The following is a 57,671-nucleotide window of genomic DNA, read 5'->3' on the forward strand; positions in this document are numbered from 1 at the left end:
CACGAATTGCACGAATTGCTTGATTCAGTTGTTAAAGAGCGGTTGGTTAAGATCTTTCGTCTCAACCGAGGCGCGCATTCTACAGCAGCCTCATTTGCTGTCAAGTGGTATTTTTCAGAAGTTTTCCAAGTTTCCTTTTCAACTTCAACCACTTGCGCTTCAGATCTCTCGTCAGCGGGAGGCGAATTCTACAGCGTTACACGCTGCTGTCAACACCCCTTTTTCAACTCCCTTTTGGCTTCGATGACCTGAAGCAACCTGCTGCCGAAAACTGCATAACTCATTGTTTACCAAGGAGTTTTCCGTTTCGACTGCGCCGGAAGTGGGGCGAATTATAGGCTTCTAAAATTCGCCGTCAACCCTTTATCTCAGCTTTATTCGGATTTGAGCGTAATACGCGCAAATGCCTTCTTCCCGGCCTGGCAAACATGGGTCGCGCCCAGTGCATATATAAAGGTGCGATCGACAACCTCACCATCTATACGCACACCACCGGAACCCAGGAGATCTCGCGCCACCGCCGAGTTCTTGACCAACCCTGCCTTATTAAGGACAGCAGCGATCGGCATATCCTCGGTAGCAGTCAATTCGATTTCCGGCAGATCTTCAGGCAGCTCGCCATCCTTCATACGGTTACCGGCAGCACGATGAGCACTGGCCGCAGCCTCCTCACCATGGAAGCGTGCAACGATCTCTTCAGCCAGCTTGATCTTGATATCGCGCGGATTGGCACCCGCCTCCACATCAGCGCGGAACGCATTGATCTCATCCATGGAGCGGAAGCTGAGCAACTCGAAGTAACGCCACATCAGCGCATCCGGAATGGAAACCAGCTTGCTGTACATCACACCCGGCGCTTCCTGTATACCGACGTAGTTGCCCAAGGACTTGGACATCTTCTTCACGCCATCCAGGCCTTCAAGCAGCGGCATGGTCAAAATGCACTGGGCCTCCTGACCATAACCACGCTGCAGTTCACGCCCCATCAGCAAGTTGAACTTCTGATCGGTGCCGCCGAGCTCGACGTCTGCGCGCAGGGCTACCGAGTCGTACCCTTGAACCAGCGGATAAAGGAACTCATGAATGGCGATTGGCTGATTGGTGGTGTAACGCTTGTCGAAGTCATCGCGCTCGAGCATGCGAGCCACGGTGTACTGCGAAGTCAGGCGAATGAAGTCGGCCGGCCCCATCTGATCCATCCAGGTGGAGTTGAATGCCACTTCGGTCTTTGCCGGGTCCAGAATCTTGAAGACCTGAGTCTTGTAGGTCTCGGCATTCTCGAGGACCTGCTCGCGAGTGAGCGGCGGGCGCGTAGCACTCTTGCCGCTCGGATCGCCGATCATCCCGGTGAAGTCACCTATAAGGAAGATCACCTGATGCCCCAGCTCCTGGAACTGGCGCAGCTTATTAATAAGCACGGTGTGACCCAAGTGCAGATCCGGAGCCGTTGGATCGAAGCCCGCCTTAATACGTAGCGGCTGGCCACGCTTGAGCTTTTCAATCAGCTCGGACTCGACCAACAGTTCTTCCGCACCACGTTTGATCAGCGCTAGCTGCTCTTCAACCGACTTCATAACAGACCCGCAAGGCTCAGATTCAAAGGGAACCAACCATACAAGATCGCGCGCCAAATACAAGGTTTGCCCGGCGCACGGACGCCAATCCGCAGACAGAGCGCCTGCGGACTTGCTTCAGAGATGATTTGGTTATATTTTATACAGTTATTTCATCTTCATCATGTCATTCATCTTTTCCAATTCATCTTTTTCAAAGTCAAAACCACTTATGACCACAGAATCGTCTAAAGCGCCGCCGCTTTACCCGAAGACCCACTTGCTTGCCGCAAGTGGCATCGCCGCCCTTCTCAGTCTGGCGCTCCTGGTATTCCCTTCCAGCGATGTTGAAGCCAAAAAGACAACCCTGAGTCTTGAACTGGAAAGCCCTGCTGAACAACTGACACAAGATCAAGACGCTGCTGACACCGTTCAAGCCACAAATGAGCCAGCAACCTCCCCCTTCGCGCAGATCGACAACAGCGCCGAAGACACTCAGGAAACCGCTCAAACCGAACCGGCGCCGGTCGTCGAAGAAAAGAAGCCGGCAAGCCACAGGGAAGTGATCGTCACCAAGGGTGACACCCTCTCTACACTGTTCGAGAAGGTCGGTCTCCCAGCCACCTCAGTGCATGAAATACTGGCCAGCGACAAGCAGGCCAAGCAGTTCAGCCAGCTCAAGCATGGGCAAAAACTCGAATTCGAACTGAGCCCTGACGGCCAGTTGACCAACCTGCACAGCAAGCTCAACGACCTCGAAAGCATCAGCCTGACCAAGAACGACAAGGGCTACACCTTCAACCGCATTACCGCCAAACCGAGCGTGCGCTCGGCTTACGTTCATGGCGTGATCAACAGCTCGCTGTCGCAGTCCGCGGCCCGAGCGGGCCTGTCTCACAGCCTGACCATGGACATGGCCAGTGTGTTTGGCTACGACGTGGACTTCGCCCAGGATATTCGCCAGGGCGACGAGTTCGACGTGATCTACGAGCAAAAGGTGGTCAACGGCAAGGCCGTCGGCACTGGCCCGATCCTGTCGGCGCGCTTCACCAACCGCGGCAAGACCTACACCGCCGTACGCTACACCAACAAACAAGGCAACAGCAGCTACTACACCGCTGACGGCAACAGCATGCGCAAGGCGTTCATCCGCACACCGGTGGACTTCGCCCGCATCAGCTCGAAATTTTCCATGGGCCGCAAACATCCGATCCTGAACAAGATCCGCGCCCACAAAGGCGTCGACTACGCAGCACCGCGTGGCACGCCGATCAAGGCTGCCGGTGATGGCAAGGTCTTGCTGGCCGGCCGCCGTGGTGGCTACGGCAATACCGTGGTTCTCCAGCACGGCAATACCTACACCACGCTCTACGGCCACATGCAAGGCTTCGCCAAAGGCGTGAAGACTGGCGGCACGGTGAAACAGGGCCAGGTGATTGGCTATATCGGCACCACCGGCCTCTCCACCGGGCCGCACCTGCACTACGAGTTCCAGGTCAATGGTGTGCACGTCGACCCGCTGGGCCAGAAACTGCCAATGGCCGATCCGATTGCCAAGGCCGAACGCCCACGATTCCTCGCCCAAAGCCAGCCACTGATGGCGCGCATGGAACAGGAAAAAGCCACTCTGCTAGCTTCGAGCAAGCGCTAAGTCATGGCGCTCTATATAGGTGTGATGTCCGGGACCAGCCTTGATGGCCTGGACATCGCACTGGTCGAGCAAGCCCCGGCGATCAGGCTGATCGCCTCTCACTACATCCCGATGCCCGATTCCCTGCGCGCCGAGCTGCTCGGCTTGTGTGCCAGCGGCCCGGACGAAATCGCCCGCTCCGCCATCGCCCAGCAGAACTGGGTGAAACTGGCAGCCCAAGGGATTCATGCCCTTCTCGCTCAGCAGCAACTGAAGCCTGACGACATTCGTGCGATCGGCAGCCATGGCCAGACCATCCGCCACGAACCGGCACGCGGTTTCACCGTGCAGATCGGCAACCCGGCCCTGCTGACGGAGCTGACCGGCATCACCGTGGTCAGCGACTTCCGCAGCCGTGACGTCGCTGCCGGCGGACAAGGTGCACCGCTGGTTCCTGCCTTCCACGAGACACTGTTTGAAGAACGGACCGGCAATCGTGCCGTGCTGAACGTCGGTGGATTCAGCAACCTGAGCCTGATCGAACCCGGTAAGCCTGTTGCCGGTTTCGACTGCGGCCCGGGCAATGTCCTGTTGGACGCCTGGATTCATCAGCAACGTGGCGACAACTATGACCGCGACGGCCAATGGGCCACCAGCGGCAAGGTTGAACCGGCTCTATTGAATGAGCTGCTCAGCGATCCGTTCTTCGTAACCAAAGGCCCGAAGAGTACCGGACGGGAAGTATTCAACCTACCTTGGCTGACACAGCACCTGGCACAACTGCCAGCCTTCGCCGCCGAAGATGTTCAGGCGACGCTGCTTGAGCTGACCGCGCTGACCATCATCGAATCACTGCAAAGCGCCCAGGCAGACACGCAGGAACTACTGGTCTGCGGCGGCGGGGCCCACAACACCGCGTTGATGAACCGCCTGGCCAGCCTATTGCCAAACGCCAGTGTCAGCAGCACTGCCACTTACGGCGTAGACCCCGACTGGGTCGAAGCCATGGCCTTCGCGTGGCTGGCTCATTGCTGCCTCGAAGGTATTGCGGCCAACCGCCCGAGCGTTACCGGTGCCCGCGGCTTGCGCGTACTGGGCGCCATCTACCCCGCATAAATTCTCCACACAGTAAAACGCCGCAGGGCCCTGAGGCCATGCGGCGCTTTGTAATGCAGGCGCGCTGATCAGATCGAGAACGAAGAACCGCAGCCACAAGTGGTGGTCGCATTCGGGTTCTTGATGACGAAACGCGAACCTTCCAGACCTTCCTGGTAGTCCACCTCGGCACCTGCCAGGTACTGAAAGCTCATCGGATCGACAACCAGACTCACACCTTCGCGCTCGACGATGGTGTCGTCATCGGCCACTTCTTCATCGAAGGTGAAGCCGTACTGAAAACCTGAACAACCGCCGCCCGTAACGAATACGCGCAGCTTCAAGCGATCATTCCCCTCTTCATCGACCAGGCTCTTCACCTTGTGCGCGGCACCGTGGGTGAATTGCAAAGCCGTGGGGGTGAAGGATTCGACGCTCATGCTGACTATCTCCCGGCGTTACGCCGTCATATTGCGTGATGACGCGCATTATCCGCTTCTCCTAGAAAAGCGGTCAACTATTGTTATGGTATATCAACCAATCCAATCGCCGGCCCGGAATGCAAAAAGGCCCGTCAGACGGGCCTTTTGCTGTACGCGATAAAGCTTACGGCAGCATGCCGGCGTGGGACAGGCCCAGACGCTCATCCAGCCCGAACAGAATGTTCATGTTCTGCACCGCCTGACCCGAAGCGCCTTTGACCAGGTTGTCGATCACCGACAGCACAACCACCAGATCACCATCCTGAGGGCGATGCACGGCAATACGGCAGACGTTGGCACCCCGTACGCTACGAGTCTCCGGATGGCTGCCGGCCGGCATCACATCGACGAACGGTTCGTTGGCATAACGCTTTTCAAACAGCGCCTGCAGATCCACCGAGCGATCAACAACGGTTGCGTAGAGCGTGGAATGAATGCCACGAATCATCGGAGTCAGGTGCGGAACGAAGGTCAGACCGACGTCCTTGCCTGCTGCACGACGCAGGCCCTGGCGGATTTCCGGCAAATGACGGTGCCCTTTGACCGCATAGGCCTTCATGCTTTCCGATGTCTCGGAGTACAGCGAGCCTACGGAAGCACCACGACCGGCGCCGCTGACACCGGATTTGCAGTCAGCAATCAGATGCGCAGTATCGGCCAGGCCGGCTTCGAGCAATGGCAGGAAACCCAATTGCGTTGCAGTTGGGTAGCAGCCCGGCACAGCAATCAGGCGCGCTTTTTTGATCTGCTCGCGATTGACTTCCGGCAAGCCATAGACCGCTTCGTCCAGCAACTCCGGTGCACCGTGCGGCTGGCCGTACCACTTGGCCCACTCATCCGCGTCTTGCAGACGGAAGTCCGCCGACAGGTCGATGACCTTGGTCCCGGCCGCCAGCAACTCGCCCGCCAAGGCATGGGCAACACCGTGCGGTGTGGCGAAGAACACCACATCGCAGGCACCCAGGGTCTTGATGTCCGGAACGCTGAACGCCAGGCCGTCGTAGTGGCCTCGCAGGTTCGGGTACATGTCGGCCACGGCAAGGCCAGCCTCGGATCGGGAAGTGATGACAACCACCTCAGCTTGCGGATGTTGCGCCAACAGACGCAGCAGTTCGACACCGGTGTAACCCGTGCCGCCGACGATACCGACCTTGACCATAAACCTGCCCTCAACGAACCCACTGGAAAGCCGTCGATAATAGGGGCCGCGCGCCCCTGCGACAACCGTCAAGGTGACGTGCGGAGCTTCTAGCCTCTACTATTCCCGCTACCGTGAACCTGGGAATAACTAAAAATGCTTTATCTGTGGCTCAAAGCACTTCACATCATCAGCATCGTTTGCTGGTTTGCCGGCCTGTTTTACTTGCCGCGGCTGTTCGTCTATCACGCTCAAAGCGAAGATACCGTCAGCAAGGAACGCTTCAGCGTCATGGAGCGCAAGCTGTATCGCGGCATCATGGGGCCGGCAATGATCGCTACGCTGATCTTCGGCGGCTGGCTGATCAGCCTCAACCCGAGTGCGTATTTCACTCAGGGCGGCTGGATGCACGCCAAGCTGACGCTGGTGGTGATTCTGATCGGCTACCACCACATGTGCGGTGCCCAGGTAAAACGTTTTGCCCGTGGCGAGAACACCCGCAGCCATGTCTTTTATCGCTGGTTCAATGAAGTGCCAGTTCTGATATTGCTGGCTATCGTAATTCTGGTCGTCGTTCGGCCGTTCTAAATCCACCAGGCACCACTCACCGGGGTACTTCCAATGTCGCTGCCCGCTCTGCTCGAACAACGTTTGCGTCTGCCCGTGGTGGCGGCGCCGATGTTCCTGATTTCCAATCCGCAATTGGTACTCGCCTGTTGTCGCCAGGGCGTGGTCGGCAGCTTCCCGGCGCTGAACCAGCGCGAAAGCAGCGGTTTCAAGGCCTGGCTGGAAGAAATCGAAGCCGGGCTGGCGACACTGGAAAACCCCGCGCCTTATGCCGTAAACCTGATCGTCCATAACAGCAATCCACGGTTACAGGCGGATCTTGAGATCTGTGTCGAGCACAAAGTGCCGATCGTGATCACCAGCCTCGGCGCCGTGAAAGAACTGGTCGACGCGGTCCACAGCTACGGCGGCCTGGTGTTCCATGATGTGACGACTCGTCGTCATGCCGAGAAAGCGGCCGAAGCCGGCGTGGATGGTTTGATCGCCGTGGCTGCCGGCGCCGGTGGACACGCCGGGACCTGGAGCCCGTTCTCGCTGATTGCCGAAATCCGCCAGTTCTTCGACAAGACCCTGTTGCTGGCCGGCTGCTTGAATCATGGCCACGAAATTCTTGCCGCCCAACTGCTCGGCGCGGATTTGGCCTACTTTGGCACACGATTTATCGGCACGACCGAAAGTCACGCGCCCGACGCCTACAAAGAAATGCTGCTGACATCCAAAGCGGCAGACATCATCCATACTCCAGCCGTGTCAGGTGTCCCCGCGAGTTTCATGCGCCAGAGTCTGGAAGCAGCCGGTTTCGACATGGCCGCCTTGCAAGGCAAGGGCGAGATCAACTTCGGCTCCAAGCTCAAACCCGTGAGCGATGAGGCCAAAGCCTGGAAAACCGTTTGGTCTGCCGGCCAGGGCGTGGGAGAAATCGAGGACTTGCCGAGTGTCGAGCAGTTGATTGCACGTCTCGACGCGGAGTACCGCAAGGCCCTGGAGCAGGCTGCCCAGTTGACCAAACGCTGGCCGAGCTGACAGCAAACCTTGGCCAGTCTTGCCCGGCTGGCCTTACTCTCGCCCGGGCACAACATTCTTCTTTCAACCTCTCGCGACAAGGATGCTTCGCACATGGGCGAAAATCATTTCAAGATCGTATTCGAGGGCGCCTTGCTGCCCGGTGTCGACATCACCACGGCAAAGCTCAATCTCGCCGACTTGTTCAAAAGCGATGTCACGGCCATTGAACGCTTGTTCACCGGGCGTCCGGTAGCGCTCAAACGCAACCTGTCGCAAGCCGATGCCCAGACCTATCTCCAGGCGCTGAGCAAAACCGGTATCGACGCCCGCATCGAAGCCGAAACGCCGATCGAACTGAACCTCGCCGACGTTCACGACCACCCTTCGGCCAGTAGCCAGGCTGCCCTGGCAGATCCGCAGTCCCCTTACGCTCCGCCTCGCGCGCCCGTCGGCGAAGCCGTGGCGGAATTCGCCACGCTCAAGCCCTTCAGTTTCGATGGCCGGATCGGCCGCTTGCGTTACCTCGCCTGGACGCTGGTGCTGTCAACTGTGCTTCTGGCCGTTTGCGGGGTGTTTGCCTTGGTCGCCCTGGCTCTCATCGGCGCGGATTCGACCGCCGGCCTGATATTGGGCAGCTTGCTGGCCTTGATCCTGTTCGTCGGATTTGTATTCGTCAGCATCCAGATCACTGTTCAACGCTTGCACGATGTCGGCTGGTCCGGCTGGCTGTGGCTGCTGAACCTGGTGCCGTTCGTTGGCAGTTTCTTTCCGTTCATGATCATGGTCGTACCGGGCAACGACACCGCCAACCGCTACGGCCCGCCGCCTCCGCCGAACAGTACCGCGGTCAAGGTATTGTCTTCGCTGTGGCTGATCGTTATCGCGCTGGTTCTGTTCGGCTCGCTGGCCGGTGGTCTCACGGCGATACGGGAAGAATACAAAAGCGCCGCCCAGAGCAGCTACGAAAGCAGTTCGGTCACCACCGATGAAATCGAAGTCGAGATCGAACCGGTGCCAAATTCCACCGACGATGCAGCCGAAGAGGCCCGGCCCCCTGTAGACTCTGCGAAAGAATGAACAGCGCTCCTGGCCCGTGACACCTGCGTCGCGGCGCGGAGCTGTTGCGATGGAGAACTGCATGACCCGTTACGCTCTGATCACTGGCGCCTCCAGCGGCATCGGCCTGGCAATGGCCGAAGCGCTGGCCCGGCGCGGCCGCAGCCTGATTCTGGTGGCCCGACAACGTGATCAGCTGGAAAGTATTGCGATTGAACTGACCCAAAGGTTCGGCGTGGAAGTGTTGTTCCGTGCCTGTGACCTGGGCGAACCGCTGCGCCTGTCCGGATTCCTGCTGGAGCTGGAAGAAGGCGACCGGCAGATCGATCTGTTGGTCAACTGCGCCGGTATCGGTACCTGCGGCCCGTTTCTGGCCCAGGACTGGATGACCGAGCAAGACCTGATCGAAGTGAACATCCTCGCCCTCACCCGCCTGTGCCACGCCATCGGCAACAGCATGGCCCTGCAAGGCGGCGGGCAGATTCTGAATGTGGCCTCGGTGGCGGCGTTTCAACCGGGGCCGTGGATGAGCACTTATTACGCCAGCAAGGCGTATGTGCTGCACTTTTCCGAAGGATTGCGCGTCGAGCTGAGAAAATGTGCGATCAAGGTTTCGGTGCTCTGCCCCGGGCCGACCCGCACGGCGTTTTTCCGTACCGCACAACTCGACAGCGACAAACTGGCCAACAGCAAACTGCTGATGAGCCCCGAGGAAGTGGCGCTCTACACCGTGCGCGCACTGGAAAGGAATCAAGCGATCATTATTCCCGGGCGGCGCAACCGCTGGTTCGCCTTCCTGCCGCGGCTCGGCTCGCGCTGGCTGACGCGCACCATCGCCGGCATGATCAACAAGGCGTACTGCCCGCGCTGATCCAATTCAAGGTAAAAAGCTGGGCGCTGGCATACGCCATGAGTACACTCAGGCCAGCCCAAATAACGGAGAAAACAGCTGTGGATACTCTGTTCACCAAGATCATCAACCGGGAAATCCCGGCGAAGATCATTTACGAGGACGACCAGGTATTGGCCTTCCACGACATTGCCCCACAGGCACCGGTACATTTTCTGGTGGTCCCGAAGAAACCGGTTCGCACCTTGAACGACCTGACCGAGGACGACAAGACGCTGGCCGGGCATATTCTGTTCACCGCGCAGCGCCTGGCTCTGGAGTTGGGCTGTGAAGAGGGTTTCCGGGTGGTCATGAACTGCAATGAACTGGGTGGGCAAACCGTCTACCACATTCATATGCACGTGCTGGGTCAGCGCCAGATGCACTGGCCACCGGGCTGATTGACCACCCCACCCTGTAGGAGCTGGCTTGCCAGCGAACAAAGCGACGCGGTTAACCTGATTCACCGCGCTATCGTTCTTCGCTGGCAAGCCAGCTCCTACAAGGATGACTGACCCAGCGCAAACCTTCCCCGGCCGATTGGGTTAAACTGGCCGCCGAAATTCCCCCGGAGGTCAGCATGACTACCCAACGTCACTACTCGCCAATTGACCGCCTACTGCTGCAAGCCGATGCCGCGATGCGCACCCTGCTGCCCTTCAGCGGCCAGCCGTACCGTCCGTCGCCTGCCATCGTGCAGCCGGATGCGAAAATGAGCGACGAAGACACACGCCACGTTGCCGGCCTGATGCGCATCAACCACACCGGCGAAGTCTGCGCCCAGGCGCTGTATCAGGGGCAGGCGCTGACCGCCAAACTGCCGCAAGTGCGTGCCGCGATGGAGCATGCCGCCGAAGAAGAAGTCGATCACCTGGTCTGGTGCGAACAACGCATCCATCAGCTGGGTAGCCACACCAGCATCCTCAATCCGCTGTTTTATGGCATGTCGTTCGGGATTGGCGCAGTGGCCGGCCTGATCAGCGATAAAGTCAGCCTGGGGTTCGTTGCGGCAACGGAAGACCAGGTGTGCAAACACCTGAACGAACATCTGGAACAATTGCCGGCCGAGGATGAAAAGTCCCGGGCGATTCTTGAACAGATGCGCATCGATGAAGAACAGCATGCCGAAAGTGCGCTGGAGGCTGGCGGGTTCCGCTTTCCGGCACCGGTGAAGTTCGGGATGAGTCTGATGGCCAAGGTGATGACCAAGAGTACTTATCGGATCTGATCTTTCGATTGCCTGGCAGGGACTCTTCGCTGGCAAGTCGGATAGCCGCAACGCAGCTCCTACAGGGAATGTATCCGGCAATAAAAAAGGCGACTGCCGTGAGGGAGTCGCCTTTTTTGTGTTCGAGAGTCTTACGCCATATTGCGCGCGTAGAAGATTTCGAGCATTTCGTGTTTCACCCGCTCGGTCACCTGGGCACGTTGCTCAGAGGACAGGTTGTTGGTGGCGTCGCCGAACAGGTAGTTATCCAGTTCGAAGTTCTTCAGCAGCATCTTGGTGTGGAACAGGTTTTCCTGGTACACGTTCACGTCGGTCATCTGGTACGCGTCGTAAGTGTCATCGGAGAGGTAGTTCTGGATCGAATTGATCTCATGGTCGATGAAGTGCTTTTTGCCTTCAACGTCACGGGTGAAGCCGCGCACACGGTAGTCCACGGTCACGATGTCCGAATCGAACTGGTGAATCAGGAAGTTGAGCGCTTTAAGCGGTGAAATGACCCCGCAAGTCGACACGTCGATGTCCACACGGAAGGTTGCAATACCGCTGACCGGATGGATCTCCGGGTAGGTGTGCACCGTGATGTGGCTCTTGTCGAGGTGGGCCAGAATGATTTCGGGCAGTGGGCCCGGGGACTCTTCGATCTGACTGTCGGTCGGGGTTACGGGCTCTTCCGAGATCAGGATCGTGACGCTGGCGCCCTGCGGCTCATAGTCCTGACTGGCAATGTTCAGGATGTTGGCACCAATGATATCGACAACTTCCGTGAGGATCTGCGTCAGGCGTTTCGCGTTGTACTCTTTATTGATGTACTCGACGTAAGCCTGCTGGTCTTGCGGGGTTTCCGCGTAGCAGATGTCATAGATGTTGAAGCTCAAGGTCTTTGTCAGGTTATTGAACCCGTGGAGCTTGAGTTTGCTTTTCACCGTTAAAAACTCTCTATGTGTTTGCGGCCCGGCCGCGTGATCAAGCATGCCCGTCAAATGCGAACAACGCACCTGCGTAGGACGGTTAACACCTCTTCGCGATGGCGATTTTGGTTGTCTGCTCGGGTGCGAGGCCTGTCGGCTGACGGGCCACTACCCTGAAAAAAGTGGCGCATTATGCAGACGTCAGCTTGTGTTCGCCAGAGTCTGCACTGCTTTTATGATAGTTGAATGTCGATTCAACCGAGCTCGATGATCTCGTAGTCGTGGGTAATTGCCACGCCTGCCGCGCCGAGCATGATCGAGGCCGAGCAATACTTCTCGGCAGACAATTCGATGGCGCGCTTGACCTGGGCTTCTTTCAGCCCACGGCCCTTGACCACGAAATGCATGTGGATCCTGGTGAAAACCTTTGGATCTTCGGTCGCACGCTCGGCTTCAAGGAACGCTTCACAGCTTTCGACCGCCTGGCGGGACTTCTTGAGGATGCTGACCACATCGAAATTGCTGCAACCGCCGACACCCAGCAGCAGCATTTCCATCGGCCGGACACCCAGGTTACGTCCGCCGGCATCGGGCGGACCGTCCATGACCACGACATGACCACTACCGGATTCGCCGAGGAACATGGCTTCGCCAGCCCATTGGATGCGTGCCTTCATCGCCAAGACTCCACTGTATAAAAAAGGGTCGCCAGCTTAGCACAGGCCCCGTGACTGACGGCGCCCGGCGTCCTAGGACATATCCCACCGCCTTGTAGGTAAATACTCGAATATTGCAGGAGGTGTCTGTTAAGCTGACGCCAAATCAATGGCGCATTGCCAGCTTTCCCCCAGCGTTCGCTATTCATAAAAAAACCAAACACACCGTGCAGTCTTTTCGGGATACAACCATGGTTGCGATTGCCCCCAACCCCAAGATCAAGAACCTCGACAAGCTGTTGATGCATTGCCAGCGCCGCCGCTATCAGGCCAAGAGCAACATCATTTGTGCCGGCGACCGTTCGGAAACGCTGTTCTACATCATCAAAGGCTCAGTCACCATCCTGATCGAAGATGACGACGGCCGGGAAATGATCATTTCCTACCTGAACACCGGGGACTTTTTCGGCGAGTTGGGTCTGTTTGAGCAAGCTGGCCTGGAGCAGGAGCGCAGCGCCTGGGTGCGGGCCAAGGCTGAATGCGAAGTCGCGGAAATCAGCTACGCGAAATTCCGCGAATTGTCCCAGCAGGATCCAGACATTCTTTACGTCCTCAGCGGACAAATCGCACAGCGCCTGCGCAACACCACGCGCAAGGTCGGTGACCTGGCATTCTTTGATGTAACCGGTCGAGTCGCCCGCTGCCTGCTGGAGCTATGCAAACAGCCAGATGCCATGACTCACCCCGATGGCATGCAAATCAAGGTGACCCGTCAGGAGATCGGGCGGATAGTCGGTTGTTCCCGGGAGATGGTCGGTCGCGTCCTCAAGGATCTGGAAGAACGCGAACTGGTGAACGTCAAAGGCAAGACCATGGTGGTTTTCGGTACGCGATAAGCTCGAAAACCTAGCCGCTGAACATCTGCACCAGCACCAACCGGTAGAGATAGTCGAGGCGCGCCAGGGCATCGTGCGCCGCGAACTTCTCATGCAGCGCGATGTGGCTTTCGGCGCGTACGCGTTGCTCCAGACCGCAGGCCTCGTTGAAACGATTGACCGCGGCGACCATAGACTCTCGCTCGTTATCCAGCAGCAACGCCCCATGCACCAGTCCTACCGGACGCTGCCCACCCTGACTCTGGCGCCAGCGCTGGGCGGTGCCGACCATCTTGCGACCATCGAGGTTGACGTTGAAGCGACCGTCACAGAAGGCGCCTTCGATTTCACCCAGGGACGAAGTGCCACCTAACTCATCCAGCAACTGACAAATCGGATCGCACAAACGGTGGTAACCGGTTTCGATGCGATTCAGATCCCCTTCGCTGCGCGGCGGCGCATATACCAATGCGATGTTGATCGTTGAGGCCGATTGCGGCACTGGCTCGCCACCGGTTTCACGCAACAGCACTGGCCAACCGGCCGCCGCCGACACTTCACATGCCACCTCGAAACCCGCCAAGCGGTTCAAACGCCGCGGCATGACCAACGCCCGATCGCTCGGCTGCCAGAACAGCAGGCCGAACTCCGCGTCGCCGGCGCAGACCGAGGCCAACAGATCCTGCTCGGCTTGTAGGCCGGCTTCGATGGTGAGGGAGATTGGGGTCATGAGGTAATCCGTAAGACATTCAGCCTGAGGTGCATCTTATGCCGTCATCGCGAGCAGGCTCGCACACATTGGATCTTTGACATTAGCAAATCCCTTGTGGGAGCGAGCCTGCTCGCGATGGGGTCGACTCGATCTGCGAGTAATCAGTCGAGTGTCGAACCGCTGACCGACACGCCGCGCTCAGGGAAGAACAGACGCTGCAACTCGGTACCCGGGCTTTCGGCGCGCATGAACGCTTCGCCGACCAGGAACGCGTAGACGTCGCTGATTTCCATCAGTTCGACATCGGCGCGGTTGAGAATGCCGCTCTCGGTGATGACCAGACGATCGCGCGGAATACGCGGCAACAGGTCGAGGGTGGTTTCCAGGCTGACATCGAAGGTGTGCAGATTGCGGTTGTTCACGCCAACCAGTGGAGTGTCGAGGGTTTTCAAGGCCCGCTCCAACTCGTCGCCGTCGTGGACTTCCACCAGCACATCGAGGTTGACGCTTTTGGCCACGGCCGCCAGTTCGGCCATTTTCACGTCATCCAGCGCGGAAACGATCAACAGCACGCAGTCGGCACCCAAGGCACGGGCTTCGACGATCTGGTATGGATCGATCATGAAGTCCTTGCGGATCACCGGCAGCTGGCACGCCGCGCGGGCCTGTTGCAGGTACGCATCCGCGCCCTGGAAGTAGTCGATGTCGGTGAGTACCGACAGGCAGGTCGCGCCGCCCTTCTCGTAGCTTCTGGCGATGTCGGCGGGAACGAAGTTCTCGCGGATCACACCTTTGCTCGGCGAGGCTTTTTTGATTTCGGCAATGACTGCCGGCTGCTTCAGCTTGGCCTGAGCCAGCAAGGCCTTGGCAAAACCACGGGGTGCATCGGCCGTCTTGGCCAGACTTTCCAGCTCGGCGAGGCTGACGCGAGCGCTGCGCTCGGCGACTTCCTCGACCTTGCGCGCCAGAATCTTTTGCAGAACCGTCGGTACACTCATCCCTCATTCTCCACTTTGAATACCGCGGTAAACGCACCCAGCTCCTCGAGCTTTTCCCGAGCGAGGCCGGTGTGCAGCGCATCGTGCGCAAGTGCAACTCCCTCTTTCAAACTGCTGGCATGGTCGGCTGCGTACAGCGCAGCACCGGCATTGAGCATGATCATCTCGGCCGCTTTCTGACCGTTCTCGGTCTTGCGCTTGCCCAGGGCATCGCGAATCAGTTCCAGGGACGCCGCCGGGCTATCCACCGCCAGGCCATGCAAGCTCTGGCTCTTCATGCCCAGGTCTTCCGGCTCGACCCAATACTCGGTGATCTGGTCGTTTTTCAGCTCTGCCACGAAGGTCGGTGCTGCCAGGCTGAACTCATCCAGGCCATCCTTCGAATGCACCACCAGCACATGCTTGCTGCCCAGACGCTGCAACACTTCCGCCAGCGGCCGGCACAATGCCTGGGTGAACACGCCCACCACTTGATGCTTCACACCGGCCGGATTCGTAAGCGGGCCGAGCATGTTGAACAAGGTCCGCAGACCCAGTTCGCGGCGCGGGCTTGCAGCGTATTTCATCGCAGAGTGATGGGTCTGGGCAAACATGAAACCAATACCAACGTTGTCAATGCAGCGCGCCACTTGCACCGGTGTCAGGTTCAGGTAGATACCGGCCGCCTCCAGCAGATCGGCACTGCCGCTCTTGCCCGAGACTGCACGGTTGCCGTGCTTGGCCACGGTGCAGCCAGCAGCGGAAACCACGAACGCAGCAGCGGTCGACACGTTGAAGATATTGGCGCCGTCGCCGCCGGTGCCGACCACATCGACCACACCGTCGAGTGTCTTGAGTTCGACTTTGTCCGCCAGCTCGCGCATCACCGACACCGCGCCGACGATCTCGTCGATGCTTTCGCTCTTCATGCGCATGGCCATCATGAACGCGCCGATCTGCGCGTCGGAGCATTGCCCGGTCATGATTTCGCGCATGACATCGCGCATTTCATCGGTGCTGAGGTCGAGGTGATCGACGATTCGGCTCAGGGCTGTCTTGATATTCATGAAAAGTCCTTAGCGCGTGCCGCCGGTTTGTTTGAGGAAGTTGGCGAACAGTTCGTGGCCCTGTTCGGTGAGGATCGACTCAGGGTGAAACTGCACGCCCTCGATGTTCAGCGTCTTGTGACGCAGGCCCATGATCTCGTCGACCGAGCCGTCTTCGAGCTGGGTCCAGGCGGTCAGTTCCAGACAATCTGGCAGGGTTTCGCGCTTGACGATCAATGAATGATAGCGCGTGACCGTCAGCGGACGATTCAGGCCCTCGAATACACCCTTGTCCTCGTGAAATACCGGGCTAGTCTTACCGTGCATCACTTGGCGGGCGCGCACCACATCACCACCAAAAGCCTGGCCGATGGACTGGTGGCCGAGGCAGACGCCAAGAATCGGCAGTTTGCCGGCGAAATGCTTGATCGCTTCAATCGAGATGCCGGCTTCGGTCGGCGTGCAAGGACCGGGGGACACAACGATGCGCTCAGGGTTGAGGGCTTCGATTTCAGCGATGGTCAGTTCATCGTTGCGCACGACCTTGACTTGGGAGCCGAGCTCGCCCAGGTACTGCACAACGTTGTAGGTAAAGGAGTCGTAGTTATCGATCATCAGCAACATGGCGTTTAGAACCTCTTGAATTCACTGACTTTTAAGATGGCCTTCGAATGATTTACCCGCAGAGCGCTGCGCTTTGTCTGGTGCTGGAGCAGCGCCAGCAAAGCGGCATTTCAAACAGGTAAAGAAGGCAAAGCGATACAGGTCCGGCAAGGCCGGCAAAAGAATTCAGGCGCGCCAACGCCAGCGGGCGTGTGCCTTGATGACTTGATCCAGGAGTTTACTGATGATCAACACGGGGAAGGTCTCGTTCGTACGTTCCGGCACAGTAACTTAGCTGGGCAGAGCGCGCAATATCGCCGGGGGTGCTGCCCGCGAAACTATCAAAGGCTTCGCGACAGATGGCAAAAGGCCGAAAGTTTTTGGTACTGTCGTTTCGTTCACTACAACAATAAATAAACGGACTTGCTCATGATCAAACAGTCGTTGTTTGTACCACTCGCAGGATGCTTGCTCGCGATCGCATGCGCCCAGGCGAACGCCGCACCTAATCCTTATACAAGTTTCATTGTCTTCGGGGACAGCCTCAACGACGCTGGGACCTTTGCCGACACGGGCGGGCCTGCCGGGGCGACGCAGCGCTTCACCAACCGGACGGGGCCGGTGTACCTGGATGGCAGCGGCGAAGTCCGCTCGCTCAACGCCACGCAGATTCTGGGCGGAAAACTGGGGTTTTCACCAGACCAGACGGCATCCTCTGCTTCAGCAGTTCGCGCCAACGAAGGCCTGCCTGATGGTAACAACTGGGCTGTAGGCGGCTACCGTACCGACCAGATTCTTGATTCGATTACCAGCACCTCCGCCACCGGCGAACGCACCCGGGCCGGCTATCTTCCATCCAATAACTTCCGTGCCGACCCGAACGCACTGTATTACCTGTCGGGCGGCGGTAACGACTTCCTGCAAGGTCGAGTCACCAGTCTGCCCCAGGCCAGTGCCGCCGCCGACCGCCTGGCCGACAGCGTGCAGACGCTGCAAACCGCCGGCGCCAAGTACGTCATGGTCTGGTTGCTGCCCGATATCGGCTTTACCCCGGCGTTCAACGGCACCCCGCTGCAAGCGTTCACGTCCCAACTCAGCGCCCAGTTCAACACTGAACTGGTAAGCCGACTGCAAAACATCAATGCCGAAGTCATCCCGCTCAACATTCCGGTACTGCTCAAAGAGACGTTCGCCAACCCGGCACAGTTTGGCCTGGCCACCGACCAGAACCTCATCGCCACCTGCTTCAGCGGCAACGGCTGCACCGAGAACGCCCGCTACGGCATCAACAGCGCCACGCCGGACCCGACCAAGCTGATCTACAACGACTCGGTGCACCCCACCGAAGCCGGGCAGCGCCTGATTGCCGATTACGCCTATTCCCTACTGGCGGCGCCGTGGGAGCTGACCTTGCTGCCGGAAATGGCCCAGGGCACCGTGCGTGCGCATCAGGATGAATTGCGCAATCAGTGGCTGGCCGATTGGGAAAACTGGCAAGGCGTCGGCCAATGGCGAGCCATTGTTTCCGGCGGCGGACAGCATCAGGACTTTGACGGTCAGGACAGCGTGGCAAGCGCCGACGGTAACGGAGCCAACCTGAACATTGGTGGCAGCTATCGTCTCGACGATGCCTGGCGTGTCGGCCTGGTGGCCGGTTTCTATAACCAGAAACTCGAAGCCGGCAACAACGATTCCGACTACAAGCTCAACACTTACCTGGGCACGGCATTCGCCCAGTACCAGCAAAACCGTGTGTGGGCTGATGCGGCGTTGACGGCCGGGCATCTGGATTACGATAGCCTCAAGCGTAAATTCCAGCTGGGCGTCAACGAACGCGGCGAAAAAGGCGATACCAGCGGCTACGTCGAAGCCTTCAGCGCACGCGTGGGTTACGACATTGCGCAACAAGCCAGCAGCCCCTGGCACCTGTCTCCGTTTGTCAGCGCCGACTTCTCCAAGGTACAAGTCGACGGTTACTCGGAGGACGGCAACAATTCCACGGCGCTGACTTTCGCCGATCAGGAGCGTATTTCCCGGCGTCTGGGCGCTGGCCTGCAGGGCAAATACCAGATCACCCCGCAAACCCAGGTTTTCGGCGAAGCGGCAATCGAGCGTGAGTACAACGACGACACTCAGGACGTGGGTATCAACCTCAACAGCCTGCCGAACAATCAGTTCACGCTGGAAGGCTACACCCCGCAAAGTCATTTGCAACGTGTGAACCTTGGGGTGAGCCACAACCTCACCAAGGACCTGGCATTGCGCGCCAGCTACAGTATTCGCAAGGACGACGATTTCACCCAACAGGGCATCAACCTAGGTGTTGCGCTGGACTTCTGATGTGCAGGCAATAAAAAACGCGGCACCCTCACAGGCGCCGCGTTTTTTTATGGTGGTGTAACCCCTGTAGGAGCGAGCTTGCTCGCGATAGCGGTGGGTCAGACAACATCAATGTGGCAGTGATGGCCCCATCGTCGGAACGCCGCCCGGAGCAAGCTCGCTCCTACAGGGTTTTGCGTGAAATCAGGCTTTCGGGGTTTGTTCGGCCAGGGCAACGGCGCGGAACATCGCGCGACGCTTGTTCAGGGTTTCTTCCCATTCCAGCGCCGGCACCGAGTCAGCCACAATGCCGCCACCGGCCTGCACGTGCAGTTCGCCGTTCTTGATCACCGCCGTGCGGATCGCAATGGCGGTGTCCATGTTGCCGTTCCAGGCAAAGTAACCGACCGCACCGCCGTAGACGCCACGCTTGACCGGCTCCAGTTCGTCGATGATTTCCATTGCGCGAATCTTCGGTGCGCCGGACAAGGTGCCCGCCGGCAGAATCGCTCGCAGTGCGTCCATGGCCGTCAGCCCTGCTTTCAGTTGCCCGGTGACGTTGGACACGATGTGCATCACGTTGGAGTATCGCTCGATGACCATCTTCTCGGTGAGCTTCACCGAACCGATTTCCGATACGCGACCGGTGTCGTTGCGACCGAGGTCGATCAGCATCAAGTGTTCGGCGATTTCCTTGTCGTCCGACAGCAGGTCTTTTTCCAGCGCCAGGTCGGCCTCTTCGTTGGCGCCCCGCGGACGGGTGCCGGCAATCGGGCGCACGGTGATCAGGTTGTCTTCGACCCGCACCAGCACTTCCGGAGAACTGCCGACGACGTGGAAGTCGCCGAAGTTGAAGAAGTACATGTAAGGCGTCGGGTTGAAGCAGCGCAGCGCGCGGTACAGATCGATCGGCGCCGCCTTGAAGTCGATCGACATGCGCTGGGACGGCACGACCTGCATGCAGTCACCGGCCAGAATGTATTCCTTGATGGTGTCGACGGCTTTTTCGTAATCGTCCTGGGTGAAGCTGGAGCGGAATACCGGGTCAGCCGATTGTTGTTTGCTGAAGTCCAGGCCACGGCGTGGGGTGATCGGCTGACGGAGTTTTTCCAGCAGCTCTTCCAGGCGTGCGCGACCTTGTTCGAAGGCGTCTTCCTGCGCCGGGTCGGCCAAGACGATGGCGTGCATCTTGCCGGCCAGGTTATCGAACACCACCACCGCGTCGGAAACCATCAGCAGAATGTCCGGCACGCCCAGCGGATCCGGGTTCGGGCACTTGCCCAGACGCTTTTCCACGTAACGCACGCAGTCGTAACCGAAGTAGCCCACCAGGCCGCCGTTGAAGCGCGGCAGGCCGGCAATGGTCGGCACGTTGTAGCGGGCCTTGAAGGTTTCGACGAAGGCCAGCGGGTCTTCCACATCGTGGCTTTCGGTCTCGACGCCATCGACGGTCACACTGACGTGATGATCGTGAACCCGCAGCACGGTGCGGCACGGCAAGCCGATGATCGAGTAACGGCCCCACTTCTCGCCGCCCTGTACGGACTCCAGCAAGTAGGAATTGGGCTCGTCGGCCAGCTTCAGGTAGATCGACAGCGGCGTGTCGAAGTCGGCCAGGGTTTCGCAGGCAAGCGGGATGCGGTTGTAGCCGGCAGCGGCCAAACGCAGGAATTCTTCGCGGATCATGAGGTGCCTCGTGGCTTGAGGGTCGAACAGTCAGGTATGCAAACGCGCCGGATAACCGGCCAGAATCAAGTCAGGCGCGCCAACGCCAGCGGGCCAGGGCCTTGATGACTTTCATCCAGAGTTTGCGAGTGACCACCACGATGGCGTTTCCAGAAGGGGGTTTGACAGCGTCGGCCAACGTTATCTCAGCGGCCGGATCCAGGCAACCGGGAATTAGTTTGCGCAGGTCGTCGATCACCAGCGCCGGCGACTCTTCGGCAATTGGCCGACCGTGGTTATAGCCGTAGCTCAGGGCCACGCACTTGACCCCCGCCGCTTTCGCCGCCAGCACATCGCTGCGCGAATCGCCGACAAACAACGACTGCGAAGCCGGAATGTTGGCCATTTTCATCACGAAAAACAGCGCGGCCGGATCGGGTTTTTTCTGTGGCAGGGTGTCGCCGCCGATGATCCAGCGGAAGTAACGACCGATTTTCATCTGATCCAGCAGCGGCGCGACGAAACGCTCCGGCTTGTTGGTGATCAGTGCCATCTCGACGCCCTGCTTTTGCAGCCACTTGAGGAAGTCGCGCACACCGGGATACACCACCGTCAACTCATGGCTCTCGCCATAAGCCTGCATGAAATACTCCAGCGCCCGTTCGGCCTCGTGGTTATCGACCGCCGAATGATCGATAGCGCCAGCCAGCGCACGACGCACCAATACCGGCGCGCCGTTGCCGACCCATTCGCGTACTGCTTCCAGACCGGCGGGCTTACGACCGAGTTTGAGCAGCATCTTGTCCACAGCCACTGCCAGGTCCGGGACCGAGTCGATCAAGGTACCGTCCAGATCGAACATCACCAGCCGCGGCAGTTGCCCCGGGAACAACTGCTCAAAGCCACTCATGGGCGAGCCAGCGCCAGTTCGGAACGCATCTTGTCGATGACTTCCTGATAGTTCGGCGCATTGAAGATGGCCGAGCCGGCGACGAAGGTGTCGGCACCGGCCGCTGCGATTTCGCGGATGTTGTTCACGTTCACGCCACCGTCGATTTCCAGGCGAATGTCGCGGCCGGAGGCATCGATCAGCGCCCGCACTTCACGCAGCTTGTCGAGGGTGCCGGGGATGAACTTCTGCCCGCCGAAGCCCGGGTTGACGCTCATCAACAGGATCATGTCGACCTTGTCCATGACGTACTTGAGCACATCCAGCGGGGTCGCCGGGTTGAACACCAGTCCCGACTTGCAGCCGCCTTCGCGGATCAATTGCAGGGAGCGGTCGATGTGCTGGGTGGCTTCCGGGTGGAAGGTGATGTAAGTAGCGCCGGCTTCGATGAAGTCGCCGACGATGCGGTCCACCGGGCTGACCATCAGGTGCGCGTCGATCGGCGCGGTCACGCCGTACTTGCGCAGTGCCGCGCAGACCATCGGGCCGATGGTCAGGTTGGGCACGTAGTGGTTGTCCATGACATCGAAGTGCACGAAGTCAGCGCCGGCGGCCAGGACATTGTCCACTTCTTCACCCAGGCGGGCGAAGTCGGCGGAGAGAATCGACGGAGCAATTACGAAGGGCTGCATGACGCACCTTTTCTGAGCAGAATCACGATGGCGCGCATTGTATACCTCATGCTTTGACGTGCGCACCGTGAGCGCGATGATTGGACCTTGCCATCATCCATCAACGGCAGAAGCCCTAATACGCCGCGCGATAGATCTTTTCGATATCGGTGGCACTCAATTTGCGCGGATTGTTGCGCATCAAGCGCTCGATCCCCGCCGCTTCCACGGCCATGGACGGGATGGCGTCCTCGGGCACACCGAAACTGCGCAGGCCCTGAGGAATTTCCACGGCTGCACACAGCTCGCTCATGGCTTGCACGGCTTTGTCGGCCGCTTCGTTGATGCTCAAATGAGCGGTCTTCACACCCATGGCCTCGGCGATATCCTGCATGCGTTCGATGCAGGCCATCTTGTTCCAGGTCATGACATGGGGCAGTAGCAAGGCATTACTGACCCCATGGGCAATGTTGAAACGCCCGCCCAGCGAATACGCCAGCGCATGCACCGCGCCGACCCCGGCATTGCCGAACGCCATCCCGGCCATCAGGCTGGCAGTGGCCATGTCTTCCCGGGCTTGCAGGTTCGACGGGTTGGCGTAGGCCTTGGGCAAAGCCTTGGCGATCAACTTGATGGCGCCGATGGCCAACGCATCGGTAATCGGCGAGGCGTTGACCGACAGATAGGACTCGATAGCGTGCACCAGCGCATCGACGCCGCTGGCCGCCGTGACGCTGCGCGGACAGGTCAGGGTCATTTGCGGACTGACCAGCGCCACATCCGGCAACAGGTAGTCGCTGACAATGCCCTTCTTCAGTTGCGCGACCTTGTCGGAAAGGATGGCGACGTTGGTCACTTCCGAGCCGGTGCCGGCGGTGGTCGGGATGGCAATCAGCGGCGGGCCCTTGCGCGGGACCTGATCGATACCGAACAGATCCTCCAGCGCGCCGTGGTAACCGGCATAGGCCGCCACGCTCTTGGCAATGTCGATGGCACTGCCGCCGCCCAGGCCGATCAAGCCGTCATGCCCACCGTCGCGATAGGCACGCATGCAATCTTCGACGATGGCGATTTCCGGGTCTGGCAGTACCCGGTCGAAAATCTCGTAACTGCGTTCGCCCAACTGCGCCAGTGCCAGTTCTACCGTGCCGGACTTGACCAGGGCGGCGTCGGTGACGATCAGCGGGTTGTCGATGTCCAGGCGTGTCAGCTCGGCGGCCAGTTGCTCAATGGCACCTGCGCCGGTGATCAGCTTGTGAGCGATTTTGAAAGAGGAAAGACTCATGTGCGCAGCCTCTTATAGGTAGGGGAGCTGGGCACAATAGTAGCTGGGGATTGCGGGTTGTCTTCCATTCAGGTCATGAATGACCGTAGGAGCTGCCGAAGGCTGCGATCTTTTGATTTTGAAAATCAACTTCAATAGATCGCAGCCTTCGGCAGCTCCTACAATGGACCGCGTCAGACCTGCGCCGTACGCAGTTTCTCGCTACGACCGCGCAGCCATTCCAGAGTCAGCAGCAGGATCACCGAGAAGGCAATCAGCAGCGTCGCGGCGGCAGCGATGGTCGGGCTGAGGTTTTCGCGGATGCCGCTGAACATCTGCCGTGGCAGGGTCGCTTGTTCAGGGCCGGCGAGGAACAGCGTCACCACCACCTCATCGAACGAAGTCGCAAAGGCAAACAGCGCCCCCGAGATCACGCCCGGAGCGATCAGCGGCAAGGTCACCCGGCGGAACGTGGTCAACGGCGAAGCGCCCAGGCTTGCCGCGGCCCGTACCAGGTTCTGGTTGAACCCCTGCAAGGTCGCCGACACTGTGATGATCACAAACGGCACACCGAGCACGGCATGCACGACGATCAGCGAGGTGTAGCTGTTGCCAAATCCCAGTGGAGCGAAGGTCAGGTAACTGGCCACACCAATGATCACCACCGGCACCACCATCGGCGAAATCACTAGCGCCATCACCAGCGGCTTGCCCGGGAAATCGCCTCGGGTCAGGCCGATCGCCGCCAGCGTGCCGAAGATCATCGCCAGTACCGTCGCTGCCGGGGCCACGATGATGCTGTTCTTCAACGAACGCATCCATTCAGCCGAGGCAAAGAAGTCCTGGTACCAGTGCAGCGAAAAGCCTTGCAGCGGATAGACCAGAAAACTCCCCGAGTTGAACGACAGCGGAATGATCACCAGTACCGGCAGGATCAGGAACAACAGAATCAAGCCGCAGAGAATCCGCAAGCTGTAGAACCACACCCGTTCGATGGGCGACATATAAGGACTCAGCATTTCGTTCTCCCCTTAGCTCAGGCGCAGGCGGCTGGCGCCCACCAGCCAGCTGTAAATCAGATAAAGCACCACAGTCGCCAGCAGCAACAATCCACCGAGTGCGGTCGCCATGCCCCAGTTGATGCTGGTGTTGGTGTAGAAGGCGACGAAATAGCTGACCATCTGATCGTTCGGGCTGCCCAGCAATGCCGGGGTGATGTAGTAGCCGATGGCGAGGATGAACACCAACAGGCATCCGGCGCCGACACCGGCATAGGTCTGCGGGAAGTACACCCGCCAGAAACTGGCGAACGGATGGCAGCCGAGGGAAATCGCGGCACGCATATAGGTCGGCGAGATGCCTTTCATCACGCTGTAGATCGGCAGGATCATGAACGGCAGCAGGATGTGCACCATCGAGATGTAGACACCGACGCGGTTGAACACCAGCTCGATCGGCTTATCGATGATGCCCATGGCCATCAGGCCGCTGTTGATCAGGCCACCCGATTGCAGCAATACGATCCACGCCGCGACCCGCACCAGGATCGAGGTCCAGAACGGCAACAGCACCAGAATCATCAGCAGGTTGCTCTGCCGTGACGGCAGGTTCGCCAGCAGGTAAGCCAAGGGGTATGCCAGCACCAGGCAGATCACGGTGATGATCAGGCCCATCCAGAAGGTGCGGGCGAAGATGTCGAGGTAGATCGCCTGATCCGGGGTGGCCGGAGCGATTTCGCCGAGGTCGTCGATGCGATGATCGACGGCCGCCAGCAGGTAATACGGGGTGATGCTGCTGGTGTTGCGGCGTACCGCTTGCCAGTAGGCCGGGTCGCCCCAACGTTCATCGAGACCTTCCAGCGCTTCTTTATAAGAAGCCGGCTCAGTGGCGAGCGGCAAGGCGCGGGCGGTTTTGGTCAGCAGGCTGCGGTAGCCGGCCAGTTCCATGTTCAGGCGCTTGGACAAATCGCCCAGGGTCTGGTTCTTGCGAGCGTCGGCGAGATCTTCGGCCGCCGCTTTGTAAACTGGTTCAGCGGGCAGGCCGCGGCCGTCCCAACTGGCGATGGCGGTCACGGTGCGCGGCATGCCGCCGACCACTTCCGGGTTGCCAACGCTTTTGTAGAGCAGCGCCACGATCGGCACCAGGAACACCAGCAACAGAAACAGCACCAGCGGCGCGATCAACGCCTGGGCCTTCCAGCGGTTGACCCGCTCGGCGTGCTTGAGCCGCTGCTTCAAGGTGGGGCTGGTGCCCTCGTTCAGGGGAACGGCGATAGCCATGACGTACTCCGGGAATCTTTGATCGTTACAGAGGCGGCGAACCGCCCCTGTTGTGTTGAAACACCGCAACTTGTAGGAGCGAGCTTGCTCGCGATGAGGCCATCACATTCAACATCCATGTTGATTGACCCACCGCTTTCGCGAGCAAGCTCGCTCCTACAGCGTAAGCCCGCGGTGCGGTCTTACTTGGCAGCCCAGGCGTTGAAGCGCTGTTCCAGTTGCTCGCCGTTGTCAGCCCAGAAGCTGACGTCGATCTGCACCTGGTTGGCGATGTTTTCCGGGGTGGTCGGCATGTCTTTCAGGACATCCTTGGACAGCAACGGTACGGCTTGGATGTTGGCCGGGCCGTAGGCGATGTTTTCCGAGTAGGTCTTCTGCTGTTGTGGCATCACCGAGTAAGCGATGAACTTCTTCGCCGCTTCGGCACGCGCCTTGTCCAGGCCTTTTGGAATGGCCCATGCGTCGAAGTCGTAGATGCCGCCGTTCCACACCACTTTCAGGTTGCTTTCTTTCTGCACGGCAGCGATCCGGCCGTTGTAGGCCGAGCTCATGACCACGTCACCGGAAGCGAGGTATTGCGGCGGTTGTGCGCCGGCTTCCCACCACTGGATGTTCGGCTTGAGCTCATCGAGCTTCTTGAACGCGCGGTCCTGACCGTCTTTACCGGCCAGCACTTTGTAGACGTCTTTCGGCGCAACGCCGTCGGCCATCAGTGCGAATTCCAGGGTGTACTTGGCGCCTTTACGCAGGCCACGCTTGCCCGGGAACTGCTTGGTGTCCCAGAAATCCACCCAACTGGTCGGTGCGCTTTTCAGCTTGTCGGCGTTGTAGGCCAGCACGGTCGACCACACGAAGAAACCCACGCCGCAAGGCTGGATGGCGCCCTTGACGTAGTCTTCGTTCTTGCCGAACAACTTCGGATCGAGCTGCTCGAACATGTCTTCGTCGCAACCACGGGACAGTTCCGGCGACTCAACCTCTACCAGATCCCAGGACACGCTTTTGGTGTCGACCATGGCCTTGACCTTGGCCATTTCGCCGTTGTACTCGCCGGCCACGATCTTGCCGTTGCCTGCCGCTTCCCACGGTGCGTAGAAGGCTTTGACCTGAGCCGCCTTGTTCGCGCCGCCAAAGGACACCACGGTCAGGTCCGGGCCGGCCGCCATTGCGTGTGCCGCGCCCATCATGCCCAGTGCCAAAGCGGTGAATTTCAGGGATCTCAACATTTATTGTTCTCTCCACGTGCAGGGTTGGTGTTGGTATTGCGGGGCGATCAATTCGCCTCTAGAAGAGGGTCGAGCGCGCGAACGTGTTCGACCTGCCAGCCAAGCGGTACCACGTCACCGACGGCGAGCGATGGATCAAGCTCGGCAATCGGCTGTTTCACGAAGAAGTCGGTCTTGCCGCAGACTTCCATGCGCACCCGGACGTGGTCGCCCAGATAGATGAATTCTTCGACTCGCCCGGAGAAGCGGTTGACGCATTGGTCGCTGGAGCCATTGAGGCTCACTCGCTCCGGACGAATGGACAGGGTCACCGGCTCACCGGTCTGGCCGACGTTAACCGCCAGGGCTTCGACCTTTTCACCGCGTCCGAGCTCGACAATGCAACGGTCGCCGGTTTGGCTGTGCAGGCGGCCATTGAGGCGGTTGTTCTCGCCGATGAAGTTGGCGACGAAGGTGTTCTTTGGCTCTTCGTAGAGGGTGCGCGGCGGCGCGATCTGCTGGATTTCGCCCTGGTGGAACACCGCCACACGGTCGGACATGGTCAAGGCTTCGCCCTGATCGTGGGTCACGTAGACCACGGTGACGCCCAGGCGCTGGTGCAGGTGCTTGATCTCCATCTGCATGTGTTCACGCAGTTGTTTGTCGAGTGCGCCGAGGGGTTCGTCCATCAGCACCAATTGCGGCTCGAACACCAGTGCGCGGGCCAATGCCACACGCTGTTGCTGACCACCGGAGAGCTGCGCCGGGTAGCGTTGGGCGAAGGCATCGAGCTGGACCATGCTCAGGACCCGCTTGACCCGGGCACTGACGTCGCTCTTGTTCATGCCGCGTACGGTCAGCGGGAACGCCAGGTTCTCGGCCACCGTCATGTGCGGGAACAATGCGTAGTTCTGGAACACCATGCCGATGTCGCGCTTGTGCGGCGGCACGTTGTTGATGGCGCGCCCGGCCAACAGGATTTCGCCCGCGGTCGGCGTTTCGAAACCGGCGAGCATCATCAGGCTGGTGGTCTTGCCGGAACCGGACGGCCCGAGCAACGTGAGGAATTCGCCTTTGCGAATGTCCAGGTTGAGGTCTTTGACGATCAGGTTCTCGCCGTCGTAGCTCTTCTGCACTCCACGAAAGCTGACCAGAACATCATTGGCCCCTGCGCTTGAATCGACCTGGCTCATACCCACACCTTTGTTATTGATGACTGCTGTGGGAATAAGCCTAGTGGACACTGGGGACCACGCAAATCGGGGGGCAAGAGAGATTCGCCTCAGCAGGATGGAAGGCTTTGGGTAGGGATTGCCCTACAAGGATGGCGCAAATGGACAAGGCAGCTACAAGTGTCGAGCTTCAAGCCGTAAAAACTAGCAAAACGGCTGTCGCTATTGGATATGCCAGCCATCCCAAACCAGACGGAGATCCCTTGTAGGAGTGAGCCTGCTTGCGATGGCGTCCTGTCAGTCAACATTGCATTGACTGATCCACCGCGATCGCGAGCAGGCTCACTCCTACAGTTTTGATTGCGGTGTTGTTTAGAGGAGTTTGTGCTCCATCGCATACTTCACCAGTTCCGCCAACGAGGTGATGTTGAGTTTCTGCATCAGCCGCGCCTTGTGGGTGCTGATGGTTTTGCTGCTCAGCGCCAGTTGCTGAGCGATATCGTTGACGTTGGCGCCCTGGGCCAAGCGTTCGAACACAGAAAATTCGCGCTCGGAGAGCAGCGAATGCAAAGGACGCGAGTCGGTCAGGCCGACCTCGAAGACCATGCGGTCTGCCAGTTCCGGGTCGATATAACGCCCGCCCGACGCCACTTTGCGAATGGCCGTCAGCAACAGCGCCGGGTCGCTGTCCTTGGTCGCATAACCGGCAGCGCCTACCTTCAACGCACGGGCGGCCATTTGCGCTTCATCGTGCATCGACAACACCAGGATCGCCGGCGGATTATTCAGGGCGCGAATCCGCGGAATCGCTTCCAGACCGTTGACACCTGGCATGGAGATGTCCAGCAACACCACTTCGCAGGGCACATGACGCAAGGTGTCGAGCAACTGCTCGCCATTGCTCGCCTCCCCCACCACCAGCAAGTCCTTGGCCAGGCCGATCAACTGCTTGATGCCTTCGCGAACGATGGTGTGGTCTTCGGCTACCAGTACACGAATCACTTGCCCCTCCTCATTGATTACGACTGTCGGCGGTCCAGCGGCACGCGCACACTCAGGGTCGTGCCTTCACCCGGTTCACTCTCAAGGGATAACTCACCACCCATGATCAATACCCGCTCACGCATTCCGACGATCCCAAAGGACGCTGGCCTGCCAAGCGCGGCGACAAATCCTACACCGTCATCGCTGACCGTCAGACACAACTCGTCGCCTTCCAGCGCCAGCGTCAGTTCAACAGTATGCGCCTGGGCGTGGCGCATGACATTGGTCAGCGCTTCCTGAAGGATCCGGAACAGGCCGATAGCCTTGGCGTCGCTGAGCACCGGAAGATTGTCCGGCACTTGCACCAGACACGGGATCTGCGTGCGCGCCTCAAACCGTCGGGCCTGCCATTCGATGGCCGAGGCAATACCCGCATCGAGAATCGGTGGGCGCAATGCAGTCGCCACGTCGCGAACCAATTGGAAGAGTTGAGCGATCAGGCGCTTCATGCTGCCCAGGCGCTCATTAAGGCCTGGATCGAGTTGCGCGTAAGCCAGTTCACACATGGAGGTTTCCAGCTTGAGCACGGTCAGCATCTGACCCAGCTCATCGTGAACTTCCCGGGCGATGCGCGCCTTTTCTTCTTCGCGCACGCTTTCCAGGTGCGCGGACAACTCACGCAGTTGTTCCCGGGAGCTGGCCAGTTCAAGCTCGATGCGCTTGCTCTCGCTGATGTCCCAGACGATACCGTCCCAGACATAGGCTCCGTCTTCCAGCCGGCGGGTGATGGCCTTGATTTCTGCCCAGCGCTGTTCGCCCTGGCGCGTGAGAATTCGACCTTGCCACGACCAGTCGCTGTCGGTATCCAGCGCATGATCCTGGGTCTGGTGATAGCTGGCCTTGTCATCCGGATGCACGAGGCTGCGCAGGCCTTTGTCGCGATGCGCCAGCGTGGCCGGCGAATAACCCACCAGGCTTTCGCTGCCTTCGCTGATGTAGGCAAAGTCGATCTGACCGGTCACCGGCGCCCGCTCCAGGCGGAATACCAGCCCCGGAACATTGGCGGCGATGCCTTGCAGCCGCGCCTCGCTTTCCTGCAAGGCGGCCAGGGCGCGGCGCCGCTCGGTGACGTCGTTGAGGTAAACCACCAGGTATTCGCCATCGCGAAAGCGCAGAAAGCTCAACGAGACATCGGCCGGCAGGATGCTGCCATCGGCCCGCACGCAATTGGATTCGAAACTTTGCGGGCCGTCTTCACTGGCCCGGGCGCGCTTCCACAGGTTCAGCCAACGGTCCATGTGCAGGCCAGGCTCGAAGTCGATCAGGGGTCGATCGATGATCCCTCCGGCCGGATAGCCCAGCATGCTTTCCGCCGCGCGGTTGGCGTAGCGCACATGGCTGTCCCAGTTGACCCAGAGGATGCCGACAGTGCTCTGGTCGATGGAAAACTGGGTGAGCTGTAACGCCTCTTCGCTGGCGGCGCGCAAGGCGATGTCTTCCTGCGCGGCCAGCAGGCGCTGTTCCAGGTTGTGTTGCTGGCGACGCTGCCAGAACACGATGGCCATGCAGCTTAACGTCAGCACAGCCAGCAACAGGCAGAGGTTCTGCCAAAAGCCCGGAGACTCGGAGAGCCGTGGATACTTGGGCTGCAGCCATTGATTGTGCAGTTGCTCCAGATCCTTGGCCGGGATCGCCCGCAATGCGCTTTCGACGATGCCCGCCAGTTCCGGCTTGTCGCGGCGCGTGGCCACCCGCAGCAGCTGCGGCAGGCCGACATCCCCCACCACCACCAACCCCGCGAACTCCGTCTCGACCGACAAGCGTCCCAATTGCGCCTCATCAACCACCGCATAACCCGCCTGCTGGCCAGTCAGTAATTGCAATGCCTGACGCTCCATCGGGACGCCTTGCAGATTCAGGTGCGGATAGTTGCTACGCAGGTAATCGGCGATGGCGCTGGGCATGCGCACGGCGACGCGGGTCTGGCTATCGAGCTTTTCCAGCTCGACAGCGCCGGCGCTTTTCTGGTCGCTGACCACCAGTTGCGGCACTCGCATGTAAGGGTCGGAAAACTGCCAGAGGCGTAATCCGCCAGGGGTTTGGGTCAGCCCCGGGGCGATGTCGATTTCGCCCTCGCGTGCAGCCGCCTCCAGTTGTTCAAGGTCGGGAAAGTTACGCCAGCTCAGTTCGACGTTGAGGGTCTTTGCCAGCCACTTCATCAAGTCGACATTCACCCCGGACAGACGCTGCAAGCGGCGATCATATTGCGCATAGGGCGCCTGCAACACCACGCCGACCCGCAACTCGTCCTGCTGCGCCAGCCAGTGTTGTTGTTTCGGGGTCAACTGGGCAACGTGCTCCGGGGGCATGGCCGCCGCCCAACCCATCAAGGGAAACCACAAACAGCCGATAACCCACAGGCAGCGTAAACGCATCATTGAACTCTCACACACTGACAAATACTGACCAACCCATTAGGCTGCCGGAACAACTTCTGGCCTGGAATATCCAATGCCCCCTGTCTACCGCCTGGCACTGCCAGCATTGTGCCTGTCGCTGATCCTGCCATGCGTTTTTTCCGTCGAGGCGGCCGACCCGGCGCCTGCTGCAGCAGAAAAAACCGCCGAAGAAAAACCACTCGAGCGTCAGCCGTTGCCTGAGCGTAGTAAGGAAGAAGCGACTGCACTTGAGCGAAAAATCCCGGCTCAGGAACAGCAACAACTGCAAGTGGGCACCGACACGTTTCTGGCATTGTGGAAACCTGCCAATACCGCCGGCCCCAAAGGTACGGTGATTATCATCCCCGGCACCGGCGAAACCGTTGACTGGCCGCAAGCGGTTGGCCCTTTACGGCGCAAACTGCCGGACACCGAGTGGAGCAGCCTGAGTATCACCTTGCCGGACCTGCAAAGCGATGCCATTGCGCCACGAGTCGTGGAAGCAGCGCCGGCTCCCAAGGCCCCCGAAACCGGCAGCAAAGACTCGACCACCGCGGCCCCCATCGAACAAGTGGCCGGTGGCGAGGCCGACGTGGCCGACAAGGCCATTGCCGAGACCACTGAGGAACAGTCCAAGGCAGATGCCGAGCGCATCTTCGCCCGGATCGACGCCGCGATCGCCTTCGCCGAACAGCAAAGCGCCCGCAGTATCGTGGTGTTGGGGCATGGTTCCGGCGCCTATTGGGCCACGCGTTACCTGAGCGAGAAGCAGCCGTCGCAAGTCGAAAAACTGGTAATGGTTGCCGCCCGGACACCTGTGGCAGCCACACCCGGGCTGGCAGAGCTGACCCCGACCCTGAAACTGCCGACCGCGGATATTTTCTACAAGGACAAAGCGCTGGATCGCGACGCAGCACTGGAGCGCCTGCAGGCCAGCAAACGCCTGAAGTCATCGGCATTCAACCAGGTCGCACTCAAGGCGTTACCGGATACCAAGGCTGAACAGGAGCAATTGTTCCGTCGGGTGCGGGGTTGGTTGAATCCGCAGAACCCGGTTGACTGATAGACCGAGGCGCCTTCATCGCGAGCAGGCTCGCTCCCACATCAGATCTCCAGCGTTAGAAGATCCCCTGTGGGAGCGAGCCTGCTCGCGATGGGGCCGCCACAAACAACGCAAACCTTCCTTACTAGCGAAAATCCCGCCGCTCCCGAATCAGCGTGTAGGCGTTATGCAGCTCACGCGTTCGCTCGGTAGCCTCACGCACCTGCAACGCCGTCGCGCCACTGCCGGCAATCTTGTCCGGATGATGGCGACTGAGCAGACGCCGATAGGCACGCTTGATCTGCGCCGGTTCAGTGGTGGCCGACACCCCCAAAAGCCTTAACGCTTCCTGATAACTTGGCACGCTGCTGCCCAATGGCCGCTTCTGCGGCTCATAGTCATGGGCCAACGCCTGTACCTGGCGCGGCGTCCAGCCCAGCCACTGGCCCCATTGGCCGATCAACTCACGCTCACTGCTGCCGGCACGACCATCGGCCCAGACCATTCGCCAGCAGGCGCGCAACACGCCTTCCGCCGCATGGGGCTGGGCACTCAGGCGACGCAGATAACCACGTAGCTGGTCGCGGCCTGACTTGCCGCGATTGAACGCGGCTATCGCACGACGCCGGGCCGGCTCGGACATGTCCAGCGCACGCATTTCCGCTCGGGCCTGATCGATGTGCCCGGCCATCACCTGGCCGTCGCACTTGGCCAGGCGCCCCAACAGGACAAATAGCAATTCATCGTTACGCAACACCGGGCGACCGCCCAGCTTTTCCCACAAATGCCCCCAGCTCTGCAGGTGCAAGCGCCGGTCCAGCGCCTGCCCCAACAACGCGCCAAGCAAGGCCCCCGGAATACTGGCTATGGCAAAGCCTGCTCCGGCTCCAATCAGAGTCCCTGGCCACAACATGTCAGCGGCTCGCTTCGATTAATGTTTCAACTTCGGCCAGACGCTCGTGAGTGCCGACATCGACCCAGTGCCCATTCAGCTGTTCGCCAGTCACTTGACCGTCAGCCATGGCCTTGCGCAACAGCGGCGCGAGCTTGAAGGCCCCCGCGGTGCAACCGTCGAACAACTGCGGATGCAACACGGCGATGCCGCTGTAAGTCAGGGTGGCTGATTCCGGCTGACGGTCGTGCACCAGAGTTTCGACCAGGCAGAAGTCCCCGGCCGGATGATGGGGCGGGTTGCTGACCAGCACCAGGTGCGCCAGGCCGTTGATGGGTTGATGCAGCACGCTGAAGTCGTAATCGGTCCAGATGTCACCATTGACCACCACAAACGCTTCATCCCCCAGCAACGGCAATGCGCGGAAAATCCCGCCGCCGGTTTCCAGGGGCTCACCTTCCGCCGAGTACTGGATGCTCACGCCATAATTCGAACCATCGCCCAGATAGTCTTCGATCTGCTGACCGAGCCAGGCGTGATTGATCACGATGTCGGTGAACCCGGCCGCGGCCAGTGCTCGCAGGTGATATTCGATCAGCGGCACGCCGCCTGCACGAACCAGAGGTTTTGGCGTGGCCAGGGTCAGCGGGCGCATGCGCTCGCCTTTGCCCGCTGCCAGAATCATTGCCTTCATGCTTTCACTCCGGCGCGCAGACTGGCCAGCAACACATCCAGCTCGGCCAGTTCAGGACGGCGAGCAATCACCGCTTCTATGTACGCAAAGAAACGTGGCACATCGCCCAGATAACGCGGTTTGCCGTCGCGATGGCAGATGCGCGCAAAAATGCCGATGACTTTCAGATGGCGTTGCACACCCATCAAATCGCTGGCCCGCAGGAAGTCCTCGAACTCGGGTTGCACCGCAATGCCGAGGGCGCTTGCTTGCTGCCAGTAGTTTTCAAGCCAGCCGTTCACGCGCGCCTCGGGCCAGCTGAGAAACGCATCCTTGAACAGGCAGGTCACATCGTAGGTCACCGGGCCGTACACCGCATCCTGGAAATCCAGCACACCGGGATTGGGCTCGCTGAGCATCAGGTTGCGCGGCATGTAGTCACGATGCACCAGGACTTTTGGCTGTGCCAGGGCACTGTCGATCAACAGTTCGCTGACCTGCTGCCAGAGCACTTGCTGCGCCGCGTCGAATTCTATGCCCAATTCGCGCTTCACGTACCACTCAGGGAACAGTTCCAGCTCACGACGCAGCAAGGCCACGTCATAGCTCGGCAATGGCGCAACCATCGGCAACTGCTGGAAAGCCAGCAACGCCTGCAGGGCATCCTTGAACAAATCGTCGGCGTTTTCGTTGTCGATGACGTCCAGATAGGTCTTGTTGCCCAGGTCATTGAGCAAAAGAAAACCGCGCTCGAGGTCTTCGGCATAAATTTTCGGCACATTTATTCCGGATTTGGCCAGCAAAAAGGCGATATCCACGAAGGGTTTGCAGTTTTCCTGGGGCGGCGGCGCGTCCATCACAATGAAACTTTTGCCACCGCCTTCCCAGCGAAAATACCGCCGAAAGCTCGCGTCGCTGCTGGCCGCAGTCAACGTGGCCGGGGGGACGGCGCCCCAGCCCTGCTCGGCAAAAAGGGTCGCCAATTGTTCATCGAGCCAAACATTCAGGTGTTGCAAGCGTACATCTTGATCAGGCATTGCAAGGGTCTCCGACGGCGCTAGCCGTCAAGCGGGTCATGCTTTATTATCCAGCATCTTTTTCAGACCATCGAGAGGCGTGCGGCCCACACCGCGGGCAGATGGCACGCAGGAAGCCCGGACTAATAAGATGGCATTGAAATCCCCCGCGTTTCGTAAAAAATTTCCGTTGTTGGTTACCGGCAGTTTGCTGGCGCTGCAACCCCTTGCCACTTCCTACGTGGTCGCCGCGGAACAGTTTGACTGCTCAGTCTCTGCTTCGGGTTCCTGGGACTGTGCACCAAAGTCGCCGGCGGCTGCATTGCCACCGCGTCCCGTTCATGATGGCAGCGCAGTTTCCGCCACCGGCGAAGCCCCGGCCGAGAACGGTTCCAGCCAAGACACTGGCGCCAAGCCGGTGCTGGTCACCGAGTCCAAAGGCCGTGGCCTGAAGTCGCGTAGCGCAGACTACAGTCACCTCGACTGGGTTCCCCGCGAGCAGCTCACCGCCGCACAATTGGCCGAAACCGGTCCTTATTGCTCTGGTTCCTATATCGAACCGATTCGTCCTGGCATGGATGACAAGACGGATAAAAGTGACGCTCCAACCTTTATCGGCGCAAAAGCCTCCCGCTATAAGCAGGATGAGCAGGTCGCGACCCTGGCCGGCGACGTTGTCATGCGCCAGGGCAGCATGCAGGTCGAAGCCGACGAAGCCAACCTGTACCAGGCCGAGAGCCGTGGCGACCTGAACGGCAACGTGCGCATTCGCGACAACGGCGCACTGATCGTCGGCGACCACGCCGACGTGCAGCTCGACACCGGTGAAGCCAAGGTCGACAACGCCGAATACGTGATGCACAAATCCCGTATCCGCGGTAATGCGCTGTACGCCAAACGTGCCGAGAACGCGATCATCCGCCTCAAGGATGGTACGTACACCACGTGCGAACCGAACAGCAACGCCTGGCAGCTCAAGGGCAACAACATCACCCTGAACCCGGCCACCGGTTTCGGTACGGCGACCAACGTGACGCTGCGGGTCAAGGACATTCCGGTCCTGTACACGCCGTACATCTATTTCCCGATCGACGACCGTCGCCAGTCCGGTTTCCTGCCGCCGACCATTGGCACCGGCAGCGATACCGGCTTCATGCTGGTCACCCCGTACTACTTCAACCTGGCGCCGAACTACGATGCCACGTTGTACCCGCGCTACATGGAAAAGCACGGCTTGTTGATGGAAGGCGAATTCCGCTACCTGACCAAGTCCAGCGAAGGCCAGTTCGGCGCGGCGTACCTCAACGACGAAAGCGACGAGCGCGACAAACAGTCAGACGCCGAAAAAACCCGCTACATGTACAACTGGCAGCACAAGGGTGGTCTCGACTCGCGAGTGCTCACGCAAGTCGACTACACCAAGATCAGCGATCCGTATTACTTCCAGGATCTGCAGACCGACCAGATTGGCGTGAAAAGCCAGGACTACGTGAACCAGCAGGGCTCTGTCACCTATCGCGGCGACAGCTATACCGCTCGCGTAAATGCCCAGGCCTTTCAGCTGGCGACCGTTTCGAACATTACGCCGTACGACCGCCTGCCGCAGATAACCCTCGACGGTATGCTGCCTTATCATCCGGAAGGCCTGGATTTCACGTACAACACCGAAGTCGTACGGTTTGACCGGGATCTGCAGAACGGGGAATACTTTGACGAAGACGGCGTCGGCTCTCCCCGTCTTGATAACAACATTCAAGGTCTGGCTCGCGCCAATGGCGACCGACTCAACCTGGCTCCGGCTGTCAGCCTGCCATTGAACTGGACCTACGGCTTCCTGAAACCGACGCTCAAGTACCAGTACACCCAGTACCAACTGGATCTGGACAACACCGGTAAGGCGCAGATCGCCGCGCAAAGCGCAGAGCAGGACAAGCTCAGCGGGACCTTCGACAGCAACAAGAACCGCGGCGTGCCGATCGCCAGCATCGACAGCGGCCTATACTTCGATCGCAATACCCAGTATTTCGGCAAGAACTACCGCCAGACCCTCGAGCCGCGCCTGTTCTACCTGTACGTGCCTGAAGTCGACCAGGAAGACATCCCGGTATTCGACACCAGCGAAAACACCTTCAACTTTGCATCGCTGTTCCGTGACAACCGCTTCTCCGGTTCCGACCGTGTCGGCGACGAGAACAAATTGTCCCTGGGTGTGACCAGCCGCTGGATCGAAGACAACGGTTTCGAGCGTCAACGCATCAGTGTCGGCCAGGCCTTGTACTTCAAGGACCGTGAAGTCCAGTTGCCAGGCGTGAACTTCAACGACCGTGACGACGCCAAAGCCAGCGTTTCCCCATATGCACTGGAATACGAGTATCGCTGGAACCGCGACTGGCGTACCACGGCCGACTACAACTGGGACCCGGACAGCCGCAGCCCTCGTTCGGGCAGCGCGATGTTCCACTACCAGCCTGAAGACAACCCGAACAAGGTCGTCAACGTTGGCTATCGCTATCGTAACGACCAGGTGATCTATAACCAGAACACCGGTAAATGGCAGTTCGGCGGTGACTACGGCACCCCTGGCCAGCCTGGCTTCGTGAAGGATTACTACAAGATCCAGCAGCACGACTTCTCGGTGATCTGGCCGATCGTGCCGCAATGGAGCGCTATCAGCCGTTGGCAGTATGACTACAACCGCAACCGTACCCTGGAAGCCTTCGGTGGTTTCGAGTACGACAGTTGCTGCTGGAAACTGCGCCTGATCAACCGCTACTTCGTTGATTATGACGAGTTCAGCCAGCAAGCACCGCAAAACGAAAAAGGCGACCATGGCGTCTTCCTCCAAATTGTTCTGAAGGGACTCGGCGGCCTCACCGGCGCCAAGGCAGAGAGCTTCCTCGACAAAGGCATTCAAGGTTATCGTGAACGTGAAGACCAAGCTTTCTGATTGTCTGCGCCCGCTGATGCTGGGCGCGCTGTTCCTGAGCACGGCGGCCAGTGCCGCCGTACAGTCCATCGATAAGGTGGTGGCCATCGTCGACAACGACGTGGTCATGCAGAGCCAACTGGACCAGCGCGTTCATGACGTTCAGCAAACCATTGCCAAGCGTGGCTCTGCCGTGCCGCCGGCCAGTGTGCTGGAGCAGCAGGTACTTGAGCGCCTGATCGTCGAAAACCTGCAATTGCAGATCGGCGATCGCTCTGGCATCCGCATTACCGATGAAGAGTTGAACCAGGCTGTCGGCACCATTGCCCAGCGCAACAACATGTCAGTCGAGCAGTTCCGCGCCGCCCTGACTCGCGACGGCCTGTCCTACGACGACGCGCGTGAGCAGATTCGCCGCGAAATGGTCATCAGCCGTGTGCGCCAGCGTCGGGTTGCCGAACGCATTCAGGTCTCCGAGCAGGAAGTGAAGAACTTCCTGGCGTCCGACTTGGGCAAAATGCAGCTGTCCGAAGAGTTCCACCTGGCCAACATCCTGATTCCTACGCCGGAAAGCGCCAACTCCGACGCGATTCAGAATGCAGCCAAACAGGCCAATGCGATTTACCAGCAACTCAAGCAAGGCGCTGACTTCGGTCAGTTGGCCATCGCCAAGTCCGCCAGCGAAACCGCACTGGAAGGTGGCGACATGGGCTGGCGTAAGGCCGCTCAACTGCCTCCGCCGTTCGATCGGCTGCTGAGCACCATGCCGGTGGGTGATGTCACCCAGCCAATGCGCACCCCGGGTGGTTTCATCATCCTGAAGATTCTCGACAAGCGTGGCGGCGAGACCCAGATGCGCGATGAAGTGCATGTGCGCCACATCCTGGTCAAACCGAGCCCGATCCGCGACGAAGCGAAAACCAAGGCCCTGGCCGAGTCGCTCTACAGCCGTATCGCGGCTGGTGAAGACTTCGGTGAGCTGGCGAAAAGCTACTCGGAAGACCCGGGTTCCGCCCTCAACGGCGGCGACCTGAACTGGATCGACCCGAACGCGCTGGTGCCCGAGTTCCGCGCAGTGATGGCCAAGACCCCGCAAGGTCAGCTGTCCAGGCCGTTCCAGACTCAATACGGCTGGCACGTCCTGGAAGTCCTTGGCCGTCGCGCCACCGACAGCACCTCACAGGCCCGCGAGCAACAGGCAATGACCGTTTTGCGTAACCGCAAATACGACGAAGAGCTGCAAACCTGGCTGCGTCAGATCCGTGATGAAGCGTACGTGGAAATCAAACTCCCTGGCGCCGACCAGGCAGCGCAGTGAAAACCCAACGTTTCGCGCTGACACCCGGTGAACCAGCCGGCATAGGTCCTGACCTGTGCCTGCTGCTCGCCTCCCAAGCCCAGCCCCACCCCCTGATTGCCATTACCAGCCGCGACCTGCTCACTGAGCGGGCCGCGCAACTGGGCGTGGCTGTCGACTTGCTGCCGGTAAAACCGGACAACTGGCCGGATGTACCCGCGCCAGCCAACAGCCTGTATGTCTGGGATACACCGCTCAATGCCAAGGTCGTCACCGGGCAACTGGACAAGGCCAACGCTGCCTTCGTTCTGGAAACCCTGACCCGTGCCGGCCAGGGCTGCCTGAGCGGGGATTTTGCCGGCATGATCACCGCGCCGGTGCACAAAGGCGTGATCAACGAATCCGGCATCGCCTTTTCCGGGCACACGGAATTCCTCGCCGACCTGACCCACACCGCGCAAGTGGTGATGATGCTGGCCACACGTGGCTTGCGCGTGGCCCTGGTGACCACTCACCTGCCCCTTCGCGAGATTGCCGATGCAATCACGCCGGAGCGCCTGGAACGCGTCACGCGAATCCTGCACGCCGACCTGCAAAACAAATTCGGCATCGCCCAGCCACGTATCCTGGTCTGCGGGCTCAACCCCCATGCCGGCGAAGGCGGACACCTGGGCCATGAAGAAATCGATATCATCGAACCCACATTAGAGCGCTTGCGCGGCGAGGGCATGGACCTTCGCGGCCCCCTGCCCGCCGACACTCTGTTTACCCCCAAATATCTGGAGCACTGCGATGCGGTGCTGGCGATGTACCACGACCAGGGCCTGCCGGTGCTGAAGTACAAAGGCTTTGGCGCAGCAGTCAACGTGACCCTCGGCTTGCCGATCATCCGCACCTCGGTCGACCACGGCACTGCCCTGGACCTGGCCGGCAGTGGAAAGATCGACACCGGCAGCCTGCAAGTCGCCCTGGAAACCGCCTACCAGATGGCCGAGACCCGTTTATGACCGAGCAATACCAACACAAGGCGCGCAAACGCTTTGGCCAGAACTTCCTGCACGATGCCGGCGTTATCGACCGTATCCTGCGTTCCATTCATGCCAAGGCAGAAGACCGCCTGCTGGAAATCGGCCCGGGCCAGGGCGCACTGACGCAAGGCCTGCTCAGCAGCGGCGCGCAACTCGACGTGGTGGAACTGGACAAGGACCTGATCCCGATCCTCAACCAGCAGTTTGCCGGCAGGAGCAACTTCAATCTGCATCAGGGCGATGCACTGAAGTTCGACTTCAACAGCCTGAATGCCGCGCCAGGTAGCCTGCGCGTGGTCGGCAACCTGCCGTACAACATCTCCACGCCACTGATTTTTCACCTGTTGCACAACTCGCACCTGATCCGCGACATGCACTTCATGCTGCAAAAGGAAGTGGTCGAGCGCCTGGCTGCCGGTCCTGGTGGAGGTGACTGGGGCCGCCTGTCGATCATGGTTCAGTACCACTGTAGGGTCGAGCACCTGTTCAACGTTGGCCCAGGCGCGTTCAACCCGCCACCGAAAGTCGACTCGGCCATCGTGCGCCTGGTGCCCCACGCGGTATTGCCGCACCCGGCCAAGGATCACCGCTTGCTGGAGCGCGTCGTGCGCGAAGCGTTCAACCAGCGCCGCAAAACCCTGCGCAACACCCTCAAGCTGCTGCTGAGCAATGCCGAAATCGAAGCCGCCGGCGTCGATGGCAGCCTGCGTCCCGAGCAACTCGACCTGGCCGCCTTCGTGCGTCTGGCCGACAAGCTCAGCGAGCAAGCGCCACAAACGCCAGTTGCAGTCTGACAGGCGATAAGCGCTATCGGGTAGGACACCACTCTGGTCTACTACCCGATACTTGGCCTAGACTGAACCCATCAGCTACGCCCCGCGTCCCGCTTCGTTTTTAAGGCCCCTTGCATGTCCGATCCTCGTTATCAGGTCGACGTCAGCGTCGTCACCCGCTATCTGGCAGAACAATCGCAACCCGAGCACGACCGCTTTGCCTTCGCCTACACCATCACCGTGCAAAACAACGGCGAAATGCCCGCCAAACTGCTTTCACGGCACTGGGTCATCACCGATGGTGACGGGCATGTCGAAGAAGTGCGCGGCGCAGGCGTAGTAGGTCAGCAGCCGTTGATCGACCCCGGCAAGAGCCACACCTACAGCAGCGGCACGGTCATGACCACCAAGGTCGGCACCATGCAAGGCACCTATCAGATGCTTTCCGACGACGGCAAACATTTCGATGCCATCATCGCGCCCTTCCGCCTGGCGGTGCCCGGAGCCCTGCACTGATGGCGACGTACGCGGTTGGTGACCTGCAAGGCTGCCTTCAAGCCCTGCAATGCCTGCTCAAACAAGTGGCGTTCGACCCACAACGGGATCGTCTGTGGCTGGTGGGCGACCTGGTCAACCGCGGCCCGCAGTCTCTGGAAACCTTGCGCTTCCTCTACGGCATTCGCGAATCGCTGGTGTGCGTGCTCGGCAACCACGACCTGCACCTGCTGGCGGCCGGACGCAACATCGAGCGCCTGAAGAAGGCCGATACCCTGCGCGAGATCGTTGAAGCGCCGGATTGCGCCGAACTGCTCGAATGGCTGCGCCAGCAAAAGCTCATGCACTACGACGAACAGCGCAACATTGCACTGGTCCATGCCGGCATTCCACCCCAGTGGTCGCTGCGCAAAGCCTTGAAGTGTGCTGCCGAAGTCGAGACTGCCTTGCGTGACGACAACCTGTTGCCGCCTTACCTCGATGGCATGTACGGCAACGATCCGGCGAAATGGGACAACGACCTCAAAGGCGTGACGCGCCTGCGGGCGATCACCAACTATTTCACGCGCATGCGTTTTTGCACCGCCGAAGGCAAACTCGACCTCAAGAGCAAGGAAGGCCTCGATACCGCGCCCGCCGGCTACAAGCCCTGGTTCCAGCACAAGGAGCGCAAGACCAGGGATGTGAAAATCATCTTCGGTCACTGGGCAGCACTGGAAGGCAAGTGCGACGAGCCGGGCATCTCGGCCCTCGACACCGGTTGCGTCTGGGGCGGCGCCCTGACCCTGATGAACGTCGACAGCGGTGAGCGCCTTTCGTGCAAATGCGACGAACACGGTCATGTCGTGCCGCCAGTCGCCTTATCCATTCCCCAAACATCGTCAGCCGGCGCCCCGCGCTAGACTGCCCATTCAGCCGAGCCACAGGAGCCCGCCATGAGCGAATTCAAACGTATCCCCCCGGAACAGGCCCAGGCCCTGCGCGAACAAGGCGCGGTGGTGGTCGACGTCCGCGACCCGGTCACTTTTGCCGCCCTGCACATCGCAGGCTCCAAGCATCTGGACAATCATTCCCTGCACGCTTTCATCCAGGGTGCCGACCTCGACGCACCGACCGTGGTGGTCTGCTATCACGGCAATTCCAGCCAGGGCGCGGCCGCCTACCTGATCAGCCAGGGCTTCTCCGACGTCTACAGCATGGATGGCGGATTTGAGTTGTGGCGTACGACGTATCCAGCAGAAACCGCACAAGGCACCTCCGAATAATTTTTTTGTAACGTTGCAGGCCCCGGCTCCCGCGGGCTGGCGCGGTGGCAGACGAACGGTCTGCCACAAACAATTTCGTATCTCGCCTTTACCTGCCGAATTCCCAACTATCCTTAAGCGCAGGCCATCCAAAACAGGGGAGAGCCGGTACACCGGCGCACGGGTCATCGGGAGTAGCTTTCGGGGCGGTAAGCCTTGAGGGAGTTCTGGGGGGTAAACAGCAACCGCCTGTTCGGTTGCTGCCAGCATCGACTGAGTGATCCGGCGTCGGCTCCACGTATCGAGCGAGGTGACGTCATGAGTATCTTTAGCCACTTCCAACAACGCTTCGAGTCCACACGCCAGGAAGAACTCTCTCTGCAAGAGTACCTGGAGCTGTGCAAAAAGGACCGCAGCGCCTACGTTTCCGCCGCCGAGCGTCTGCTGCTGGCCATCGGAGAACCGGAGCTGCTCGACACCTCGACCAACTCGAGACTGTCGCGAATCTTTTCCAACAAGGTGATCCGCCGCTATCCGGCCTTTGAAGACTTCCACGGGATGGAAGAATGCATCGACCAGATCGTATCGTATTTCCGCCACGCCGCTCAGGGCCTGGAAGAGAAGAAACAGATCCTCTACCTGCTTGGCCCCGTCGGTGGCGGTAAATCGTCCCTGGCCGAGAAGCTCAAGCAACTGATGGAAAAAATACCCTTCTATGCGATCAAGGGCTCGCCGGTTTTCGAATCACCCCTGGGTCTGTTCAACGCCACCGAAGATGGCGCGATCCTCGAGGAAGACTTCGGCATTCCACGGCGCTACCTCAACACCATCATGTCGCCATGGGCCACCAAACGCCTGGCCGAATTCGGTGGCGACATCAGCCAGTTCCGCGTGGTCAAACTCTATCCGTCGATCCTCAACCAGATCGCCGTGGCCAAGACCGAACCGGGCGATGAAAACAACCAGGACATCTCGGCACTGGTGGGTAAGGTCGATATCCGCAAACTGGAGGAATTCCCACAGAACGACGCCGATGCCTACAGCTACTCGGGCGCACTGTGCCGGTCCAACCAGGGTCTGATGGAATTCGTCGAAATGTTCAAGGCACCGATCAAGGTGCTGCACCCATTGCTGACGGCTACCCAGGAAGGCAACTACAACAGCACCGAAGGTCTTGGTGCGATTCCGTTCACCGGGATCCTGCTGGCCCACTCCAACGAATCGGAATGGCATACCTTCCGCAACAACAAGAACAACGAAGCCTTCATCGACCGGATCTACATCGTCAAAGTGCCGTACTGCCTGCGGGTCAGTGACGAAGTGAAGATCTACGACAAGCTGCTGTTCAACAGCTCGCTGGCCAAGGCTCATTGCGCGCCGGATACCCTGAAGATGCTGGCCCAGTTCACCGTGCTCTCGCGCCTCAAGGAGCCGGAAAACTCCAACATCTACTCGAAGATGCGCGTGTACGACGGCGAGAACCTCAAGGACACCGATCCGAAAGCCAAGTCGATCCAGGAATACCGCGACAACGCCGGTGTCGACGAAGGCATGAACGGTCTCTCCACCCGGTTCGCGTTCAAGATCCTGTCGAAGGTGTTCAACTTCGATCCGCACGAAATCGCCGCCAACCCGGTGCACTTGCTCTACGTGCTGGAACAACAGATCGAACAGGAACAGTTCCAGGCGGAGACCCGCGAACGCTATCTGCGCTTCCTCAAGGAGTACCTGGCACCGCGCTATATCGAATTCATCGGCAAGGAGATCCAGACCGCCTACCTCGAGTCCTACAGCGAGTACGGCCAGAACATCTTCGATCGCTATGTGCTGTACGCCGACTTCTGGATCCAGGACCAGGAATACCGCGACCCGGAAACCGGCGAGATCCTCAACCGCGTAGCGTTGAACGAAGAACTGGAGAAAATCGAAAAACCGGCCGGCATCAGCAATCCGAAGGACTTCCGCAACGAAATCGTCAACTTCGTCCTGCGCGCCCGGGCCAACAACAACGGCAAGAACCCGACCTGGCTCAGCTACGAAAAACTGCGGGTGGTCATCGAGAAGAAAATGTTCTCCAACACCGAGGACTTGCTGCCAGTCATCAGCTTCAATGCCAAGGCCAGCAAAGAGGACCAGCAGAAACACAACGACTTCGTCACACGGATGGTCGAGCGGGGCTACACAGACAAACAGGTGCGACTGCTGTCCGAGTGGTACCTGCGGGTCAGAAAATCACAATAAACCGCTGCCGGTCAGACCGGTTGTCGTCAGCCAGAGGCCTGTGTATGCATTTTCTGTTACACAAGCCTCTGGAAGGTGTTCGAAAGTCGGTAGCGAGTTCAAGCAGCATCCACAGCGCTTGGGGGAGCGTCGTACATCCCTTGGCTCTCAGTCCCTTGCTGCATCACCGCTCGCCCCTTTCAGGACAGCTTCTAAGGAGCAGTCATGAGCTATGTGATCGACCGACGTCTCAATGGCAAGAACAAGAGCACGGTGAACCGCCAGCGGTTTCTGCGGCGCTACCGTGATCACATCAAAAAGGCTGTCGAAGAGGCGGTCAGCCGGCGCTCCATTACCGATATGGAACACGGCGAACAAATCAGCATTCCCGGCCGCGACATCGACGAGCCGGTGCTCCACCACGGTCGCGGCGGCAAGCAAACGGTCGTGCACCCGGGCAACAAGGAATTCACCAGCGGCGAACATATCGCCCGCCCACCGGGAGGCGGTGGCGGTAGAGGCCCCGGCAAGGCCGGTAATTCCGGCGAAGGGATGGACGAATTCGTCTTCCAGATCACCCAGGAAGAATTCCTCGAATTCATGTTCGAGGATCTCGAACTGCCCAACCTGGTCAAGCGCAACCTGACCGGCACCGATACCTTCAAGACCGTGCGGGCCGGGATCAGCAACGAGGGCAACCCGTCGCGGATCAACATCATCCGCACCCTGCGTTCAGCCCACGCCCGGCGAATCGCCCTGTCCGGCAGCAGCCGGGCAAAACTGCGCGAAGCCAAGGAAGAACTTCTGCGACTCAAGCAGGAAGAACCAGACAACTTCGGCGATATTCAGGAAATAGAAGCTGAAATCGAAAAACTCAGCGCGCGCATCCACCGCATACCATTTCTCGACACATTCGACCTCAAATACAACCTGCTCATCAAGCAACCCAACCCCAGTTCCAAGGCCGTGATGTTCTGCCTGATGGACGTGTCCGGCTCGATGACCCAGGCGACCAAGGACATCGCCAAGCGCTTCTTTATCCTGCTGTACCTGTTTCTCAAGCGGAACTACGAAAAGATCGACGTCGTGTTCATCCGCCATCACACCAGCGCCCGCGAAGTGGATGAAGAGGAATTTTTCTACTCCCGGGAAACCGGCGGCACCATCGTCTCCAGCGCCCTGAAACTGATGCAGGAGATCATGGCCGAGCGTTATCCGAGCAACGAGTGGAACATCTACGCCGCCCAGGCTTCCGACGGTGATAACTGGAACGACGACTCTCCGATCTGCCGCGACATCCTGATCAACCAGATCATGCCATTCGTGCAGTACTACACTTACGTTGAGATCACCCCGCGCGAACACCAGGCCCTGTGGTTCGAGTACGAGCGCATCGCCGAAGCCTTTTCCGACACTTTTGCCCAGCAACAACTGGTCTCGGCCGGGGATATCTATCCGGTCTTCCGTGAACTCTTCCAGCGCAGGTTAGTGACATGACCGCCAAAGAGCAGAAACGCCAACCCATTTCCACCGGCTCCGAATGGACGTTCGAGCTGATCCAGGCCTACGACCGCGAAATCAGTCGTATTGCGGCTGGCTATGCACTCGATACGTACCCCAACCAGATCGAAGTGATCACCGCCGAGCAAATGATGGACGCCTACGCCTCGGTCGGTATGCCACTGGGTTATCACCACTGGTCCTACGGCAAGCACTTCCTCAGCACCGAAAAGTCCTACACACGCGGCCAGATGGGCCTGGCGTACGAGATCGTGATCAACTCCGACCCGTGCATCGCCTACCTGATGGAAGAAAACACCATCTGCATGCAGGCGCTGGTGGTGGCCCATGCCTGCTACGGGCACAACAGCTTTTTCAAAGGCAATTACCTGTTCCGCACCTGGACCGACGCCAGTTCGATCATCGATTACCTGGTGTTTGCCAAGCAGTACATCATGCAATGCGAAGAGCGCCACGGTATCGACGCGGTCGAGGACCTGCTCGACTCCTGCCATGCACTGATGAACTATGGTGTCGACCGCTACAAACGCCCCTATCCGATCTCCGCGGAAGAAGAACGTCGCCGGCAAAAGGACCGGGAAGAACATCTACAGAAACAGATCAACGATCTGTGGCGCACCATTCCCAAGGGCGCGGACAAGTACAGCGACAAGGACAACGCACGCTTTCCCGCCGAACCTCAGGAAAACATCCTGTACTTCATCGAAAAACACGCGCCGCTGCTGGAGCCATGGCAGCGGGAAATCGTGCGCATCGTGCGCAAGATCGCCCAGTATTTTTATCCACAGCGTCAGACCCAGGTGATGAATGAAGGTTGGGCCACGTTCTGGCACTACACCCTGATGAACGACCTGTACGACGAGGGCCTGGTCACCGACGGCTTCATGATGGAGTTCCTGACATCCCACACCAGCGTGGTCTTTCAGCCGGGCTTCGACAGCCCTTACTACAGCGGAATCAACCCCTACACTCTCGGGTTTGCCATGTACCGGGACATCCGGCGCATGTGCGAAGAACCCACCGAGGAAGATCGCCACTGGTTCCCGGAAATTGCTGGCACAGATTGGCTGGCAGCCATCAAGTTCGCCATGAGCAGCTTCAAGGATGAGAGCTTCATCCTGCAGTACCTGTCGCCCAAGGTGATCCGCGACCTGAAGCTGTTCAGCATTCTCGATGACGACCAGAAGGACGACCTGCTGGTGCCCGCCATTCACGACGAAGGAGGCTACCGCATCATCCGTGAAACTCTCGCGGCACAGTACAACCTGGGCAATCGCGAGCCCAACGTGCAGATCTATAGCATCGACCGGCGTGGTGACCGTTCTCTGACCTTGCGCCACCAACAGCACGACCGCAAACCGCTGGGAGAGTCCACCGAGGAAGTGCTCAAGCACTTGCACCGCCTCTGGGGTTTCGACATTCACCTGGAAACCCTGCAGGGCGATCAGGTCATGAAAACCCATCATGTGCCGCCCAGAAGCGAGCACAGCGAAGGCGATTACGGCCGCCTGGACCTGGCCGTCATCCATCTTTGATCCGGTTTGTGCCTCCGAAAGCTCGATGCAACGGTTATCCTGTCGAGCTAACGGAGGTTTTTTATGCGGATTTATAAAGTCGGTGGTGCGGTACGCGATCGCCTGCTGGGCAAACCGGTTACCGATATCGACTGGGTCGTGGTCGGCGCGACGACCGAAGAGATGCTCGCCAAGGGCTTTCGCCCGGTGGGCGCGGATTTCCCGGTGTTCCTTCATCCCAAAAGCGGTGAGGAATACGCCCTCGCCCGCACCGAGCGCAAAAGCGGGCGCGGATACGGCGGGTTCACTTTTCACGCCAGCCCTGAAGTCACCCTCGAAGAAGACCTGATCCGTCGCGACCTGACCATCAATGCCATGGCTGAAGACGATCAGCAGAACCTGACCGACCCGTACCACGGCCAGCGCGATCTCGAAGCACGCCTGCTTCGCCACGTTTCCCCGGCATTTGCCGAAGACCCGCTCCGGGTCCTGCGTGTTGCCCGCTTCGCGGCGCGCTACGCGACGCTGGGTTTTACCGTCGCCCCGGAAACCCTGGCGCTGATGCGCCAACTCAGCGAATCAGGCGAGCTTGAGGCGCTGACCCCGGAGCGCAGCTGGAAGGAAATTTCCCGCGCCCTGATGGAAGATCAGCCACAAGTGTTTGTTGAGGTTTTGCGCGCATGCGGCGCACTCAAGGTACTGATGCCCGAGGTCGACGCGCTGTTCGGCGTACCACAACCCCCGGCCCATCACCCGGAAATCGATACAGGCGCGCATACCCTGAGCGTGTTGCAGCAAGCGGCGTTGTACAAACAGCCGCTGACCGTGCGCTGGGCCTCCCTGCTGCATGACCTGGGCAAAGGCCTGACGCCAGAGAAAGAATGGCCGCGACACATTGCCCACGAGTGCAAAGGCCTGAAGCTGATCAAAGCGATCAACGAACGCTTCAAGGTGCCGAGAGACTGCCAGGAACTGGCGCTGCTGGTGGGCGAGTATCACACCCACGGGCATCGCGCCCTTGAGCTGAAGCCATCGACATTGCTGGACTTGCTGCAAAGCTTCGACATTTACCGTCGGCCACAGCGGTTCGAGGAGTTCATCGCGGCATGCGAGATGGATGCGCGGGGGCGCAAAGGGCTGGAAGAAAGAAGTTATCCACAGGCGGATTATTTGCGCGGCGCGGCAACTGCGGCTCGTAGCGTGGCGGTCCAGCCGCTGCTGGAAAAGGGATTCAAGGGACCGGAACTCGGTGAGGCGATCAAGCGCGAGCGCCTGAAGGCGCTGAAGGCTTACAAGGAAAGTGCATCGACCTGAAAAGCTTCGCGGGCAAGTCGGAGCGGCGGTGCGGCGATCCGACTTGCCCGCGATGGCGTCAAAACTGTCACAACAAATTTGAAGGCGTCAGCTGCTCACCACGCCATTCGAAAGCCACTGGCGCCAACACCTGATCAATCTGCGCTTCAGCCCACAAGGTCGCAAAGCTCTTGCCTGCGCCCGGGTGCACGCGATCCGGCGCTATCAACGACAACGGCCACAGAACGAACGCATTTTTCAGAATTTCTGCCCGCGGCAAGATCAGTCCATCGAAGTTGCCCACCAGATCACCGAACAACAACACGTCGATATCCAGCGGCAAACCTCGGCGATCCGGTGCGTAACGACCGTTATCCGCCTCGATGAACTTCAGTCGACGATCAAGCTCCATCAGCGGCAGATCGGTATACGCCGACACCACGAAATTGAAGAACGGCCCGCTCTTGATGCCCACCGGCTGGCTTTCGAACACCGCCGAACAGCGGATATCGACAAGGAATGTCGCCAATGCATCGAGCCCCGCCCGCAAATGGGCTTCACGCTCGATATTGCTACCGAGCCCGAGGTACACCTGAGTCAGCGACATCCGCGCTCGATCTCCACGCCCACGCCGCCGGTGGCGGCAGGAATCGCACCTGGCTTGGTCAGCTTGATGCGCATCCAGGTGATCTTGAATTCGCTCATCAGCACTTCAACCAGGCGCTCGGCAAAGGTTTCCACCAGCTGGAATTGCGCCTGCTCGGCAAACGCCTGGATGCGCGAGGAAACACTGGCGTAGTCGAGCGCCAGGGTCAGGTCATCACCGGCTGCGGCCGGGCGATTATCCCAGGCGAAGCTCAGGTCAAGACGCAAGCACTGCCGGATGCCTCGTTCCCAATCGTAGGCACCAATCACCGTGTCGACTTCCAGGCCCTCGATAAACACTCTGTCCAAGCACTTCTCTCCGCTACACGACAAGGGCGCAATGCGCCGTTAGAATCAGGGCTTCCTCGCCCGGAATAGTTAGCATGTTTTGGTTATTGGCGATCCTCGCCTACCTGCTCGGCTCTCTGTCCTTTGCCATTTTGCTCAGCCGCCTGACCGGCAACCCCGATCCGCGAATGAGTGGCTCGGGCAATGCCGGCGCCACCAACATGTTGCGCCTGGCCGGCAAGAAACTCGCCATCCTGACCCTGCTCGGCGACCTTTGCAAAGGCCTGCTGCCGGTACTGATTGCGCGCCTTGCGGGCCTTTCGCAGCAGGAACAGGCCTGGATCGGCGTCTATGCCGTCATCGGCCATCTGTTTCCGTTGTACTTCCGCTTTCGCGGCGGCAAGGGTGTCGCCACCGCTGCGGGCATGTTGCTGGGACTGTACCCGCCCGCTGCCCTTCTGGCGGTCTGCGCCTGGCTCTTGACGTTCTACCTGACCCGCACCAGCTCCCTGGCCGCCCTCATCGCCACACCGCTGAGCCTGCCGTTGCTGGCCTGGCAAGAACCGGCCGCCCTGCTGCCCATGAGCGCGCTCACCGGGCTGATCGTCTGGCGTCATCGCGGCAATCTACGCGACCTGTTTGCCGGGCGCGAACGGCATTTCTAGCAGCCGGACATGAGCGCCGCTCATCACAATGCGGACAACTGCTCCATCGGCCAGCGTGCCTGCACGCTGATCGCCAGGCTTTCCTGCTGACCGGCCTGCAAGCGCTGGCAGCCAGCAAAGGCGATCATCGCGCCGTTATCGGTGCAAAACTGCGGACGGGCATAAAACACATCACCCTTCATGTCGCCAAGCATTTTCTCCAGGGAAGTGCGCAACGCCTTGTTGGCACTGACGCCCCCTGCAATCACCAGGCGCTTCATGCCGGCGGCCTTCAGGGCACGCTTGCACTTGATGGTCAAAGTCTCCACCACGGCCTGCTGGAATGCCAGCGCGATGTCGCAACGGGTTTGTTCGCTGTCGTCCCCGGCGCTGACGCACTGTTGCCAAGTATTCAGTGCGAAGGTTTTCAAGCCACTGAAGCTGAAATCCAGGCCCGGGCGGTCGCACATTGGACGCGGGAAGACGAAACGTCCTGCAACACCCAGTTCTGCAAGGCGAGCGATCTCCGGTCCGCCGGGATAATTGAGGCCCATCATCTTGGCCGTCTTGTCGAAGGCCTCGCCAGCGGCGTCATCCAGGGTCTCGCCCAAGAGCGTGTACTGACCAATTCCGTCGACCTGAACCAGTTGCGTATGACCACCCGACACCAACAAAGCGACGAACGGAAACTCCGGCGGTTGCGGCTCCAGCATCGGCGCCAGCAAATGGCCTTCCATGTGATGCACGCCAAGAGCCGGAATGCCCCAGGCAAAGGCCAGCGCCTGAGCGCAGGAAGCCCCTACCAACAAGGCACCGACCAGGCCAGGACCCGCGGTGTAGGCGATCGCATCGATCTCGGTCGGCACGCAGTCGGCCTCAGCCAGCACCTGACGAATCAAGGGCAGCATGCGTTTGACGTGATCGCGCGAAGCCAGCTCCGGCACCACGCCACCATAGGCGCGGTGCAGGTCGATCTGACTGAACAATGCGTCGGCCAGCAGGCCGCGTTCACTGTCATATAATGCGACACCGGTTTCGTCGCAGGAGGTTTCTAATCCCAGTACTAGCATGGGTTTGCGCCTTGTTTAGGCTGAATTCGAAGGCGCGCATAATAGTCGTCGCGTGATGCCCCGACCAGCGGTTTTCGATCAGAGGCTTTGCATTCCGAGCGTTGAGGGGTTAACATCCGCAACCCTTAAAAACCGACGTCTTCAAGTGCTCTTTTGCCGCGAGGATGTTGACCCCGGTAATGAATGAAGGTAGCTCTGGATGCCAGCCGTCAAAGTAAAAGAGAACGAACCCTTCGACGTAGCTCTGCGTCGTTTCAAGCGCTCCTGCGAAAAAGCCGGTGTACTGGCTGAAGTTCGTAGCCGCGAATTTTACGAGAAGCCAACTTCTGAGCGTAAGCGCAAAGCAGCAGCCGCTGTTAAGCGTCACGCCAAGAAAGTTCAGCGCGAACAGCGCCGCGCCGTTCGTCTGTACTAATACACAGACGATCGTAGCAAGCTTCTGCCAAGCCCGGCCTTCAGCCGGGCTTATGGCATTTGCGTAAAACGCTTGATGCTTCACTGTCAAAGCCGCAGACGCGACCGAGACAAATCTGCTTCACCGCGTCAGACCTGGCTCTTTTGCCAGCGGTGCACGTCTTTTCTGACGAGCCTTTCAAGGCTACTGACGAGCACACCCACTGATTCCTCTCACGACGATCAGCCCAAGGCACCTGCTTGCGTGCCAGATGATGAGCTATCCGGGGCCTATGATTGGCCACAGCGGATTCAGCGCAACACATTCAAACAGTCGAATACTGATTAGCATTAACGTCAGTGGATTTTCGGCAGATACACTTCCCGACAGCGATTACGCAGACGACACTGGTCGAGCCGCACACTTTGCGCGCCTCAAACAATGACCGCGTTCGATCGCCGCACGTTTCGGGTTCCTTTCAGCGCAGATGACGAGAACGCCATGGCCGGGTTAATTCCCCAGAGCTTCATTGACGACCTTCTGAACCGCACCGACATCGTCGATGTGGTCAGCTCGCGCCTGCAATTGAAAAAGGCCGGCAAGAACCACACCGCCTGCTGCCCGTTCCACAAGGAAAAGACTCCATCGTTCAGCGTCAGCCCCGACAAGCAGTTCTATTACTGCTTCGGTTGCGGCGCTGGCGGCAACGCCCTCGGCTTCATCATGGACCACGACAACCTGGATTTCGTCCAGGCCGTCGAAGAGCTGGCCAAAGCCGCCGGCATGGAAATCCCCCGCGAAGAAAGCGGCCGCCCGCACAAACCGCGACAGCCGACCGATTCGCCGCTGTATCCACTACTCAGCGCCGCTGCCGACTTTTATCGCCAGGCCCTGAAAAGTCATCCATCGCGCAAGGCCGCCGTGGATTACCTGAAAGGTCGCGGGCTGACCGGCGAAATCGCCCGGGACTTCGGCCTCGGCTTTGCTCCACCCGGCTGGGACAACCTGTTCAAGCACTTGAGCAGCGATACCCTGCAACAAAAAGCCATGATCGATGCCGGCCTGCTGATCGAAAACGCCGAAAGCGGTAAACGTTACGACCGCTTCCGCGACCGCGTGATGTTTCCGATCCGCGACAGTCGCGGGCGCGTCATCGCCTTCGGCGGCCGGGTATTGGGCGACGACAAGCCGAAGTACCTGAACTCCCCGGAAACCCCTGTTTTCCATAAAGGCCAGGAACTCTACGGCCTGTACGAAGCGCGCAAGACCAACCGCAACCTCGACGAGATCATCGTCGTCGAGGGTTACATGGACGTCATAGCCCTGGCCCAGCAAGGCCTGCGCAATGCCGTTGCGACCCTGGGCACCGCTACCAGCGAGGAACACCTCAAGCGGCTGTTTCGCGTCGTGCCCAGCGTGCTGTTCTGCTTCGACGGCGATCAGGCCGGCCGCAATGCGGCATGGCGGGCGCTGGAGGCGACACTTTCGAGCCTGCAGGACGGTCGTCGCGCACGCTTTCTGTTCCTGCCCGAAGGCGAAGACCCGGACACCCTGGTCCGCTCCGAAGGCACCGATGCCTTCCGCGCACGGATCAACCAGCACGCGCAGCCTCTGGCCGATTATTTCTTCCAGCAGCTGACGGAAGAAGCCGACCCGCGCTCGCTCGAGGGCAAGGCCCACATGGCCACCCTCGCCGCGCCACTGATCGACAAAGTCCCCGGTGCCAACCTGCGCACCTTGATGCGTCAGCGCCTGAGCGAAATCACCGGCCTTAGCGGCGAAGCGGTGAGCCAGCTGGCACAAAGCGCCCCGCAAGAAGCACCGCCGGCCTACGACCCGGGCATCGATTACGACGCAATGCCCGATTACAGCGACTATCATCAGCCGCAGGCACAGGAAATGTATGTGCCGCAGCAAGAATGGACGCCGAAGAAGCCCGGTGCAGGAGGCAAGAAATGGGACAAGAAACCATGGGACAAGAATGGCAAGCGAGGCGGTGATCGCGATCAACCCCGCGCGCCACGGGTGCCCGCCGCCGTAGAACCGCCAACCCTCGCCGCCTTGCGCACGTTGCTGCATCACCCGCAACTGGCGGAAAAAGTCGAGGATGCCGGGCACTTCGCCGCCGAAGATCACACCAACACACAATTGCTGGTGGCGCTGCTCGAAGCCGTGCAGAAGAATCCCAAGCTAAACTCAATTCAACTGATTGCGCGTTGGCACGGCACAGAACAAGGCCGTTTGCTCAGGGCGCTGGCCGAAAAGGAATGGCTGATTGACGGAGATAACCTTGAACAACAGTTTTTCGACACCATTACTAGCTTGTCAGCCCGCCAACGCGAGCGAAACCTGGAACAACTTCTGCGAAAAGCGCGTCAAAGCGAATTGACCAGCGAAGAGAAAAATCAACTGCGCGATCTCTTGAGTCGCAATGTTTCCGCAACAAACCCGACCTCAACTGGCGCGTGAGGTCATAGCTCAGGTATAATCCTCGGCTTGTTTTTTGCCCGCCAAGACCTTCAGTGGATAGGGTGTTATGTCCGGAAAAGCGCAACAGCAGTCTCGTATCAAAGAGTTGATCACACTTGGTCGTGAGCAGGGCTACCTGACTTACGCGGAGGTCAACGACCACCTGCCGGAGGATATTTCAGATCCGGAACAGGTGGAAGACATCATCCGCATGATCAACGACATGGGGATCAACGTGTTCGAGGTTGCGCCAGATAAGGATTCCCTTATGCTGGCCGACGCCGATACCGACGAAGCCGCAGCCGAAGAGGCCGCTGCAGCGTTGGCTGCGGTCGAGACCGACATTGGTCGCACTACCGACCCGGTGCGCATGTACATGCGCGAAATGGGTACGGTGGAGCTCCTCACACGTGAAGGCGAAATCGAAATCGCCAAGCGTATTGAAGAGGGCATCCGTGAGGTGATGAGCGCAATCGCGCACTTCCCTGGCACGGTTGATCATATTCTCTCCGAGTACACCCGCGTCACCACCGAAGGTGGCCGCCTGTCCGACGTCCTGAGCGGTTATATCGACCCGGACGACGGCATCGCGCCGCCTGCGGCAGAAGTGCCGCCGCCAATTGACGCGAAAGCCGTCAAGGCGGATGACGATTCCGACGACGAAGACGGTGAAGCCTCGGATGACGAGGAAGAAGCCGAAAGCGGTCCGGATCCGGTCATCGCTGCACAGCGCTTTGGCGCTGTGGCCGATCAGATGGAAATCACCCGCAAGGCGCTGAAAAAGCACGGTCGCAACAACAAGGCAGCAATTGCCGAGCTGTTGGCCCTGGCCGAGCTGTTCATGCCGATCAAATTGGTGCCGAAGCAATTCGAAGGCCTGGTCGAGCGTGTTCGCAGTGCCCTGGATCGCCTGCGTCAGCAAGAGCGCGCAATCATGCAGCTCTGCGTTCGTGATGCACGCATGCCGCGTGCCGACTTCCTGCGCCAGTTCCCGGGCAACGAAGTCGACGAAAGCTGGAGTGACGCCCTGGCCAAAGGCAAAGGCAAATACGCTGAAGCCATTGGTCGTCTGCAGCCGGATATCATCCGTTGCCAGCAGAAGCTGACCGCGCTGGAAACCGAAACCGGTTTGACCATCGCCGAGATCAAGGACATCAACCGTCGCATGTCGATCGGTGAGGCCAAGGCCCGCCGCGCGAAGAAAGAGATGGTTGAAGCTAACTTGCGTCTGGTGATCTCCATCGCCAAGAAGTACACCAACCGCGGCCTGCAATTCCTCGATCTGATCCAGGAAGGCAACATCGGCTTGATGAAAGCAGTAGACAAGTTCGAATACCGTCGCGGCTACAAGTTCTCGACTTATGCCACCTGGTGGATCCGTCAGGCGATCACTCGCTCGATCGCCGACCAGGCCCGCACCATCCGTATTCCGGTGCACATGATCGAGACGATCAACAAGCTCAACCGTATTTCCCGGCAGATGCTGCAGGAAATGGGTCGCGAACCGACCCCGGAAGAGCTGGGCGAACGCATGGAAATGCCTGAGGACAAGATCCGCAAGGTATTGAAGATCGCTAAAGAGCCGATCTCCATGGAAACCCCGATCGGTGATGACGAAGATTCTCATCTGGGTGACTTCATCGAAGACTCGACCATGCAGTCGCCAATCGATGTCGCCACTGTTGAGAGCCTTAAAGAAGCGACTCGCGAAGTCCTGTCCGGCCTCACTGCCCGTGAAGCCAAGGTTCTGCGCATGCGCTTCGGTATCGACATGAATACCGACCACACCCTCGAGGAGGTTGGTAAGCAGTTCGACGTGACCCGTGAACGGATTCGTCAGATCGAAGCCAAGGCGCTGCGCAAGCTGCGCCACCCGACGAGAAGCGAGCATCTGCGCTCCTTCCTCGACGAGTGATCACAGAACCCCCGGCCCAGGCCGGGGGTTTTGCTTTGTACAGATTAAATCTCCCCGCTTCCCCCCTCCTCCCTGTAGCCGTCTACACTCGAAACATTCCCCCGAGCCATAACGAGACCGTTATGCCCAGACTGCCGACCGTGTTTTTTTTGCTGTCGCTGATGACCTGGACCGCAACGGCTGGCGCGCTGACTCTCACTGACGATGAACGTAGCTGGCTGGCGGCTCACCCGGAATTGCGCCTGGGTGTCGATGCGTCGTGGCCGCCCTTCGAGTTTCGTGACGATGGGGGCCGCTACCAGGGCCTTGCCGCGGATTACATCGAGGTCATCCGCAAAAGGCTGGCAACCCGGCTCACGCCCATCGAGCCGGTGAGCTGGACCGCTGTCCTGGAACAAGCCAAAAAGGGCAAACTGGACCTGCTGCCGGGCATCATGTCGACCCCGGAACGCCAGAAATACCTGTCGTTCACTCGCCCCTATCTGGATTTTCCGATTGTCATCCTGGCCCATGTCGGGGGCCCCCAGCCACATAACCTGCAAGACCTGTACGGCCTGAAAATCGCCGTGGTGGAAAACTACGCCCCCCACGAGCTGCTGCGCAGCCACCATCCCGACTTGAACCTGGTGGCGGTGCCCAACGTCAGCTCGGCGCTACAGGCGCTGGCCACCGACGAAGTGGACGCCGTGGTGGGCGATCTGGCTTCCAGCGTCTGGGGACTGCGCCAACTCAAGCTCGATGGGTTGTATGTCAGCGGTGAAACCCCCTATCGCTATCAACTGGCCATGGCTGTACCCCGCGACAACAAGATGCTGGTCGGCATTCTCGACAAAGTCCTGGCAGACATGAGCCCTGCTGAAATCAGCGCCATTCAGGAGCATTGGGTCGGCAACGTCCTCGATCATCGAACGTTCTGGAATGACCTGCTGGTGTATGGCCTGCCCGGATTGCTGCTGCTGACTACCGTGCTGGCGGTGGTTATCCGCATCAACCGCCGCTTGAGCTC

52 protein-coding genes and 1 pseudogene (1 of these 53 running past the window's edge) are annotated in these 57,671 nt (G+C 59.5%); 28 read left to right on the top strand and 25 right to left on the bottom strand.

The window, feature by feature from the left end:
- Positions 1-252, top strand: a pseudogene (locus tag AC1DWG_RS20315) (hypothetical protein); the annotation flags it as partial.
- Between the two features lie 122 nt (positions 253-374).
- On the opposite strand, the gene tyrS reads toward AC1DWG_RS20315, so the two are convergent.
- Complete coding sequence (tyrS, locus tag AC1DWG_RS20320; RefSeq protein WP_477763139.1) at positions 375-1,574, bottom strand: tyrosine--tRNA ligase; 1,200 nt, start codon at positions 1,572-1,574, stop codon at positions 375-377.
- A gap of 211 nt (positions 1,575-1,785) precedes the next feature.
- Between tyrS and AC1DWG_RS20325 the strand changes: the two genes are divergently transcribed.
- Together AC1DWG_RS20325 and AC1DWG_RS20330 are read left to right on the top strand one after the other, a co-directional pair.
- Complete coding sequence (locus AC1DWG_RS20325) at positions 1,786-3,204, top strand: peptidoglycan DD-metalloendopeptidase family protein (protein WP_477762828.1); 1,419 nt, start codon at positions 1,786-1,788, stop codon at positions 3,202-3,204.
- A 3-nt stretch (positions 3,205-3,207) separates the two neighbouring features.
- The gene (locus AC1DWG_RS20330; protein ID WP_477759774.1) at positions 3,208-4,299 is read left to right on the top strand and encodes an anhydro-N-acetylmuramic acid kinase; all 1,092 of its coding nucleotides are present in this window, start codon (positions 3,208-3,210) and stop codon (positions 4,297-4,299) included.
- A gap of 68 nt (positions 4,300-4,367) precedes the next feature.
- Here AC1DWG_RS20330 and erpA read toward each other — a convergent pair whose 3' ends face one another.
- On the bottom strand, positions 4,368-4,718 hold the full coding sequence (gene erpA / locus AC1DWG_RS20335) for an iron-sulfur cluster insertion protein ErpA (RefSeq protein ID WP_007906865.1): 351 nt from the start codon (positions 4,716-4,718) through the stop codon (positions 4,368-4,370).
- Between the two features lie 166 nt (positions 4,719-4,884).
- Positions 4,885-5,919 carry an N-acetyl-gamma-glutamyl-phosphate reductase gene (gene argC, locus AC1DWG_RS20340; RefSeq protein WP_008051660.1) on the bottom strand — a complete coding sequence of 345 codons (1,035 nt, stop codon included), beginning with the start codon at positions 5,917-5,919 and terminating at the stop codon, positions 4,885-4,887.
- A gap of 135 nt (positions 5,920-6,054) precedes the next feature.
- On the opposite strand from argC, the gene hemJ reads away from it, so the two are divergent.
- The 6 genes from hemJ to coq7 all read left to right on the top strand — a co-directional run bounded on the left by hemJ (position 6,055) and on the right by coq7 (position 10,643).
- Positions 6,055-6,486 (top strand): protoporphyrinogen oxidase HemJ, encoded by a 432-nt coding sequence (hemJ, locus tag AC1DWG_RS20345; RefSeq protein WP_477759775.1) that lies wholly within the window; start codon positions 6,055-6,057, stop codon positions 6,484-6,486.
- A gap of 33 nt (positions 6,487-6,519) precedes the next feature.
- Positions 6,520-7,488, top strand: coding sequence for an NAD(P)H-dependent flavin oxidoreductase (locus AC1DWG_RS20350; RefSeq protein WP_477762829.1), 969 nt, complete (start codon positions 6,520-6,522; stop codon positions 7,486-7,488).
- A gap of 93 nt (positions 7,489-7,581) precedes the next feature.
- Positions 7,582-8,547, top strand: a complete 966-nt coding sequence (locus AC1DWG_RS20355; RefSeq protein WP_477762830.1) for a DUF805 domain-containing protein — start codon at positions 7,582-7,584, stop codon at positions 8,545-8,547.
- 61 nt (positions 8,548-8,608) lie between these two features.
- Positions 8,609-9,397 carry an SDR family NAD(P)-dependent oxidoreductase gene (locus AC1DWG_RS20360; protein ID WP_477762831.1) on the top strand — a complete coding sequence of 263 codons (789 nt, stop codon included), beginning with the start codon at positions 8,609-8,611 and terminating at the stop codon, positions 9,395-9,397.
- A gap of 80 nt (positions 9,398-9,477) precedes the next feature.
- On the top strand, positions 9,478-9,816 hold the full coding sequence (locus tag AC1DWG_RS20365) for a histidine triad nucleotide-binding protein (protein ID WP_477762832.1): 339 nt from the start codon (positions 9,478-9,480) through the stop codon (positions 9,814-9,816).
- A gap of 179 nt (positions 9,817-9,995) precedes the next feature.
- Entirely contained in the window at positions 9,996-10,643 is a 648-nt protein-coding gene (gene coq7 / locus AC1DWG_RS20370; protein WP_223460272.1) for a 2-polyprenyl-3-methyl-6-methoxy-1,4-benzoquinone monooxygenase, read from the top strand.
- A gap of 131 nt (positions 10,644-10,774) precedes the next feature.
- Here coq7 and speD read toward each other — a convergent pair whose 3' ends face one another.
- Together speD and AC1DWG_RS20380 are read right to left on the bottom strand one after the other, a co-directional pair.
- Positions 10,775-11,566, bottom strand: coding sequence for an adenosylmethionine decarboxylase (gene speD / locus AC1DWG_RS20375; protein WP_477756209.1), 792 nt, complete (start codon positions 11,564-11,566; stop codon positions 10,775-10,777).
- A gap of 239 nt (positions 11,567-11,805) precedes the next feature.
- Positions 11,806-12,228, bottom strand: coding sequence for an OsmC family protein (locus tag AC1DWG_RS20380; RefSeq protein ID WP_007994936.1), 423 nt, complete (start codon positions 12,226-12,228; stop codon positions 11,806-11,808).
- Between the two features lie 230 nt (positions 12,229-12,458).
- Between AC1DWG_RS20380 and crp the strand changes: the two genes are divergently transcribed.
- Positions 12,459-13,103: a cAMP-activated global transcriptional regulator CRP gene (gene crp / locus AC1DWG_RS20385; RefSeq protein ID WP_477756210.1), complete on the top strand. Its 645-nt coding sequence runs from the start codon at positions 12,459-12,461 to the stop codon at positions 13,101-13,103.
- Between the two features lie 10 nt (positions 13,104-13,113).
- Here crp and AC1DWG_RS20390 read toward each other — a convergent pair whose 3' ends face one another.
- The 4 genes from AC1DWG_RS20390 to AC1DWG_RS20405 form a co-directional block, all read right to left on the bottom strand.
- Positions 13,114-13,812 (bottom strand): lipoate--protein ligase family protein, encoded by a 699-nt coding sequence (locus AC1DWG_RS20390; protein ID WP_477762833.1) that lies wholly within the window; start codon positions 13,810-13,812, stop codon positions 13,114-13,116.
- Positions 13,813-13,955: 143 nt separating this feature from the next.
- The gene (gene trpC / locus AC1DWG_RS20395; RefSeq protein WP_477788274.1) at positions 13,956-14,792 is read right to left on the bottom strand and encodes an indole-3-glycerol phosphate synthase TrpC; all 837 of its coding nucleotides are present in this window, start codon (positions 14,790-14,792) and stop codon (positions 13,956-13,958) included.
- A complete protein-coding gene (gene trpD / locus AC1DWG_RS20400) occupies positions 14,789-15,838 on the bottom strand; it encodes an anthranilate phosphoribosyltransferase (RefSeq protein WP_223548332.1) in 1,050 nt (349 codons plus the stop codon). The genes trpC and trpD overlap by 4 nt, the downstream gene beginning before the upstream one ends.
- Positions 15,839-15,847: 9 nt before the next feature.
- Positions 15,848-16,441, bottom strand: a complete 594-nt coding sequence (locus tag AC1DWG_RS20405; protein ID WP_007906885.1) for an aminodeoxychorismate/anthranilate synthase component II — start codon at positions 16,439-16,441, stop codon at positions 15,848-15,850.
- A 408-nt stretch (positions 16,442-16,849) separates the two neighbouring features.
- Between AC1DWG_RS20405 and estP the strand changes: the two genes are divergently transcribed.
- Entirely contained in the window at positions 16,850-18,760 is a 1,911-nt protein-coding gene (gene estP / locus AC1DWG_RS20410; protein WP_477759779.1) for an esterase EstP, read from the top strand.
- Between the two features lie 183 nt (positions 18,761-18,943).
- On the opposite strand, the gene trpE is transcribed toward estP, so the two are convergent.
- The 10 genes from trpE to AC1DWG_RS20460 form a co-directional block, all read right to left on the bottom strand.
- Positions 18,944-20,425 carry an anthranilate synthase component I gene (trpE, locus tag AC1DWG_RS20415; RefSeq protein ID WP_477762835.1) on the bottom strand — a complete coding sequence of 494 codons (1,482 nt, stop codon included), beginning with the start codon at positions 20,423-20,425 and terminating at the stop codon, positions 18,944-18,946.
- 70 nt (positions 20,426-20,495) lie between these two features.
- Entirely contained in the window at positions 20,496-21,314 is an 819-nt protein-coding gene (locus AC1DWG_RS20420) for a phosphoglycolate phosphatase (protein ID WP_007986028.1), read from the bottom strand.
- Positions 21,311-21,985: a ribulose-phosphate 3-epimerase gene (rpe, locus tag AC1DWG_RS20425; protein ID WP_477755507.1), complete on the bottom strand. Its 675-nt coding sequence runs from the start codon at positions 21,983-21,985 to the stop codon at positions 21,311-21,313. Before rpe ends, AC1DWG_RS20420 begins: the two co-directional genes overlap by 4 nt.
- Before the next feature lie 115 nt (positions 21,986-22,100).
- Positions 22,101-23,249, bottom strand: coding sequence for an iron-containing alcohol dehydrogenase (locus AC1DWG_RS20430; protein ID WP_477762837.1), 1,149 nt, complete (start codon positions 23,247-23,249; stop codon positions 22,101-22,103).
- A gap of 173 nt (positions 23,250-23,422) precedes the next feature.
- Positions 23,423-24,247, bottom strand: a complete 825-nt coding sequence (locus AC1DWG_RS20435; RefSeq protein WP_046039496.1) for an ABC transporter permease — start codon at positions 24,245-24,247, stop codon at positions 23,423-23,425.
- Positions 24,248-24,259: 12 nt separating this feature from the next.
- Positions 24,260-25,507, bottom strand: a complete 1,248-nt coding sequence (locus AC1DWG_RS20440) for an ABC transporter permease (RefSeq protein ID WP_108216892.1) — start codon at positions 25,505-25,507, stop codon at positions 24,260-24,262.
- 182 nt (positions 25,508-25,689) lie between these two features.
- Positions 25,690-26,733 carry an ABC transporter substrate-binding protein gene (locus AC1DWG_RS20445; RefSeq protein WP_477762838.1) on the bottom strand — a complete coding sequence of 348 codons (1,044 nt, stop codon included), beginning with the start codon at positions 26,731-26,733 and terminating at the stop codon, positions 25,690-25,692.
- Positions 26,734-26,780: 47 nt separating this feature from the next.
- Complete coding sequence (locus AC1DWG_RS20450) at positions 26,781-27,905, bottom strand: ABC transporter ATP-binding protein (RefSeq protein WP_008051639.1); 1,125 nt, start codon at positions 27,903-27,905, stop codon at positions 26,781-26,783.
- Positions 27,906-28,256: 351 nt separating this feature from the next.
- Positions 28,257-28,886: a response regulator gene (locus tag AC1DWG_RS20455; RefSeq protein ID WP_008051638.1), complete on the bottom strand. Its 630-nt coding sequence runs from the start codon at positions 28,884-28,886 to the stop codon at positions 28,257-28,259.
- Positions 28,887-28,903: 17 nt separating this feature from the next.
- Positions 28,904-31,306 (bottom strand): PAS domain-containing sensor histidine kinase, encoded by a 2,403-nt coding sequence (locus tag AC1DWG_RS20460; RefSeq protein WP_477759781.1) that lies wholly within the window; start codon positions 31,304-31,306, stop codon positions 28,904-28,906.
- A gap of 73 nt (positions 31,307-31,379) precedes the next feature.
- Between AC1DWG_RS20460 and AC1DWG_RS20465 the strand changes: the two genes are divergently transcribed.
- Positions 31,380-32,369, top strand: coding sequence for an alpha/beta hydrolase family protein (locus tag AC1DWG_RS20465; protein ID WP_477788275.1), 990 nt, complete (start codon positions 31,380-31,382; stop codon positions 32,367-32,369).
- A 124-nt stretch (positions 32,370-32,493) separates the two neighbouring features.
- Here AC1DWG_RS20465 and AC1DWG_RS20470 read toward each other — a convergent pair whose 3' ends face one another.
- Genes AC1DWG_RS20470 through AC1DWG_RS20480 form a run of 3 tightly spaced genes read right to left on the bottom strand, consistent with a single transcriptional unit; the run spans position 32,494 to position 34,950 of the window.
- Positions 32,494-33,261: a TerB family tellurite resistance protein gene (locus AC1DWG_RS20470; protein WP_477762840.1), complete on the bottom strand. Its 768-nt coding sequence runs from the start codon at positions 33,259-33,261 to the stop codon at positions 32,494-32,496.
- A gap of 1 nt (position 33,262) precedes the next feature.
- On the bottom strand, positions 33,263-33,934 hold the full coding sequence (murU, locus tag AC1DWG_RS20475) for an N-acetylmuramate alpha-1-phosphate uridylyltransferase MurU (RefSeq protein ID WP_477762841.1): 672 nt from the start codon (positions 33,932-33,934) through the stop codon (positions 33,263-33,265).
- Positions 33,931-34,950 (bottom strand): aminoglycoside phosphotransferase family protein, encoded by a 1,020-nt coding sequence (locus AC1DWG_RS20480; protein WP_477756437.1) that lies wholly within the window; start codon positions 34,948-34,950, stop codon positions 33,931-33,933. Before AC1DWG_RS20480 ends, murU begins: the two co-directional genes overlap by 4 nt.
- Before the next feature lie 130 nt (positions 34,951-35,080).
- On the opposite strand from AC1DWG_RS20480, the gene AC1DWG_RS20485 reads away from it, so the two are divergent.
- The 11 genes from AC1DWG_RS20485 (at position 35,081) to AC1DWG_RS20535 (ending at position 49,261) form a co-directional block, all read left to right on the top strand.
- Positions 35,081-37,876 (top strand): LPS-assembly protein LptD, encoded by a 2,796-nt coding sequence (locus AC1DWG_RS20485; protein WP_477788276.1) that lies wholly within the window; start codon positions 35,081-35,083, stop codon positions 37,874-37,876.
- A complete protein-coding gene (gene surA / locus AC1DWG_RS20490) occupies positions 37,857-39,173 on the top strand; it encodes a peptidylprolyl isomerase SurA (protein ID WP_477755974.1) in 1,317 nt (438 codons plus the stop codon). Before AC1DWG_RS20485 ends, surA begins: the two co-directional genes overlap by 20 nt.
- Positions 39,170-40,159, top strand: coding sequence for a 4-hydroxythreonine-4-phosphate dehydrogenase PdxA (gene pdxA, locus AC1DWG_RS20495; protein WP_477762843.1), 990 nt, complete (start codon positions 39,170-39,172; stop codon positions 40,157-40,159). Before surA ends, pdxA begins: the two co-directional genes overlap by 4 nt.
- Complete coding sequence (gene rsmA, locus AC1DWG_RS20500; RefSeq protein WP_477755972.1) at positions 40,156-40,974, top strand: 16S rRNA (adenine(1518)-N(6)/adenine(1519)-N(6))-dimethyltransferase RsmA; 819 nt, start codon at positions 40,156-40,158, stop codon at positions 40,972-40,974. The genes pdxA and rsmA overlap by 4 nt, the downstream gene beginning before the upstream one ends.
- Before the next feature lie 114 nt (positions 40,975-41,088).
- Complete coding sequence (gene apaG / locus AC1DWG_RS20505; protein ID WP_007980214.1) at positions 41,089-41,469, top strand: Co2+/Mg2+ efflux protein ApaG; 381 nt, start codon at positions 41,089-41,091, stop codon at positions 41,467-41,469.
- Positions 41,469-42,350: a symmetrical bis(5'-nucleosyl)-tetraphosphatase gene (locus tag AC1DWG_RS20510; protein ID WP_477755970.1), complete on the top strand. Its 882-nt coding sequence runs from the start codon at positions 41,469-41,471 to the stop codon at positions 42,348-42,350. Before apaG ends, AC1DWG_RS20510 begins: the two co-directional genes overlap by 1 nt.
- A gap of 33 nt (positions 42,351-42,383) precedes the next feature.
- A complete protein-coding gene (glpE, locus tag AC1DWG_RS20515; RefSeq protein ID WP_477762844.1) occupies positions 42,384-42,713 on the top strand; it encodes a thiosulfate sulfurtransferase GlpE in 330 nt (109 codons plus the stop codon).
- Between the two features lie 297 nt (positions 42,714-43,010).
- On the top strand, positions 43,011-44,933 hold the full coding sequence (locus AC1DWG_RS20520) for a PrkA family serine protein kinase (RefSeq protein WP_108216905.1): 1,923 nt from the start codon (positions 43,011-43,013) through the stop codon (positions 44,931-44,933).
- Between the two features lie 204 nt (positions 44,934-45,137).
- A complete protein-coding gene (locus tag AC1DWG_RS20525; RefSeq protein WP_007993202.1) occupies positions 45,138-46,409 on the top strand; it encodes a YeaH/YhbH family protein in 1,272 nt (423 codons plus the stop codon).
- A complete protein-coding gene (locus tag AC1DWG_RS20530) occupies positions 46,406-47,968 on the top strand; it encodes a SpoVR family protein (protein WP_477754890.1) in 1,563 nt (520 codons plus the stop codon). The genes AC1DWG_RS20525 and AC1DWG_RS20530 overlap by 4 nt, the downstream gene beginning before the upstream one ends.
- Positions 47,969-48,031: 63 nt before the next feature.
- Complete coding sequence (locus AC1DWG_RS20535; RefSeq protein ID WP_477762845.1) at positions 48,032-49,261, top strand: multifunctional CCA addition/repair protein; 1,230 nt, start codon at positions 48,032-48,034, stop codon at positions 49,259-49,261.
- Between the two features lie 67 nt (positions 49,262-49,328).
- Here the strand turns inward: AC1DWG_RS20535 and folK are convergent, their stop codons facing one another.
- Positions 49,329-49,847 (bottom strand): 2-amino-4-hydroxy-6-hydroxymethyldihydropteridine diphosphokinase, encoded by a 519-nt coding sequence (gene folK / locus AC1DWG_RS20540; protein WP_477762846.1) that lies wholly within the window; start codon positions 49,845-49,847, stop codon positions 49,329-49,331.
- Positions 49,838-50,194, bottom strand: coding sequence for a dihydroneopterin aldolase (folB, locus tag AC1DWG_RS20545; protein ID WP_477754893.1), 357 nt, complete (start codon positions 50,192-50,194; stop codon positions 49,838-49,840). The genes folK and folB overlap by 10 nt, the downstream gene beginning before the upstream one ends.
- 74 nt (positions 50,195-50,268) lie before the next feature.
- Between folB and plsY the strand changes: the two genes are divergently transcribed.
- Entirely contained in the window at positions 50,269-50,838 is a 570-nt protein-coding gene (plsY, locus tag AC1DWG_RS20550) for a glycerol-3-phosphate 1-O-acyltransferase PlsY (RefSeq protein ID WP_477754894.1), read from the top strand.
- Between the two features lie 23 nt (positions 50,839-50,861).
- Here the strand turns inward: plsY and tsaD are convergent, their stop codons facing one another.
- Positions 50,862-51,887 (bottom strand): tRNA (adenosine(37)-N6)-threonylcarbamoyltransferase complex transferase subunit TsaD, encoded by a 1,026-nt coding sequence (gene tsaD / locus AC1DWG_RS20555; RefSeq protein ID WP_477754895.1) that lies wholly within the window; start codon positions 51,885-51,887, stop codon positions 50,862-50,864.
- A gap of 199 nt (positions 51,888-52,086) precedes the next feature.
- Between tsaD and rpsU the strand changes: the two genes are divergently transcribed.
- The 4 genes from rpsU to AC1DWG_RS20575 form a co-directional block, all read left to right on the top strand.
- Positions 52,087-52,302: a 30S ribosomal protein S21 gene (gene rpsU, locus AC1DWG_RS20560; RefSeq protein WP_002551877.1), complete on the top strand. Its 216-nt coding sequence runs from the start codon at positions 52,087-52,089 to the stop codon at positions 52,300-52,302.
- 480 nt (positions 52,303-52,782) lie between these two features.
- On the top strand, positions 52,783-54,750 hold the full coding sequence (gene dnaG, locus AC1DWG_RS20565) for a DNA primase (protein ID WP_223460320.1): 1,968 nt from the start codon (positions 52,783-52,785) through the stop codon (positions 54,748-54,750).
- A gap of 67 nt (positions 54,751-54,817) precedes the next feature.
- On the top strand, positions 54,818-56,665 hold the full coding sequence (gene rpoD / locus AC1DWG_RS20570) for an RNA polymerase sigma factor RpoD (protein WP_477754896.1): 1,848 nt from the start codon (positions 54,818-54,820) through the stop codon (positions 56,663-56,665).
- A gap of 122 nt (positions 56,666-56,787) precedes the next feature.
- Positions 56,788-57,671: the beginning of a bifunctional diguanylate cyclase/phosphodiesterase gene (locus AC1DWG_RS20575; protein ID WP_477759785.1), read on the top strand. It continues 2,863 nt past the right edge of the window; 884 of the gene's 3,747 nt are visible here — the first part of the coding sequence; the start codon lies at positions 56,788-56,790; its stop codon lies beyond the right edge, outside the window.

This window comes from Pseudomonas sp. P4_B3 (assembly GCF_056402295.1).

What these genes read in the sequence shown, in the direction of transcription:
- tyrS (WP_477763139.1), bottom strand. Translation starts at nt 1,574, where the DNA reads ATGAAGTCGGTTGAAGAGCAGCTAGCGCTGATCAAACGTGGTGCGGAA.
- AC1DWG_RS20325 (WP_477762828.1), top strand. Translation starts at nt 1,786, where the DNA reads ATGACCACAGAATCGTCTAAAGCGCCGCCGCTTTACCCGAAGACCCAC.
- AC1DWG_RS20330 (WP_477759774.1), top strand. Translation starts at nt 3,208, where the DNA reads ATGGCGCTCTATATAGGTGTGATGTCCGGGACCAGCCTTGATGGCCTG.
- erpA (WP_007906865.1), bottom strand. Translation starts at nt 4,718, where the DNA reads ATGAGCGTCGAATCCTTCACCCCCACGGCTTTGCAATTCACCCACGGT.
- argC (WP_008051660.1), bottom strand. Translation starts at nt 5,919, where the DNA reads ATGGTCAAGGTCGGTATCGTCGGCGGCACGGGTTACACCGGTGTCGAA.
- hemJ (WP_477759775.1), top strand. Translation starts at nt 6,055, where the DNA reads ATGCTTTATCTGTGGCTCAAAGCACTTCACATCATCAGCATCGTTTGC.
- AC1DWG_RS20350 (WP_477762829.1), top strand. Translation starts at nt 6,520, where the DNA reads ATGTCGCTGCCCGCTCTGCTCGAACAACGTTTGCGTCTGCCCGTGGTG.
- AC1DWG_RS20355 (WP_477762830.1), top strand. Translation starts at nt 7,582, where the DNA reads ATGGGCGAAAATCATTTCAAGATCGTATTCGAGGGCGCCTTGCTGCCC.
- AC1DWG_RS20360 (WP_477762831.1), top strand. Translation starts at nt 8,609, where the DNA reads ATGACCCGTTACGCTCTGATCACTGGCGCCTCCAGCGGCATCGGCCTG.
- coq7 (WP_223460272.1), top strand. Translation starts at nt 9,996, where the DNA reads ATGACTACCCAACGTCACTACTCGCCAATTGACCGCCTACTGCTGCAA.
- AC1DWG_RS20380 (WP_007994936.1), bottom strand. Translation starts at nt 12,228, where the DNA reads ATGAAGGCACGCATCCAATGGGCTGGCGAAGCCATGTTCCTCGGCGAA.
- crp (WP_477756210.1), top strand. Translation starts at nt 12,459, where the DNA reads ATGGTTGCGATTGCCCCCAACCCCAAGATCAAGAACCTCGACAAGCTG.
- AC1DWG_RS20390 (WP_477762833.1), bottom strand. Translation starts at nt 13,812, where the DNA reads ATGACCCCAATCTCCCTCACCATCGAAGCCGGCCTACAAGCCGAGCAG.
- trpC (WP_477788274.1), bottom strand. Translation starts at nt 14,792, where the DNA reads ATGAGTGTACCGACGGTTCTGCAAAAGATTCTGGCGCGCAAGGTCGAG.
- trpD (WP_223548332.1), bottom strand. Translation starts at nt 15,838, where the DNA reads ATGAATATCAAGACAGCCCTGAGCCGAATCGTCGATCACCTCGACCTC.
- AC1DWG_RS20405 (WP_007906885.1), bottom strand. Translation starts at nt 16,441, where the DNA reads ATGTTGCTGATGATCGATAACTACGACTCCTTTACCTACAACGTTGTG.
- estP (WP_477759779.1), top strand. Translation starts at nt 16,850, where the DNA reads ATGATCAAACAGTCGTTGTTTGTACCACTCGCAGGATGCTTGCTCGCG.
- trpE (WP_477762835.1), bottom strand. Translation starts at nt 20,425, where the DNA reads ATGATCCGCGAAGAATTCCTGCGTTTGGCCGCTGCCGGCTACAACCGC.
- AC1DWG_RS20420 (WP_007986028.1), bottom strand. Translation starts at nt 21,314, where the DNA reads ATGAGTGGCTTTGAGCAGTTGTTCCCGGGGCAACTGCCGCGGCTGGTG.
- rpe (WP_477755507.1), bottom strand. Translation starts at nt 21,985, where the DNA reads ATGCAGCCCTTCGTAATTGCTCCGTCGATTCTCTCCGCCGACTTCGCC.
- AC1DWG_RS20430 (WP_477762837.1), bottom strand. Translation starts at nt 23,249, where the DNA reads ATGAGTCTTTCCTCTTTCAAAATCGCTCACAAGCTGATCACCGGCGCA.
- AC1DWG_RS20435 (WP_046039496.1), bottom strand. Translation starts at nt 24,247, where the DNA reads ATGCTGAGTCCTTATATGTCGCCCATCGAACGGGTGTGGTTCTACAGC.
- AC1DWG_RS20440 (WP_108216892.1), bottom strand. Translation starts at nt 25,507, where the DNA reads ATGGCTATCGCCGTTCCCCTGAACGAGGGCACCAGCCCCACCTTGAAG.
- AC1DWG_RS20445 (WP_477762838.1), bottom strand. Translation starts at nt 26,733, where the DNA reads ATGTTGAGATCCCTGAAATTCACCGCTTTGGCACTGGGCATGATGGGC.
- AC1DWG_RS20450 (WP_008051639.1), bottom strand. Translation starts at nt 27,905, where the DNA reads ATGAGCCAGGTCGATTCAAGCGCAGGGGCCAATGATGTTCTGGTCAGC.
- AC1DWG_RS20460 (WP_477759781.1), bottom strand. Translation starts at nt 31,306, where the DNA reads ATGATGCGTTTACGCTGCCTGTGGGTTATCGGCTGTTTGTGGTTTCCC.
- AC1DWG_RS20465 (WP_477788275.1), top strand. Translation starts at nt 31,380, where the DNA reads ATGCCCCCTGTCTACCGCCTGGCACTGCCAGCATTGTGCCTGTCGCTG.
- AC1DWG_RS20470 (WP_477762840.1), bottom strand. Translation starts at nt 33,261, where the DNA reads ATGTTGTGGCCAGGGACTCTGATTGGAGCCGGAGCAGGCTTTGCCATA.
- murU (WP_477762841.1), bottom strand. Translation starts at nt 33,934, where the DNA reads ATGAAGGCAATGATTCTGGCAGCGGGCAAAGGCGAGCGCATGCGCCCG.
- AC1DWG_RS20480 (WP_477756437.1), bottom strand. Translation starts at nt 34,950, where the DNA reads ATGCCTGATCAAGATGTACGCTTGCAACACCTGAATGTTTGGCTCGAT.
- AC1DWG_RS20485 (WP_477788276.1), top strand. Translation starts at nt 35,081, where the DNA reads ATGGCATTGAAATCCCCCGCGTTTCGTAAAAAATTTCCGTTGTTGGTT.
- rsmA (WP_477755972.1), top strand. Translation starts at nt 40,156, where the DNA reads ATGACCGAGCAATACCAACACAAGGCGCGCAAACGCTTTGGCCAGAAC.
- apaG (WP_007980214.1), top strand. Translation starts at nt 41,089, where the DNA reads ATGTCCGATCCTCGTTATCAGGTCGACGTCAGCGTCGTCACCCGCTAT.
- AC1DWG_RS20510 (WP_477755970.1), top strand. Translation starts at nt 41,469, where the DNA reads ATGGCGACGTACGCGGTTGGTGACCTGCAAGGCTGCCTTCAAGCCCTG.
- glpE (WP_477762844.1), top strand. Translation starts at nt 42,384, where the DNA reads ATGAGCGAATTCAAACGTATCCCCCCGGAACAGGCCCAGGCCCTGCGC.
- AC1DWG_RS20520 (WP_108216905.1), top strand. Translation starts at nt 43,011, where the DNA reads ATGAGTATCTTTAGCCACTTCCAACAACGCTTCGAGTCCACACGCCAG.
- AC1DWG_RS20525 (WP_007993202.1), top strand. Translation starts at nt 45,138, where the DNA reads ATGAGCTATGTGATCGACCGACGTCTCAATGGCAAGAACAAGAGCACG.
- AC1DWG_RS20530 (WP_477754890.1), top strand. Translation starts at nt 46,406, where the DNA reads ATGACCGCCAAAGAGCAGAAACGCCAACCCATTTCCACCGGCTCCGAA.
- AC1DWG_RS20535 (WP_477762845.1), top strand. Translation starts at nt 48,032, where the DNA reads ATGCGGATTTATAAAGTCGGTGGTGCGGTACGCGATCGCCTGCTGGGC.
- folK (WP_477762846.1), bottom strand. Translation starts at nt 49,847, where the DNA reads ATGTCGCTGACTCAGGTGTACCTCGGGCTCGGTAGCAATATCGAGCGT.
- plsY (WP_477754894.1), top strand. Translation starts at nt 50,269, where the DNA reads ATGTTTTGGTTATTGGCGATCCTCGCCTACCTGCTCGGCTCTCTGTCC.
- tsaD (WP_477754895.1), bottom strand. Translation starts at nt 51,887, where the DNA reads ATGCTAGTACTGGGATTAGAAACCTCCTGCGACGAAACCGGTGTCGCA.
- rpsU (WP_002551877.1), top strand. Translation starts at nt 52,087, where the DNA reads ATGCCAGCCGTCAAAGTAAAAGAGAACGAACCCTTCGACGTAGCTCTG.
- dnaG (WP_223460320.1), top strand. Translation starts at nt 52,783, where the DNA reads ATGGCCGGGTTAATTCCCCAGAGCTTCATTGACGACCTTCTGAACCGC.
- rpoD (WP_477754896.1), top strand. Translation starts at nt 54,818, where the DNA reads ATGTCCGGAAAAGCGCAACAGCAGTCTCGTATCAAAGAGTTGATCACA.